Annotated in this window: 41 protein-coding genes and 2 tRNA genes (1 of these 43 running past the window's edge); 19 read left to right on the top strand and 24 right to left on the bottom strand. The window is 53.9% G+C overall.

Translation table 11 applies throughout. From position 1 onward, the window contains the following. The 4 genes from O2597_RS04825 to O2597_RS04810 form a co-directional block, all read right to left on the bottom strand. On the bottom strand, positions 1 to 986 hold the 5' portion of the coding sequence (locus O2597_RS04825) for an arylsulfatase (protein ID WP_269523065.1). The gene continues 436 nt to the left of window position 1, outside the view; the window shows 986 of its 1,422 coding nt (coding positions 1-986); it begins with the start codon at positions 984 to 986; its stop codon lies off the left edge, out of view. A gap of 86 nt (positions 987 to 1,072) precedes the next feature. After that, complete coding sequence (locus O2597_RS04820; protein WP_269523064.1) at positions 1,073 to 1,870, bottom strand: PEP-CTERM sorting domain-containing protein; 798 nt, start codon at positions 1,868 to 1,870, stop codon at positions 1,073 to 1,075. A gap of 261 nt (positions 1,871 to 2,131) precedes the next feature. Then, a complete protein-coding gene (locus O2597_RS04815) occupies positions 2,132 to 2,887 on the bottom strand; it encodes a PEP-CTERM sorting domain-containing protein (protein WP_269523063.1) in 756 nt (251 codons plus the stop codon). Between the two features lie 78 nt (positions 2,888 to 2,965). Beyond that, positions 2,966 to 6,295 (bottom strand): sulfatase-like hydrolase/transferase, encoded by a 3,330-nt coding sequence (locus O2597_RS04810; RefSeq protein ID WP_269523062.1) that lies wholly within the window; start codon positions 6,293 to 6,295, stop codon positions 2,966 to 2,968. 82 nt (positions 6,296 to 6,377) lie between these two features. Between O2597_RS04810 and O2597_RS04805 the strand changes: the two genes are divergently transcribed. Then, positions 6,378 to 7,400, top strand: a complete 1,023-nt coding sequence (locus tag O2597_RS04805) for a LacI family DNA-binding transcriptional regulator (protein ID WP_269523061.1) — start codon at positions 6,378 to 6,380, stop codon at positions 7,398 to 7,400. A 574-nt stretch (positions 7,401 to 7,974) separates the two neighbouring features. On the opposite strand, the gene O2597_RS04800 is transcribed toward O2597_RS04805, so the two are convergent. Both O2597_RS04800 and O2597_RS04795 read right to left on the bottom strand, forming a co-directional pair. After that, positions 7,975 to 8,382, bottom strand: a complete 408-nt coding sequence (locus O2597_RS04800) for an REP-associated tyrosine transposase (protein WP_425603732.1) — start codon at positions 8,380 to 8,382, stop codon at positions 7,975 to 7,977. Between the two features lie 915 nt (positions 8,383 to 9,297). Further along, a complete protein-coding gene (locus tag O2597_RS04795) occupies positions 9,298 to 10,368 on the bottom strand; it encodes a LacI family DNA-binding transcriptional regulator (RefSeq protein WP_269523059.1) in 1,071 nt (356 codons plus the stop codon). A 93-nt stretch (positions 10,369 to 10,461) separates the two neighbouring features. On the opposite strand from O2597_RS04795, the gene O2597_RS04790 reads away from it, so the two are divergent. Beyond that, entirely contained in the window at positions 10,462 to 11,295 is an 834-nt protein-coding gene (locus tag O2597_RS04790) for a PEP-CTERM sorting domain-containing protein (protein ID WP_269523058.1), read from the top strand. 214 nt (positions 11,296 to 11,509) lie between these two features. On the opposite strand, the gene O2597_RS04785 is transcribed toward O2597_RS04790, so the two are convergent. Next, positions 11,510 to 12,532, bottom strand: a complete 1,023-nt coding sequence (locus O2597_RS04785) for a LacI family DNA-binding transcriptional regulator (protein ID WP_269523057.1) — start codon at positions 12,530 to 12,532, stop codon at positions 11,510 to 11,512. 72 nt (positions 12,533 to 12,604) lie between these two features. On the opposite strand from O2597_RS04785, the gene O2597_RS04780 reads away from it, so the two are divergent. Beyond that, a complete protein-coding gene (locus O2597_RS04780) occupies positions 12,605 to 14,125 on the top strand; it encodes a sulfatase-like hydrolase/transferase (RefSeq protein WP_269523056.1) in 1,521 nt (506 codons plus the stop codon). Between the two features lie 97 nt (positions 14,126 to 14,222). Next, positions 14,223 to 14,915: a hypothetical protein gene (locus O2597_RS04775; RefSeq protein WP_269523055.1), complete on the top strand. Its 693-nt coding sequence runs from the start codon at positions 14,223 to 14,225 to the stop codon at positions 14,913 to 14,915. 619 nt (positions 14,916 to 15,534) lie between these two features. Here O2597_RS04775 and O2597_RS18710 read toward each other — a convergent pair. Then, on the bottom strand, positions 15,535 to 16,011 hold the full coding sequence (locus O2597_RS18710) for an REP-associated tyrosine transposase (protein ID WP_425603724.1): 477 nt from the start codon (positions 16,009 to 16,011) through the stop codon (positions 15,535 to 15,537). A 553-nt stretch (positions 16,012 to 16,564) separates the two neighbouring features. On the opposite strand from O2597_RS18710, the gene O2597_RS04770 reads away from it, so the two are divergent. After that, entirely contained in the window at positions 16,565 to 18,640 is a 2,076-nt protein-coding gene (locus O2597_RS04770; RefSeq protein WP_269523054.1) for a glycosyl hydrolase family 28-related protein, read from the top strand. A gap of 138 nt (positions 18,641 to 18,778) precedes the next feature. After that, on the top strand, positions 18,779 to 20,134 hold the full coding sequence (locus O2597_RS04765) for a sulfatase family protein (protein ID WP_269523053.1): 1,356 nt from the start codon (positions 18,779 to 18,781) through the stop codon (positions 20,132 to 20,134). Between the two features lie 171 nt (positions 20,135 to 20,305). Here the strand turns inward: O2597_RS04765 and O2597_RS04760 are convergent, their stop codons facing one another. Further along, complete coding sequence (locus O2597_RS04760) at positions 20,306 to 21,349, bottom strand: LacI family DNA-binding transcriptional regulator (protein ID WP_269523052.1); 1,044 nt, start codon at positions 21,347 to 21,349, stop codon at positions 20,306 to 20,308. A gap of 760 nt (positions 21,350 to 22,109) precedes the next feature. After that, entirely contained in the window at positions 22,110 to 22,829 is a 720-nt protein-coding gene (locus O2597_RS04755; protein ID WP_269523051.1) for a type II secretion system protein, read from the bottom strand. A 467-nt stretch (positions 22,830 to 23,296) separates the two neighbouring features. Between O2597_RS04755 and O2597_RS04750 the strand changes: the two genes are divergently transcribed. Further along, positions 23,297 to 26,323: a right-handed parallel beta-helix repeat-containing protein gene (locus tag O2597_RS04750; protein ID WP_269523050.1), complete on the top strand. Its 3,027-nt coding sequence runs from the start codon at positions 23,297 to 23,299 to the stop codon at positions 26,321 to 26,323. A 162-nt stretch (positions 26,324 to 26,485) separates the two neighbouring features. Here the strand turns inward: O2597_RS04750 and O2597_RS04745 are convergent, their stop codons facing one another. The 4 genes from O2597_RS04745 to O2597_RS04730 form a co-directional block, all read right to left on the bottom strand. Continuing rightward, on the bottom strand, positions 26,486 to 28,300 hold the full coding sequence (locus O2597_RS04745) for a glycosyl hydrolase family 28-related protein (protein ID WP_269523049.1): 1,815 nt from the start codon (positions 28,298 to 28,300) through the stop codon (positions 26,486 to 26,488). Positions 28,301 to 28,703: 403 nt separating this feature from the next. After that, positions 28,704 to 30,518: a glycosyl hydrolase family 28-related protein gene (locus O2597_RS04740; protein ID WP_269523048.1), complete on the bottom strand. Its 1,815-nt coding sequence runs from the start codon at positions 30,516 to 30,518 to the stop codon at positions 28,704 to 28,706. 42 nt (positions 30,519 to 30,560) lie between these two features. Next, complete coding sequence (locus tag O2597_RS04735) at positions 30,561 to 31,955, bottom strand: sulfatase family protein (protein WP_269523047.1); 1,395 nt, start codon at positions 31,953 to 31,955, stop codon at positions 30,561 to 30,563. Positions 31,956 to 31,992: 37 nt separating this feature from the next. After that, positions 31,993 to 34,473 carry a beta-mannosidase gene (locus O2597_RS04730; RefSeq protein WP_269523046.1) on the bottom strand — a complete coding sequence of 827 codons (2,481 nt, stop codon included), beginning with the start codon at positions 34,471 to 34,473 and terminating at the stop codon, positions 31,993 to 31,995. 108 nt (positions 34,474 to 34,581) lie between these two features. Between O2597_RS04730 and O2597_RS04725 the strand changes: the two genes are divergently transcribed. After that, the gene (locus O2597_RS04725) at positions 34,582 to 35,364 is read left to right on the top strand and encodes an AraC family transcriptional regulator (protein WP_269523045.1); all 783 of its coding nucleotides are present in this window, start codon (positions 34,582 to 34,584) and stop codon (positions 35,362 to 35,364) included. On the opposite strand, the gene O2597_RS04720 is transcribed toward O2597_RS04725, so the two are convergent. The 5 genes from O2597_RS04720 to O2597_RS04700 form a co-directional block, all read right to left on the bottom strand. Continuing rightward, positions 35,355 to 36,149 (bottom strand): sialate O-acetylesterase, encoded by a 795-nt coding sequence (locus O2597_RS04720; protein ID WP_269523044.1) that lies wholly within the window; start codon positions 36,147 to 36,149, stop codon positions 35,355 to 35,357. The genes O2597_RS04725 and O2597_RS04720 overlap by 10 nt on opposite strands. Positions 36,150 to 36,170: 21 nt before the next feature. After that, the gene (locus tag O2597_RS04715; RefSeq protein WP_269523043.1) at positions 36,171 to 37,598 is read right to left on the bottom strand and encodes a sulfatase family protein; all 1,428 of its coding nucleotides are present in this window, start codon (positions 37,596 to 37,598) and stop codon (positions 36,171 to 36,173) included. Between the two features lie 45 nt (positions 37,599 to 37,643). Beyond that, complete coding sequence (locus O2597_RS04710) at positions 37,644 to 39,449, bottom strand: glycosyl hydrolase family 28-related protein (RefSeq protein ID WP_269523042.1); 1,806 nt, start codon at positions 39,447 to 39,449, stop codon at positions 37,644 to 37,646. A 44-nt stretch (positions 39,450 to 39,493) separates the two neighbouring features. Then, a complete protein-coding gene (locus O2597_RS04705; protein WP_269523041.1) occupies positions 39,494 to 40,183 on the bottom strand; it encodes a hypothetical protein in 690 nt (229 codons plus the stop codon). 91 nt (positions 40,184 to 40,274) lie between these two features. Continuing rightward, positions 40,275 to 40,928: a type II secretion system protein gene (locus O2597_RS04700; RefSeq protein ID WP_269523040.1), complete on the bottom strand. Its 654-nt coding sequence runs from the start codon at positions 40,926 to 40,928 to the stop codon at positions 40,275 to 40,277. Between the two features lie 638 nt (positions 40,929 to 41,566). On the opposite strand from O2597_RS04700, the gene O2597_RS04695 reads away from it, so the two are divergent. The 4 genes from O2597_RS04695 to O2597_RS04685 all read left to right on the top strand — a co-directional run bounded on the left by O2597_RS04695 (position 41,567) and on the right by O2597_RS04685 (position 43,983). Then, positions 41,567 to 42,745: an AraC family transcriptional regulator gene (locus O2597_RS04695; RefSeq protein WP_269523039.1), complete on the top strand. Its 1,179-nt coding sequence runs from the start codon at positions 41,567 to 41,569 to the stop codon at positions 42,743 to 42,745. Positions 42,746 to 42,967: 222 nt separating this feature from the next. After that, a tRNA-Thr gene (locus O2597_RS04690) sits at positions 42,968 to 43,043 on the top strand. Between the two features lie 198 nt (positions 43,044 to 43,241). Continuing rightward, on the top strand, positions 43,242 to 43,565 hold the full coding sequence (locus O2597_RS18600; protein WP_345782999.1) for a type II toxin-antitoxin system HigB family toxin: 324 nt from the start codon (positions 43,242 to 43,244) through the stop codon (positions 43,563 to 43,565). A gap of 1 nt (position 43,566) precedes the next feature. Continuing rightward, the gene (locus O2597_RS04685; RefSeq protein ID WP_269523038.1) at positions 43,567 to 43,983 is read left to right on the top strand and encodes a helix-turn-helix domain-containing protein; all 417 of its coding nucleotides are present in this window, start codon (positions 43,567 to 43,569) and stop codon (positions 43,981 to 43,983) included. 72 nt (positions 43,984 to 44,055) lie between these two features. On the opposite strand, the gene O2597_RS04680 is transcribed toward O2597_RS04685, so the two are convergent. Beyond that, positions 44,056 to 44,976: an AraC family transcriptional regulator gene (locus O2597_RS04680; protein WP_269523037.1), complete on the bottom strand. Its 921-nt coding sequence runs from the start codon at positions 44,974 to 44,976 to the stop codon at positions 44,056 to 44,058. 170 nt (positions 44,977 to 45,146) lie between these two features. On the opposite strand from O2597_RS04680, the gene O2597_RS04675 reads away from it, so the two are divergent. The 4 genes from O2597_RS04675 to O2597_RS04660 all read left to right on the top strand — a co-directional run bounded on the left by O2597_RS04675 (position 45,147) and on the right by O2597_RS04660 (position 49,706). Further along, on the top strand, positions 45,147 to 46,151 hold the full coding sequence (locus tag O2597_RS04675; protein ID WP_269523036.1) for an aldo/keto reductase: 1,005 nt from the start codon (positions 45,147 to 45,149) through the stop codon (positions 46,149 to 46,151). A 44-nt stretch (positions 46,152 to 46,195) separates the two neighbouring features. Then, positions 46,196 to 47,329, top strand: a complete 1,134-nt coding sequence (locus tag O2597_RS04670; RefSeq protein ID WP_269523035.1) for an NAD(P)-dependent alcohol dehydrogenase — start codon at positions 46,196 to 46,198, stop codon at positions 47,327 to 47,329. A 41-nt stretch (positions 47,330 to 47,370) separates the two neighbouring features. Continuing rightward, the gene (locus O2597_RS04665; protein WP_269523034.1) at positions 47,371 to 48,417 is read left to right on the top strand and encodes an NAD(P)-dependent alcohol dehydrogenase; all 1,047 of its coding nucleotides are present in this window, start codon (positions 47,371 to 47,373) and stop codon (positions 48,415 to 48,417) included. Between the two features lie 140 nt (positions 48,418 to 48,557). Beyond that, positions 48,558 to 49,706 carry a (R)-mandelonitrile lyase gene (locus O2597_RS04660; protein WP_269523033.1) on the top strand — a complete coding sequence of 383 codons (1,149 nt, stop codon included), beginning with the start codon at positions 48,558 to 48,560 and terminating at the stop codon, positions 49,704 to 49,706. A 50-nt stretch (positions 49,707 to 49,756) separates the two neighbouring features. On the opposite strand, the gene araD is transcribed toward O2597_RS04660, so the two are convergent. The 3 genes from araD to O2597_RS04645 are packed head-to-tail and all read right to left on the bottom strand — an operon-like array spanning position 49,757 to position 53,692. Then, positions 49,757 to 50,452 carry an L-ribulose-5-phosphate 4-epimerase AraD gene (gene araD, locus O2597_RS04655; RefSeq protein ID WP_269523032.1) on the bottom strand — a complete coding sequence of 232 codons (696 nt, stop codon included), beginning with the start codon at positions 50,450 to 50,452 and terminating at the stop codon, positions 49,757 to 49,759. Positions 50,453 to 50,485: 33 nt separating this feature from the next. Further along, entirely contained in the window at positions 50,486 to 51,988 is a 1,503-nt protein-coding gene (gene araA / locus O2597_RS04650; RefSeq protein WP_425603731.1) for an L-arabinose isomerase, read from the bottom strand. Between the two features lie 33 nt (positions 51,989 to 52,021). Further along, positions 52,022 to 53,692, bottom strand: coding sequence for a ribulokinase (locus tag O2597_RS04645; RefSeq protein ID WP_269523030.1), 1,671 nt, complete (start codon positions 53,690 to 53,692; stop codon positions 52,022 to 52,024). An 81-nt stretch (positions 53,693 to 53,773) separates the two neighbouring features. Between O2597_RS04645 and O2597_RS04640 the strand changes: the two genes are divergently transcribed. Beyond that, positions 53,774 to 54,826, top strand: coding sequence for a LacI family DNA-binding transcriptional regulator (locus O2597_RS04640; protein WP_269523029.1), 1,053 nt, complete (start codon positions 53,774 to 53,776; stop codon positions 54,824 to 54,826). Between the two features lie 627 nt (positions 54,827 to 55,453). Here O2597_RS04640 and O2597_RS04635 read toward each other — a convergent pair. Beyond that, a tRNA-Ile gene (locus O2597_RS04635) sits at positions 55,454 to 55,529 on the bottom strand. A 91-nt stretch (positions 55,530 to 55,620) separates the two neighbouring features. On the opposite strand from O2597_RS04635, the gene O2597_RS04630 reads away from it, so the two are divergent. Further along, positions 55,621 to 56,697: a tyrosine-type recombinase/integrase gene (locus O2597_RS04630; RefSeq protein WP_269523028.1), complete on the top strand. Its 1,077-nt coding sequence runs from the start codon at positions 55,621 to 55,623 to the stop codon at positions 56,695 to 56,697. Beyond that, the gene (locus O2597_RS04625) at positions 56,694 to 57,455 is read left to right on the top strand and encodes a hypothetical protein (RefSeq protein ID WP_269523027.1); all 762 of its coding nucleotides are present in this window, start codon (positions 56,694 to 56,696) and stop codon (positions 57,453 to 57,455) included. Before O2597_RS04630 ends, O2597_RS04625 begins: the two co-directional genes overlap by 4 nt. Positions 57,456 to 57,671: the final 216 nt, after the last annotated feature.

Below are 57,671 nucleotides of genomic sequence, written 5' to 3'. Positions count from 1 at the left end.
TGGATGCCGCGCGGGCTTTTCGTATCCTGATCCGGCATCCGAATAATCAAGGGCACCTTGGCCGAGGACTCGAAAGCATTGCCTTTGCGGAACATGTGATGATCGCCCAGCATCTCGCCGTGATCGGAGCTAAAGACAATCAGGGTGTTCTTGTATAGTCCCCGCGCCTTCAAATAGCGAATCAAACGGCCGATTTGCGCATCCAAATGGGCCAGCTGGGCATAATAAGCCCTACGACTCCGATCCAAGATCGCATCGGGTAAACGTCCGACCATCGGATCGATCCGGTCCACTTTACGGTCATTGTCCTCACACCAATCGCCGACCGGAACGGGCGGCAGCTCTTTGTCCAAAAATCTTTCGAAATAAGACATCGGCGGGTCAAAAGGCGGATGCGGTCGATGAAAGCCCAACTGCAGGAAGAACGGCCGCGTCGGATCTCGCGTTTCCAGGTATTCGATCGTATTGGTGACCTTCCAGCTATTGGGATGCAGGTTCTCATCGTGCGTCCATGGAGCCGCCAAAGGTGAATTCGAATCGAGGTCCACCCCCGTATCGCGGATGAGGCCACCCGTTTCCTTTTTCAGCCATTTACTGTAGTCACACTCGTGATCGTAGGAATGTGGAAGGTAGAACGCCATCCGTTCAAAACCAAGCCGGGCCCTCGGCGGATAGAAATGCGTCTTACCCACCAGCATCGTTTCGTAGCCGCTGTCACGCAGGCAACGCGCGTAAGTATTCCGGTAAGGCCACTCCACCCCGTCCTTGTAGCCCATGCGTCCTGTCGTCGTCGGACGCTGTCCGGTCAGAAGGGCAGCACGCGCCGCAATACAGGTAGGCGATGGCGAGTAACAGGAGCTAAAGCAGACACCCTCATGCGCCAGCTGGTCGATAAAGGGCGTCTCCGCAACCGGATGGCCTAAGTAACTCAAACTATCCCCACGCCATTGGTCGGGAAAAATGAAAAGAATGTTGGGTCGGTTCATTTAGACTACTAACGAAAAAGAAAGGGCTCGCATCAAAACTGCGAGCCCTTTCAAAGGAAATTACCCAATAAAGGTAAGGCGTATATTTAGGCCCGCTTACGACGCACACAGGTGAGACCAAGCATCGTAAGTCCCAGTAGAATCGCAGTGGTAGAAGGCTCCGGAATGCTCGCGAGACCAACCACAGATGGGTCAAAAGCACCACCGCCTTCAATACGGATACCTTGAACCACCCCGTCCAGTGAAATGGAGTCACCGGTAAAGTCACTCAGTTGAAATGTAATGCCGACTATACTCGCCACATTGTTATTGACGGTCTGATTATTTTCGTCGGCACCATGATCCAGCAACCATTGGTTCGTACCCGTAAAATCAGGATTGCTCAATGATTCGCCCAGCCCCCATGTCGACGTATCCAACGTCAGGGAATAACTGCCAATGAGGTTGCCGCTGGCATCAAGCGGACGAATCGTAATGCTTTCGGTCGAACCGACACTGTCACTGAGGAAAAACCAATCCGATGTGCCTACCGCCGTCTCGAAATCGAAATCAATCGTCCCGATATTCAGGAGCCCGGCATCCAACCGCGCACTGGCCAGCGCCGCGACACCATCGACCTCGGAACCGTTATACGACCAATAGTTGCTGTAGCCATCGGTATGGATACCGTCTCCGACGGACTGAACCGTATAGCTTTGGAAGAAGGTGAAAGAGCTGAAGGTTCCGGCGCTGGTCGTAAACGAAGTCAGCGTCGCGTTGTTATTCATCGGTGTTGGCCCCGACACCGTGGTGTCCGTCCAAGCCAAAGGTGCCGCATGACTGGAGAACACAGCCGTGGCAATACCTGCCACCATAACTAGGGATAGTTTTGTATGAGATTTCATAATTTGTGTGAGTTTGATTTAGGGGAGGTAATTTTTAATTGAATATCATTCTGAATACATAAAGTCAGTCGTCAAAGGGGCAGAGAATAGAACAGTTCAAAAGTATCTATTTTCAAGACGCCGAGCCTGCCATGCCAATCCGGTAAAATCGTCGGGCATAGTCATCAGGCAATTCATTTGAACCATCCTTCAAGCAGGAAAGGGCTCGCATCAAAACTGCGAGCCCTTTCAAAAGAAATTACCTAAAGGTAAGACGTATATTTAGGCCCGCTTACTGCGACGCACGCAGGTGAAACCAAGCATCGTAAGTCCAAGTAGAATAGCAGTGGTCGCAGGCTCCGGAATCGCACTAACAGTGCCGTTCAACGTGAGACCATCAAAGCGCACAATCTGATAAAAGCCAGGAGTTGGGTCTCCTCCACCAGTATCAACATCTACACCATCAGAATAAACATAGAAACGGAACTCCGTCGCTTCTGTGATTGTAGTGGCTCCCGAAAGCGTTATCGTCTGAACAGATGACCAGTAAACGCTGTTTTCGACCGACGTAGTTCCCTCGGGAGGACTGAGTCGATCAATCACGATGTCACCGTCACCGATGTTGCTATCAGATGAATCCGTCAAAAAAGCAGAACCTGTAAATTGGGCAATATTTGCGTTATGACTCGCAGCAATGTAGAACGTAAACGATGTTAATTCAATCTGTTGCCCTGCTTCAGGAGTCAGAGTGAAAGACAAATAATCACCTGCAGTAATGGCAGCGGCACCTGTGGTTACCAAATCGGAGGAACGCACATAGATACCGGCTCCTGTCTCTCCTGTATTAGAGAATGCAACCCCCGAAAAGGCAGAAAGGTCGCTAGCTGTGCTATTCAGCGAGCTATCCGATGAAACATAGGTGCCGGTCGCTGCAGTATCTCCGAAAGTATACTCAGCCAAGACATCGGCCGAAGCGATGGCAGGTAAGCAGCATGTGAGTGTTAGACCGACGAGGGATAAGGGGATTCGATTTTTCATAGTCATCATATTTAGTTGTGTATCTTTTTAGTTCAAAACCTTCACAAATAGAACAGTTCAAAAACATATAACCGGGTTTTAGTTTGCCGAGCCTGCCATGCCGATCCGGTAGAATCGTCGGGCATAGTCATTCGGCGACTCCACGGAGAGCTCGATCCGCATGCGGGGATCGACACCATACCCGGGGATGGTGTCGATCTGCGAGATCCATGCTTCCTTCGCCAGAACGCGTGTCCACTCACTTAAATTGGAAGAGGCTTCCGCATAGAAGATGCTGCCGGTCAAATCGCTCCAAGGGAAACGCAGCGTAAAGGCATGCGCATCCGCCGAGGACGCGATCTGCGCAAACTCGACAGCCGCTGCCTCCGCAAACATCGGATCGCCTCCGGTGAGAAATTCCTCGTAGTTGCTGCGACCGTCTCCGTCGGGATCATCTAATTTTCCCTGCAGCTCGGAGGGAACACCTGCATCGCCAAGCCATGCCTCGAAATCCGGCAAGGACCGGCCAAGTAGCTCCACCTTCGGCAGCGGCCAAGCCGTCAGACGCAACTCATCCACACCACCGGTCCATGTATCCACCGACAGGCCGTCGCTCAGGCTGCTCCCGACCGTCAAGTCGCCAAAGCCGATCAAGGAATCGGGCAAGGATGGAACTGAAACGGCTTCACTGACGAGCTGGCCATCGCTGTCACTGGCCAAAAAGACCATTTCATCCGACTGCGGATCATAGGTCGCCGCGACAAAACGAGGCGCCCCAGCCGACAAGACAAAGCTGCTCTCCACTTGGACGACTTGCTCCGATTGGTTGAGCGCTTCAAAGGCAAGCTTGCCATCCGCATTGCGGATAAACCGCCAGCTCCGGCCGTCCTGATCCGTCTGCCGGATCACAATGTTTTCGAAGCGGGCATCCGCACTGGCATCGGCATCGTCATCACAGGCGATGGCCAACGAAGCAATCGCCTGCTGATAGAATTGGCCAACTGGAATCTCCATGTGCTGCACGCCGGAACCGGAGTATTGGGCAACACCGTCCGCGCTGCCGTAGGCTTTGGGCCAGACGTCCGAACCCGCAATTTGAAACATCAGCTTGTCATTGCTCTGGTCGTTGTCGGTCTCGAATCCGATCGCGGTTATTTCACCGGCATCCACCACCGTCACATCAAACTCCAAGACGGTTCCGGCCGTCACCGTCATCGGAAAATCGATTCGTTTCCAGCGGTTGCCCGTCAATGCGATCACACTCCCCTCCCCGCTGATTTCGCAGGTCCCGGACACATCCTGATCCGAGTAAGGCAAGATCGGATACCGGCTCCAATCGACTTTGCGTGCCGGATCGGCAGTTTGCTCGAACTGCGCGGCAATCGTCTGCACGCTTCCGGCGGCACTGGTCGGATAGACCCAGGCTTCGACACTGAAGCCGGACGACACGTCGGCGTCAGACAGGATCGCTGAAATCAAGGGATCGCTGCCGCTCAAGGCCAAGGCACCGGTATTGGTGACACCCGGCTCCGACAGCTCAGCAGGAAACCCGAAAGAAGCCGGGTCCGCGGTCGTCAAACCACCGGCGGGCTCCAACGCGGTGGACATCAGACTGGAATCGAACGACGCCGATCCTTCTTCAAAGCGCCAATAACCGAGTGCGGCCGCATCCGAAGCTTTGCCCACTCGAAGGTAATGATGGACCGACACGGGCGCATCAGGATCACCGGCTTCCAGATAAATCGGATAGACACCCTTCAAGTCCGGAGCCTGCCCACTCAACGTCGCGCTCCCGTCACCATGATCGGTCAGCGTCCATCCCGGCGGCAAACGCAGCGCCCTGATTTCACTCACAGCCAAAGCACCGCCCAATTGCACGGTCGAACTGTAATCTTCGCCCGCAAAGGCAAAGCCCTTCGGTAAATTGTCGAAATAAAGTGGAGGACGATGTGCTTCTCCACCGGCATCAATGTCAGCGGAAAGCGCATCCATCAGCCCGTTGTAGGAACTGTCCAAGGCCAAATTCACCGTCTCGTGAGGATCGGCCTCATGATCAAAGAGCTCCCGCTGCACTGAAGTCCCTTTTCGCCACTCATTGAACCTGTATTGCTCGGTTCGCAGCGAATAACCATCAAAGCCGCTTCGCGGGAAAAAACTAGTAACGGCGGACTTCCATTCCGTCTGCGGATTCGCCACCAATGGCAGCAGACTGGTGCCCTCGATGCTGTCATCCGCATTCAACCCGGCGGCTTGGGCAAGAGTCGGATAGACGTCGATCAACTCGACCATTGCAGGCACCTGGACACCACGCTCTTCCATATACGGCAGACGCAGAAACAGCGGCACACGGGTCGTGAGCTCCCAGTTCGTGGTCTTGCTCCACATCGCATGCTCACCCAGGTGATAGCCATGATCACTGAAAGCCACGATGATCGTGTTTTCATACAAGCCTTTTTCTTTCAGCTTTGTAATAATACGTCCCACCAGTGTATCCACATAGGAAATACAGGCATAGTAACCGTGCACCAGATGCCGACGTTCCGCCGCATCCGGATAGTCCTGATCCAGATAGGCGGTCAGTTCCGTCGTCCCCGCAACGTTCAACGAGGGCGTCCCGGCCGGACGCGGCACATCCAGGAGGGTCAAGGACTCCGGGTCGTAGAGGTCCCAGTATTTCTTAGGTGCGGAGAACGGCAGGTGCGGCTTGTAGAAACCGACGGCGAGGAAGAACGGCGCATCTCCCGGATTATCCAGGAAATCCAGGACCTGCTGGGTGGTTCGCCCGTCATAGTATTGAAAGTCATCCACATCCGCCGCCTCATTCGAAGCCGCCTTCACGATGAAGTCCTGGTAGATCCCGTTATACCAAGTCGACTCCAATGAGATCTTATGCCCGGCATCGTATTCGGCTTGCTGGTTTGCCCGGTTCACCGGGTCCAGATAGATCGGGTAATACGGGTCGGGTGCCGGCACAAACTCGGGCACAGACCATGAGACCGCATCCCGGCTGTGGAAGACCTTACCGTATGAGCGTGCCTGATAACCGGCATTCTTGAAGAGCTGCGGCAGAGTGACCGCGTTAGGTAATTTGTCGCGGACTTGGTCGGTAAATGCCGTCAGCCCGGAAGACTCCGGACGGCGACCGCTTAAGAAAGAATTCCTCGAAGGCGTGCAAACCGCTTGCTGACAGAAGGCCTGCTCAAACACAGCTCCATCCGCCGCCAAGGCATCCAGATTGGGCGTGATAACCTCCGTATTGCCATAGGCACCGATTTCCGGGCGCATATCATCGAAATTGATGAAGAGAACATTCCATGGCTGGGCACTTCCGTTGACCTCACCAACGGCAGTTGCCGCAAGCAGCGGCAAAGAGCAACAGACGACAGCCCGAAGGAACTTTCGAACAACAGGTTCAAAGCAAGAAAACATTCAACAGACCTAGGGCACACACCGACCGTCAACAATAGCCTTGCAAATTGAACAGTTCAAACCAGTTTGTAGCAATTCCCTTATGCCACGCCCCGTATCACTCAAGGAAGTCGCCGACGCCGCTGGCGTTGCCAAATCCACCGCCTCTTACGCGCTGAAGGACAGCCCATTGATCAAGGAATCCACCCGTGCCAAAGTGCGCGCCGTGGCCGAAAAACTGGGCTATCACATTGACCCGACCCTCTCTAGGGCACTGGCGAAATCCAGGTCCGGCAAACGATCCAACCCCGGCAGCACGGTTGTCGCCTACCTCACGAACTGCCCCTCAACGTTCAATGAGGAACTCTTCGCCGCCGTGCAGGAACGGGCCACGGAAGTGGGCCTGAAAGCGGAACAGCACTTTTTCGATTGTAAGGACACTCTCAGTGCCAAGCGCACTTTTCAAATTCTTGCGGCGAAGGGCATCCGGGCCATCGTGATCGGCCCGCTGGAGACCCCGGTGGACACGCTTCCCGTGGAATGGGACCGCTTCGCCTGCGTGGTGATCGGTGCAAGCTTGAGAAATCCGCATCTGCACAGCGTCCAAAAAGACCTGATTCTGGAAACACGCGAATCCATCGGCTATTTGCAGGCCCAAGGCTGCAAGCGCATCGGCTTTCTCATCCATGCCGAATTTGACAGTCGCAAAGGAAACCCGGTGCTCTCCGAAGTCCTCCGCTATCGCTTTCAGCTCTTGGAAGACAACAACGCCCAAGCGGACAAAGTGCGGGACGCCGTCTTTTGGTATCATGGAAGCAATGTCGCGGATTACGCGGAATGGCACAAGCGGTTCAAACCGGACAGCCTCGTCATCGACAACCCCATCGATTGGCTGAAAGGCCAGCACAAGGGCTTTGATCGCTTGCCCAAGGTTTTTCTCTATAAGCACCCGAAAGCAACCGACATAACAGGATTCACACCCGAGTTTACGCTCCTTGGCCGGACCGCCGTGGACATTGTCTCGAACGAGCTCGCCAAGCGCGCCTATGGGATCCCCAAGGTCCCGCAACGCTCGTTGTTTACGACGGAGATTTCGGTCGCAACTGAGGTAGGTGCCCCGCGTTAAGGTTCATGTCCGCATCGGTCCTTCTTTAGGAGGGCGGCGCGCTGTCGCAACCGCGAACCTTGCCGGACCTCACGCTACAACACCGCTGACAACCGGCCTTGCAACACCGCGGCGGTCACGGAGGCCCGCCCTCCATTGCAACCCACGACGTCACGAAACACAATCTGGAGGGTTGCGCTCCGTCGCAACCGCAAACCTTGCCGGACCTCACGCCACAACACCGCTGACAACCGGACTTACAACACCGCGGCGGTCACGGAGGCCCGCCCTCCAACGCAGCCCGCGACATCATGATACGCATCTGGAGGGTTGCGCTCCGTCGCAACCGCGAACCTTGCCGGACCTCACGCTACAACACCGCTGACAACCGAACTGACAACACCGCGGCGGCCACGGAGGCCCGCCCTCCAACGCAGCCCGCGACATCATGATACGCATCTGGAGGGTTGCGCTCCGTCGCAACCGCGAACCTTGCCGAACCTCACGCTACAACACCGCTGACAACCGGCCTTACAACACCGCAGCGGTCACGGAGGCCCGCCCTCCATTGGCGCGCGTATGACGTGCTGAGGTTCTAATCATGCCAGAGCAAGCTGTTCAGCTCTCCTTGGTAGGGCCAATCTTCTGCATTCTTTACCAAGCCATGCCGCACCGGATTGTTTCGAACATAAGCCCATTTTTCCGAATAGCTTTCGCCCGTTCTCAATTGCCGATCCCAGACATCCGACTGCCAAACCGGTTGTTCCAAACGATTGGGCCAGCGTGTCGAAGCACGCGATTTCCAATACTGTGCCCATTTTCGGACCGATGGATGTTCAACACATGCGGGCGCACAAAACAAATGCAAATGATCCGGCATCAGCACATAACGTCCAACGAGCCATAGGTCTGACTCACACCAGACATCCACAAGCAGTTCTTGAACGGCAGTATTCGCCAAAAGTGGCTTACGCTTCGCCGTGCAAACCGTAAGGAATACAATGACTGCCCGATTTCGCTGCTCAAAAATACTCTGTCACGCAGGATGCTTTCGTCTAGTAAGATCACCCATTTACGTTATTCTTCTGGAAACATGCCCGTATAGACAAGAGAAAGTTTCAACTGGAGGGTTGCGCTCTGTCGCAACCGCGAACCTTGCCGGACCTCACGCTACAACACCGCTGACAACCGGACTGACAACTCCGCGGCGATCACGGAGGCCCGCCCTCCAGCGCGTCCCACAACATCACGACACACCCTCTGGAGGGTTGCGCTCCGTCGCAACCGCAAACCTTGCCGGACCTCACGCTACAACACCGCTGACAACCGGACTGACAACACCGCGGCGGTCACGGAGGCCCGCCCTCCATTGCAACCCACGACGTCACGACACACCCTCTGGAGGGTTGCGCTCCGTCGCAACCGCGAATCTTGCCGAACCTCACACGACAACACCGCTGACAACCGGACTTACAACACCGCGGCGGTCACGGAGGCCCGCCCTCCAATGCGTTCCGCGACATCACGAAACACAATCTGGAGGGTTGCGCTCCGTCGCAACCGCAAACCTTGCCGGACCTCACGCTACAACACCGCTGACAACCGGACTTGCAACACCGCGGCGGTCACGGAGGCCCGCCCTCCAGCGCGTCCCACAACATCACGACACACCCTCTGGAGGGTTGCGCTCCGTCGCAACCGCGAACCTTGCCGGACCTCACGCTACAACACCGCTGACAACCAGACTGACAACACTGCGGCGGTCACGGAGGCCCGCCCTCCATTGCATTCCATCCCCTGCCAAAGCCTGTCCCATGAATCGACGATGAATCCGATTTAACCGGTCACCCGGAAGTGCAATCGGTATCGCTGATTCCACTCGGTCGCACGGCTGAAGCAGTGCGACTACGGGCGGCATTCAGCATACCGCATGGGCTAGCTTAGATAAGGGCTTCCGCAGCGTTCTCCCTTCATTATAAAGGCCTTTGACTAAAACGGTTTTGGGCGCGGTGGGGATTCCGAACTCACCCCGTTCGACCAGACCGGAGAGTTGTTCCACAGCAGTTTCCCCAAGCGATTCGTAGTTGGCGTAGACTCCGGAATCAGGCGTATCCACCCCGTCACTGTTGAGTCGTATGACGCTGACGTCAGCCGGCACATGATAACCTCCGAGCTCCAACCACTTAATCAGATTGCCCTGGAATGTTATAATCATATCGGGTCGCTTCGCCTCAAACCATTCGAGAAATTGACTGGGACCGAACTCTGAAAGATCACGAACAAATGGCTCGACGGAAAATAGCCCGGTATCCCATTGCTTCATTAGATAGCGCGAGAGTGGCAGTTTATCCATGCGGTCCTCGTGTGAGAGTTCGGAGGCGTAAGCAACCCGCTGATAGCCTTCCAGTTGGATGTGGTCTGCAATTTTTTCGAAGGAATGAACAATGTCACGTCCGATCCGGTGAACGTCTGGATACTCAAGCGTGTGACCGATCGCAACCATTGCCAAATTCTCGACCCGGATTTGAAGCCGAATATGTGCTTCCGTAAATGGCGCGATAATAATGCCACGAATCCCACGTGAACGGATAATCCGTTCACACGTTTGCAGGCTGGATTTCGTATCGTCCAGTTCTAGACGGTCGACCCCATATCCAATTTCAGCCGCACGCTTCTGAACCGATTTCCAAATGGTTGTGGGCCAGGCATAGTATTGGTCGCTCGATTTATAGTGCACCAAATAACCGAGGTTTTCCTTGTAGTAATTACCGGTTCGCCCGCGGATATCACTCATCACACGCGACATGTGCCGGTTCGCCCGATAGCCCATGCCCTCCGCTGTTTTGACCACAAGTTCCCGGGTCGAAGACGGTATTTTAGCATGACCTCGCAGGGCATATGAAACCGTTGCCCGGGACAAGCCGCAGGCTTCCGCAATAGCTTTAATGCTCGGGGAAGATTGCCCCTTATCTCGATTCGCAGAATCCATCAAGTGAACGGTTCACCCAGCATTCACTTGGCGCACCCGTCCAGCAAGCATTTAATGCATTGCATCATTTAAATATTAACCCCCTCAAATCTTATGAAATCCCAATTGCTAAAAAAATCCATTTCCACCTACCTCCTTACAATGGCTCTGCCCATGGTTGGGTTAACTGCCCAAACCTTGCTCATCGAGGAAGATTTCGGTGGCCTCAGTAGTGATCGGCTCGATGGAGATACCGCTTCCTACTTTAATCCTCTACTCAGCTCATCAGGCGGCAGCAGCACATGGGTGGGCATGAATGAGTTCAACCAAGACGGCAGCGTCGACGTCAAAGGTGCAGTGGGTGCCTATGGCAGTGCCTATTTGACGCTCGGTTCTTATGTGAACGACGCTAAAGGCAATGAGGACGCGATTTTCTCACTGGAGGCAACCTTCAGCAACACGTCTGCTGTAGCTGCAGGAACCTGGATTGGGGTCGGTTTTTATGAGGGTACACCTTCTGTAAACAATGCGTTTTTCACGACAAGCGCAAACAATACCTCATTTGCCACAGCGCTCTTACGAGCAGAAGGTGATTCCGGCAGTGAATATTACGCGGGACCGAACACAACCAGTTCATACGATGCCGGTGCTATTTCCGGAACAGTGACCTATAAGATCGTGTTGGATTATTCCAGTGCCGGTGGCTATGACGGAGTGACAAACTTCGGCACGGTTTACTTTTACAGAAACGGCAGCAACATTGCCGATTTCTCATCAGCTCTTCCGGACTTGGCTGTGGATGCGATTAGCCTGACAAAAACCAATAATACTACATTGGGAGATTATGAAAGTTTGACCTTCGTGCAAATCCCCGAGCCCAGCTCGGTGGCACTCACGATTGCCTTCGGAGCCCTCTGCGGGACATTCATCCTGCGCCGCCGGAGATAGCTCCCTCCGACGTGCAGTAATCTGAAGCCCTACGACAACCGTCCCAAATCGCAGGGCCCGTGCATGCACGATGCCGCGAGGGTAAAGAACCTAACGCGACTCCAGAAAACCGCCGTTCATAACATAACCGGCAACACCGCAACGGCGTTCAGCAAGCTGAAGCCCTACAACAAAGCCGCTTTAACCGACCTTAAACACGACAATCATTACGCATTCAGCTTAACCGCTTTAGCGTCGTGCCCTCCACCCAATCGCTCGGAATGCCAACCACGGCATTCGGCATCACACTCGCGGAACTGTCGTGTTCCAGTCTCGAAGCCAGTTGTACGATGGCCATCCTTGCAATCGCTTCGTAGTTCACCGCCAGACCGCTTTCCGGTCGCTCTCTCATCGCATCGATCCGGCATAAACCGAGATCATCCGGAAAGTGAAAACCGGCATCGTTCAGCCAATCATAGCAGTTCGCTCCATTAGCGATAATGACGTCCGGCTTTCGTGCCTCCAACCAGTCGACAAGACCCGTCGCATCGTAGGCGTAGCCATCTTCGTAAAGCACACCGCTCAACAATAGCTCCGGATGCTGGCGGGTATACAAGAGTGTCGAAGCTATGATCACCTCTCCTCTCCGGAGCTCCTCGACCTGATTCAGCGCAAGTCCAATCCGACGATAACCGCGCACATGTAACTGGCGCAGCAGCTGCGCCATGTCGTCTTGAAAGAGTCGCTGCACACGGGGGAAAGAAGCGCCGACGAGCGGATGGCTGATTTCAACCACCGCAAATCGTCCCCACTCCGGCACGAGGTCCCGGTGCTGTAACAGCGCCTTGGGAGGCAGGACCAAGCCTCGGATGCCCCGGGCGTGTAATTGCCGGATTAGGCTCAGTTGGCTTTTCGCCGACTCCGGAAGAACGAAAGACTCGATTGCATAGCCCATACGCTTCGAACAGTTCACAAGCTCAGTCCAGATCCGCTGACTCCACTCTTCACGAACCCGCTTGCCTAATCCCGTTTCGGACAAAACCCCAATCGTCTCGCGATAGTTCGGCGTCTTCGAATGTCTGGCTCGCGACAAAGCCGCCGAAAGCAACGGGTCACGCGAATAGCCAAGTTTCTCCGCAGCCGCCAACACACGCTCCCGCGTGGCTGGCTCGACCCGGGCCAGCCCACGCAAAGCACGCGAAACCGTGGCGGTGCTGACTCCCGCTGCGTTGGCAATCTCCCGTATGTTGGCACCCATGTAACAGTTACATCACCCCGCGATTGAGAAGACAAGCCGTTAACGAAAGTCTCTTGAAAAACCCATCTAAACATGAACGCGAACACTCCTAATTTTGTCTTCATCATGACCGACACCCAAGGGACCAACGTGATTGAGTCCTACTGCGGTCAGGCGATGCGCACCCCGAACATCGACAAGCTGGCCGCCGAGGGCGTCCGCTTCGATCGCGGCTACACCACCTGTCCAGTCTGCAGCCCCGCGCGTTCGGCCATTTTCACCGGCCTGTTTCCCAGCAAAGCCGGCCCCATGACCAACAACCTCTCCTTGTATGAGAACCGCTGGCACATGGGCCAGTTCTTTCAGCAGGCTGGCTTTCACACCGCCTACATCGGGAAATGGCATCTCGACGGCCACGATTACTTCGACACAGGCAACTGTCCGGACGGATGGGACGACAACTACTGGTATGACGGCCGGCGCTACTTGAACGATTTGAGCGACGCCGAGATCACGCTCTGGAGGGAAAAGCTGAAATCGCCCAAAGATCTCCGCGAGCACGACATCCGACCCGAGTTCACTTGGGCGCATCGTATCTCCGACAAGGCCATCGACTTCCTCGACCACCACGATCCCGAGAAACCTTTTCTCCTCGTGGCTTCCTACGACGAACCCCACGGCCCCTTCACCTGCCCTCACGAGTATGCGGAGGCTTTTGAGGCATTCGATTACGAGATCGGGCCGGGTGCCCTCGACGACTTGAGCAACAAACCCAGCCACCACCGCGACTGGGCCGGCGGGGAAAATAAGAATACCCACACCAAGAAACGCCAGGCGATGTATTTCGGCTGTAACAGCTTTGTGGATACGGAAATCGGTCGCCTGCTCGACGCGATCCAAGCGAATTGCGGCGACAACACCGTGGTCATTTTCACCTCCGATCACGGAGAGATGCTGAATGCCCATGGTATTGTCGGCAAAGGCCCCGCGATGTATGACGAGATCACCCGGATCCCCTATATCATCCGAAGCCCGAAACAGGCAGGACGCGGACGCAAAGTGACCACCCCCGTCAGCCATGTGGACTTCCTGCCGACGATGCTGGACATGGCCGGCATCCCCACGCCGGACATTCTCGATGGCTCCAGCGTCAAAGAACTGGTCGAAACCGACACAGAACACCCCGACCGACATGTCATGTTGGAATTTCAACGCCACTCGATCTGCCATGACAGCTGGGGCGGCTTCGTGCCTATCCGCTGCATCGTGCAGGACCATTGGAAGCTGGCCATCAACCTGATGAGCACGGACGAGCTCTACGATCTGGAAAAAGATCCGGCCGAGCTCCACAACCTGATCGATAGCCCGGAGCACGCCGGGATCCGTGAACAGCTGATTGATAACCTACTCAAGCGGATGAACACAACCAGGGACCCCTTCCGCGGCATCTACTGGGAACAACGCCCCTGGCGCGTCAAACGCACCCTTAGCTGGAAAGGCCTCTACCGCATGAAACCGGATGACGGCCATTCCCCGACCCCGCTTGTGTATCAGACCGGACGACCAGCGACGGAAGTGGGCGTTCACTCGAACAGCAAGCCAGGCCGACACTGACAAGAACCAAGTGCCTGTTCATATGGCCCTTGACAGGTGTTCTTAGTCGAATGAAATGTAATGTATTGCATTCAAAGCCTTATATTCCCTGTAAAATATGAAATCGACGATCATCTGCCTTAGTCTTGCCGCCCTCTCCGCAACATTCACCCATGCGAAAACACCGATCCTGAAGGATTCGTTCGATTACACAAGCAACAGCGACTTTAAGTCGAGTGACTGGACCGGCGGAACCGCCGACAATAAAGCATTTCCCTACTACGCGACGACCGACAACGGTAGAAACAACGTCGTCATTTTGAACAACCGGTTCATCTATCGGGATTTTGGAAAAACGCTGACAGACAGTTTCTCAGTCAACATCGACATCCAGCATAACACTAGCGCGCCAAGGCAACAGTGGGTTCTGGTTTGCAGCGAACCGGACATGAACGGCAAAGTTGAAGGTTATTCGTTCACATGGTCCAGCTCTGATGACCGTGTTTTCATCAGCCGGTATTCCGGCGACTTCAGCGACTACGTAGCCAGCGACCGAAGAGGACCTGGAGGGAAAGACCTGGCATCTGCACTCACCGGATTGAATTCACTCGAAGCAAATCCGATGCGTGTCGATCAATTCGAGACGCTTACCTTCGCTTGGGACAAATCCGGTGCATTGACACTCTCCGCAAAGAGTGCGGGTGAGCTGCTCCACACCAGCGACACCAGCTACAGTTCGTTTTCCAGAATCTACATTTCAGGCAACGCCAACGGCTATTTCGATAATCTTTCGGTCAGCACAGGGCGCTAGCAAAGTTACTCGTCCAACCAGTAACGCGGCATCACGACACAGCACCTGGAGGGTTGCGCTCCGTCGCAACCGCGAACCTTGCCGGACCACGCGTAAACAACGCCGCTAACAACCGCACTTACAACTCCGCGGCGGTCACAGAGGCCCGCCCTCCAATGCCCCCGCAATATCACGACACACCCTCTGGAGGGTTGCGCTCCGTCGCAACCGCGAACCTTGCCGAACCTCGCGCCAGCAACACCGCTGACAACCGGACTGACAACACCGCGGCGGTCACAGAGGCCCGCCCTCCAACGCAGCCCGCGACATCATGATACGCATCTAGAGGGTTGCGCTCCGTCGCAACCGCGATTCTTGCCAAACCTCACGCCACAACACCGCTGACAACCGGACTGACAACGCCGCGGCGGTCACGGAGGCCCGCCCTCCAACGCAGCCCGCGACATCATGATACGCATCTGGAGGGTTGCGCTCCGTCGCAACCGCGAACCTTGCCGGACCTCACGCTAACAACACCGCTGACAACCGGCCTTACAACACCGCTGACAACCGGCCTTACAACACCGCAGCGGTCACGGAGGCCCGCCCTCCATTGGCGCGCGTATGACGTGCTGAGGTTCTAATCATGCCAGAGCAAGCTGTTCAGCTCTCCTTGGTAGGGCCAATCTTCTGCATTCTTTACCAAGCCATGCCGCACCGGATTGTTTAGAACATATGCCCATTTTTCCGAATAGCTTTCGCCCGTTCTCAATTGCCGATCCCAGACATCCGACTGCCAAACCGGTTGTTCCAAACGATTGGGCCAGCGTGTCGAAGCACGCGATTTCCAATACTGTGCCCATTTTCGGACCGATGGATGTTCAACACATGCGGGCGCACAAAACAAATGCAAATGATCCGGCATCAGTACATAACATCCAACGAGCCATAGGTCTGACTCACACCAGACATCCACAAGCAGTTCTTGAACGGCAGTATTCGCCAAAAGTGGCTTACGCTTCGCCGTGCAAACCGTAAGGAATACAATGACTGCCCGATTTCGCTGCTCAAAAATACTCTGTCGCGCAGGATGCTTTCGTTCAGTAAGATCACCCATTTACGTTATTCTTCTGGAAACATGCCCGTATAGACAAGAGAAAGTTTCACCGGGAGGGTTGCGCTCCGTCGCAACCGCGAACCTTGCCGGACCTCACGCTACAACACCGCTGACAACCGGACTGACAACTCCGCGGCGATCACGGAGGCCCGCCCTCCAGCGCATCCCGCGATATCGCGATACACAACCTGAAATCTTCTTCGGTGCTCCAACAGATCAGAGACCTAGTATTCCCGACCACCTTCGCCAATATTCTAACTGGCTTGTGATCATACTTTCAAGAATTCAGAAAGGTCGAGCTCTCGATGTGCTCGACCTTTTCTATGAACTGGCGTCTCGATTTCATCGTCCCAAGCGCCCCCGCAAACAAACACTTTATACTTAAGAAGCTCTCGAATAAAGCCACTAGGTTTACGTGGAAAACAGGTGATTGATTGATCCAAATCTGATCGACCAGAATACTTGAGATAGAAAAGGAATACCAGTCTCACCACCGATTCTCGATTCTTTTCAGCATAACATTCTGTTCCACGCCCATAAACAGAAACGATCAATGAAAAATATATTACCGACTCGAACTTCTCTGAAGTGCCTTATTCTCTACACACTTTGCACATTTGCGACTCTCACAATAGGCCTCTCTCAGAATGTGGTCGGCGACCGGAATCCGATGACACATGCGGTCTACCCGAAAAGCACCTTCTTCCACAACGGAGGACGTCTGATTGATGTCACTCAGCCCCCCTTCAACGCAAAAGGTGACGGCAAAGCCGACGATACCGCCGCTATAGTCAAAGCCTACGACTTCATCGCCGACATGATACGGCAGCGCATCGAAGACGGCGTGTATTGGCCCATCGCTGACATGTATACAATCTACCTTCCGAATGGTGAATACCTCGTATCGGATTCATTGGTCTATACGAGAGAAGCACTCGTCTACCGCAAGCATGGACAAAGCGAAGGACTCAATAATATCCGCTTCCAGGGAGAAAGCCGCGAAGGCACGACGATCCGACTCAAAGATAACTCCCCCGGCTTCGAGGCCGGGCAGATCAAACCCATCATCTCGATGTCGCGTCGAGATGACAATAACCTACAAACCTTCAACAGCGTTGAAAACCTTACAATCAACAGCGGTTCGGGCAATCCGGGAGCGGTCGGCATCAACCACGCAGGTGCGAACAAAACCTCGTTGCGGAATTTACTAATTCAATCAGGCGACGGACAGGGAGTAGCCGGCATCTACATCAAGACAAGCCCGACTCAGGGATATCACACCGATATTACCATTGAAGGTTTCAACTACGGCTTGTGGATGGTTCCGTATCACGTGACGCATAACTCGTTCGAGTATATAACGCTGAAAGATCAGAAAGAAGCCGCCATTGTCCTTGATGACGCAACCTCCTCGCTGCGAGCCATCAAGGTCGAAAACTGCGCCGGCCCCGCCCTTCTCCAACGCGGCGCGGGCAGTCAGGTCGCCGTGATTGAAAGCAGCTTCGAGGCAAGCGATTCTACCACGAAGATCCCCGCAATTAAATTTCAAACGGGATCCATCTTTGCCCGAAACATAACGACCCAAGCTTACACAAAACTGATAGAGTCCAGACTATTAAAGAGCCCCAACGGCACCCGAATCGACGAAATCACTTATCCGGCCCCACTCGACATCCCCCTCTCCGCCACCGGCAAGTCACCTCGCTCACTCAACCTACCGGTTGAAGACGAGCCTGCTGTTCTATTTCCGGACACAGCCGAAGGCTGGGCCGATGTAGATGATTACTTACCGGATACCGAAGCCTCCCAGGAGACACCAGACTACCGCCAAGCACTTCAAGACGCTCTGAATAGCGGCAAAGGTTTCGTCCTCTTCGGTCGCCAGCAAAAATACTATATTAGCGGGCCAGTCACAGTTCCACCCTCGGTGAAGGTGATCAATGGTCTACACACCATCATCCAAGTGAATAAAGACGTGCTCGATCCGCTTTTCATGGTTGCAGAAAACTCGCCGGAACCACTCACAATCGAGAATATCCAAATCAATGGCAACTGTATCGCCCATAAAGCGCTCAGAACGATTTGCCTTCGCAACTTAGGCACCCGCGGCAGAAACCCGTATCAAAACCTAAATACAGAGCCCGGCGCCAAACTATTCCTCACCTCGGCGACCAATATGGGAAAGATCGACGGCTCTATACACAACCAGAAAGTCTGGGCACGCTGGGTGGATACCGAAGCCTCAAATTTCACCGACTTCCCACTTCAGTCCTCAGATGTTTGGGTCTTCGGCTACAAAACTGAAAAATTCCGGACTTGCTTTGCCGCCACAAAAGGAAGCCGGCTAGAGGTTCTCGGCGGGGTAACCAATCAGTTCCACCCCAAACGATACTTGGAACCTTACGGTGGCATTTCTCCGTATCCTGCCTTCTTGGTGAAAGACTCCGAGGCATCCATATTCGCATGCACAAACGGCCCCAGCAGCCCGAAGCTTGAAAACTATAAGGTTCTACTGGAAGTCGATAAAGAAGGGCAGTCTTGGACATACGAAAAACTGGAAGCCCCCCAACGCATTGGACGACGCAATCAAGCGTTTCTTCCACTGGCAGTCGTCAGAAACGAACACTGAATATCGCAACAACAAGCGCATATCCCTGAAACATGTTCTCTCGCCGACAGTTTATATCGAGCAGTCTACGTAGTCCCGGCATGCTGACATGCGGGACTCCGCCTTCAGGCATTCTCAAACCCAAAAGCTCAATCGATCATGGCCAAAAATAAGAAAAACATCCTCTTCCTTTGTTCCGATCAGCACCAGGCGGCAGCAATGAGTTGCGTCGACCATCCGGATGCACTCACACCAAACCTCGATCGATTGGCTGGCGAAAGCGTGCGCTTTGAACGAGCCTTTTGTCAGTCTCCCGTTTGTGTGCCGGCACGAGGCTCCATCATCACCGGCTTATACCCGAACCGACATGGTGCCCGCGTCTTGCGCGACCCGCTTCCTGCCGATGTCCGAACGATCGCACACCATTTCAAGGACCACGGCTACACAACAGCAGCCATCGGCAAAATGCACTTCGTGAACGAAAAGCGACGCCATGGGTTCGATCATCGTATCTACATAAAAGATTTCTATCAAACGCTGACTGAAGACGAAAAGCAGATCCTAGCCAAAGACCAGGACCAGGGCCGGGGCGAAAACGGAGCCCCGTCGGATTTGCCGGCGCGCTTCTATCGCGACAACTTCTACACCGAAAAAGCCGTCGAATATCTCCACACTCAGAGCAACACGGAACAGCCTTTCTGCGCCTGGGTTTCCTTCTTCATGCCCCACACACCTTTAGTGCCGATGCGGGAATATTATGAGCGCTACGATCCCGCGAAATTACAGCTGCCACACCGCGCATCGAAAGCGTTACAAAACGGCTTTGAGGGACATCTGATCCGCGCACGAGAAAGAGGTTGGTATGATCAGGATGAAGCAAGCCTACGCAACTCGCTAACAGGCTATTACGGCAATATCAGTCAAATGGATAATTATGTCGGACGTGTGCTGCAGGCCCTGGAGGATGCCGGATTAGCGGAGGACACTATTGTGGTCTATACCTCCGATCATGGCGAAATGGCGGGAGCGCACCGAATGTGGACGAAACACATCATGTTTGAGGATGCGATCCGCGTTCCGCTAATGATAAGACTTCCGGACAAAAAGAAATCCGGGACAGTCCACTCCGAATTGATCGAACATGTGGACCTCTACCCCACTCTTTGCGAACTGTGCGGACTACCGACCCCCGCCGCAATTGATGGCCGGAGCTTTGCCCCGCTCATGCGGGACGGGAATTATACACCCCGCACACACATCTATTCCCAATACGATTTCTGTCACAACGTCTTCACCGCTGACGACCGCTATGTGGGCCAGCCTCCGATCATTACCATTCGCACAGAGCGTTGGAAGCTGAATCACTTGAACTGGGGTAAACCTGAACTATTCGACCTCGTCAACGATCCAAATGAGGACGTGAACCTCATTGACGATACCACTCATACTGATCGCGTGAAAGCGCTCACCGCTCAGGCACAGAAAATATATGAGAGTGAACGACCAAGCAGATAGAGCAGATTGCATTAAAATAGTCGCGTTGGCTGGGATGCAATCTGCTCTAGCACTTACCAGACACGCAATAACATAACAATCGCGTTGAAAACACTCCTCTTCATCGCAGCACATCGAAGCCTCGACCTGCCACGCTGAAGTTAGTCCGCAAAAACGGAGCCAAAAATGGTCTCACCCGGGTTGCGCATTTGCCGGCAGCGTATGGCCTTCGTTCCATTCTCCCGGAATATAGATGAACCGAGGAACGTCCGGTAGACCGAAATGACTATTCTGAATCATCTGCACAATCAGCTCAATGGATTGAACGCCAGCATGATGATTATTCTGACAAACCCCCGAAATATCGGCACGCCCCGGTAAAATAGAGACGCACGCGAAACCTAAATCTTCGGGGATCCGAATCCCTGCTTTTAGCAAATCGTCATAGTCTGCAGAACGATTTGAGATGACGGCATCCAATTTATTTTGATCGATCCACTTTAGTAGTGCCTGAACACCAAGTCCTTTACGATCCAACAGCGGAATCCGGTTTCGAGCCGGAACCTTCATCTGATAATGTGCAAAATGCGCACTCCAGCCATTTCCAACCCGGTTATCCATCTCGAAATTCAAAGCGCAACCGACGCGCTTAAACCCTTTCGCAACAAGACGGCGAATGACCATACGCATTGAGTGCGCATGGTCGTGCGATACGGTCGACACGGACACCCCCTCAAGCCCTTGGCCAAGGCTAACCAGTGAAAATGAGCTTAAATCCACATTCCACTGCATCCGATCATGCTCGGTCGGAGCCACCAGTATTCCACGAATTCCACGAGCCAATAAAACCTTTCTCAATCTTTCGAGATTCATCCCCGGCTCTTGGAGCGAAAATTCCTCTAAGCGATAGCCCAGTTCTTCGGCCCGGTTAAACGCCGCCTGAATCGCCCGATTGTTGTTCGGCATGAGCTTCCAACGCCGTTTCAGTGTATAGTTTGTCAGAAGCGCGAGACCTGCACGCTGTGCTTCAACACGTCCTTTACGCACCTGACTCAATAAGGTCTGCACGTAAGGATTCGGCTCGTAGTTCAAGGATTTGGCAACGGCCCGAATCTTCTCACGCGTCTGCTCAGGAATTTTATGATGATTTCGTAAAGCCAACGAAACCGTCGTATGCGAGCAACCGACTTCAGCAGCGATATCCCTAATCGTGACAGTTCTCTTACTCGCATGCATAATAATACGTTAATATGAGACGGAGAAGCGATTACATCAACTCAAGTTTACGTGAAAACCAATAAATCAGCCACATAAGACGATTGCGCGCCGTCGCAACCGCGAACCTTGCCAAACCTCGCGCTGACAACACCGCTGACAACCGGACTGACAACACCGCGGCGGTCACGGAGGCCCGCCCTCCAACACAGCCCACAACTTCACGACACGCAATCTGGAGGGTTGCGCTCCGTCGCAACCGCGAACCTTGCCGGGCATTGCGTAAACAACACCGCACTTGCAACACCGCGGCGGTCACGGAGGCCCGCCCTCCAACGCGTCCCACAACATCACGACACCCCCTCTGGAGGGTTGCGCTCCGTCGCAACCGCGAATCTTGCCGGGCATTGCGTAAACAACGCCGCACTTACAACACCGGACTTACAACGCCGCGGCGGTCACGGAGGCCCGCCCTCCACGATCAATTCGGCGGAAACGGGAAGGGATCCCCCGTCCGCTCAATCCACCCTTGAAGCAAGGCTTTCATCTCATGATATACCTCTTAAATGGGGCTTTTAAAAGATCTCCCACAACATCTGGTCAGATACAATTCTATACGATGTGAGAGCCCGAATCAGTGAGTCCATTCGAGGCGATAAAAGCATTCCGTGTCGGCCTCGACCGGAAGGCCGATATCCACAGCCCGATCCTCCACCTCACTGGACCCCGCGTCTAAATCTTCTCCGGCAGACCGGAAACGAGACAATCCAATCAGGTCGAATCACATTGGTTTCGGCCAAAGAAAGAGACCATCCGAACTAAAGGCTTCAAGTTCATCAAATTCAACCCAGCGCACGGAGCCATCCGGGTAACTTGCATTCATCCCCGTAATTTCTGTGCTGGTGGTGCTTCGACCTCCGTCATGGCTATAGGTCGTCGAACCATTCGTGTATGTCAAACACCCCCACAATGCATACTTGTTGGATGAATTGAGAACATTCTTAAAGAGAACACTATACTCCGCTTTAGGCGCGCCTGAAGTTGGCGAGCTGCTATCACGATTAAAATACTGGTAATTGGTGTAATCGCTGGGCGTTGTAGCAACCCGTTGAACCTCGGGATCATAAATCCCACGAGGATCCTCCGACAAAGGCCCCGGACAATACATTGTATCAAAGCGATTACCGATATATGGCCCCAGAGTTTTATTAAAGTCATCAACGGCATAAAAATGCGGTTGTAGGGCATAGGTAGGCAGACCTGTGCGTAAAGCACCACTGGGGTCGGGTCCGATCCCCTTATGCTCATTCGCATAGGTTCTACAGGCCAAGGCCAAATGGCGCAAACGACTGGCACATTCCGATTTAACCGCAGTCGATTTCACCTTAGCCACTGCGGGTATTAAAATACCCGTCAAAATAGCAATGATCGCTATACAGACCAGAAGTTCTATAAGAGTGAACGCACGGATCTGCTTTGGGGTTCTTCGATCTGTATTCATTGTTTTAAGACCTTTATCGCATTCAACATCACTGAAGTATTCACAAAGCAAATGATTGAACTCGGAAGCACAGCGTCTGATTGCAGGATGACATCTTGATTTGTGGTAGACCGGCTAACTGGCCAGAAGCGAATTTGCTAAAGTAGAAAACGACATGCTGATAGAGCGCATACATCGAGACGAGCTTCCACAGAATCGAACAGTTCAAACCAAAGCCGAATCCTGGCGTATCAAAAAGCAAGTTCCAACCACCCTGAACCGGTCCAGAAAGAAGAGACAACCAAGAAGCCTCTACCCAATGGCCTCAATCGAATACAAATCAGGCTTTATTGTATTTACCCATTGAACTGTTCGACCTCCTGTGAATTCGTATTCTAATTCACAATCATAAGATAATCTGCATCTCGATTGGCGATAAATAAGTGTAGCCAATTAACAACACCCCTAACCCCTAATAATACATGAAGATGCATAAGTCTTGTATCGCAGGCTTTATCATGCTGCTTGCCCTGCTGAACATCGCTTCAGCCGACCCTTCCGTATTCGATATCACCGATTACGAATCCTACCGAACCGATCCAGATGACGACGCCCCCGTAATCAGAGCGGCGATCGCTGCCGCGAATTCGTATGTCAGTAGCACAGGAATCCCGGCTACGGTCGAAATCCCGGAAGGCACCTATTACCTCGATGCCAACCCCAACAATACCAGTAATCACCTTTACATTAGCAACGCCAACGACTTAACAATTCGAGGCGTGCCGACGGCCACACTCGTCATGAAAAGCTGGAATAGTAGTGGCATTATTATAGGCGAGAGCAAAGGTATTACCCTAGAAGACCTTGTCATCGAATACGACCCACTCCCTCATACCCATGGAAGTATCACGTCAGTCGATACAACTAATAACTATATTTATCTCGATATCGCCAGCGGTATGCCTCTTCCGACTGCAGCCCCCTTCCAAAGCGGAATTGTCTGGGGATACGTGTATGACAATGGAACGCTTAACATTGATACCGTCGAACACCGGATTGTCAATCCGACCTTAATTTCTGGCCAGAACTACCGCCTCACAAGCTTGGAAACAGTCACCAACGATCTGGTCGGCCAGTCACTCATTCTCAGTCCAAGAGGCGCCACATCTGCAACCGCGGTTTTCGTTAAAAATGCCCAATACTACGAGGACCCCTCCAGCCCGGGAGAACAGATTAACAGCGCAACCATCGACAATGTCACAATTCACTCATCACCGACAACAGGATTTCAGATGCAAGGAAACAAAGGGATGGTTACCGTTCAAAACTGCACGATAGTTCCTAAAAGTGGGCAAATTCTATCCACCAATGCCGATGGAATTCACGCAAAATGGTGCCGGGAGCCCATCAATGCTATCAATTGCGACTTCAGCGGCATGGGCGATGACGGGATCAATTATTCAGGAACTTACCAAAACATAATCGAGCAAACATCGGCTACAGTCATCTATGTGGTTCGCAATGAATATTACACTGCCGGTGATCGCATCGAAATCCATAATCCGGAAACTGGAGAAGTGATTGCCAGCCCGACTATTACCGCTGCCAGCAACGCCACTGCAAATGGGCAGAATGCGACTAAACTAACATTGGATACCAGTATTCAAACGCTGAGCACAGTCGTATCTCCAGTATCCGGCAGAAGCAAGCCGGACTGGTGCACCGATATTGAGATCTGTGCGCCGGGATCCCAGATACTCAATAACAACTTCTGGAACCACCGGGGACGAGGCATCATGCTTCACTCCGACAATACATTGGTTGAAGGAAATATTTTTGCACAACTCAGAGGCCCCGGAGTCGTCATTGGACCAGATTATTCCTGGGCTGAATCAGCCTCGGGTAGTGGATCGATCATTCGGAACAATACTTTCGATAACATCTCCCGATCCAACATTCTGATCAGCACGTCCGGAACCAGCATTAACGAAACCCATTATGCCACAAAGGATATCCTGATCGAAGGCAACCTGTTCACCAACTACGGCCTTCCGAGCTACACTGGACGCGGCTATGTCGGCGAAGTGTTCTACTCAGGCAAGTCGAAGGATATCACTTTTTCCAGAAATATTATTGGCTCACGCCATCCAAGCGGAGCCGTCGTAGACCCAGTCAAAATCAACCGTTCGGATAACGTCGCCCTACTCGATAACGATTTCTATGGCGCGAGTTCGCTCGATGACTGGCTCACGACACAGGTCGATGTGACAAAGCTCCATATCACAGAAACCGTCTTCAGCGACAACATCGAATACACCACTGAAACTGAAATCGACGACGCCTGGCCCTTGCTCGATACGCTCGGAGGCAACCCGCTACGACTGGGCGTGAATACCAATATTTCTGACGACCAACCTTACATTATGATAGGCACCGCCGTAGCCTCGCGCGATCTGGATTTCGAGGTCAGCAATGATTGGCTGCTCGCATTTGATATGTATCACAGCGATCCGAACCGAAGAGGAATCGTCGGCTTGATGGACAGCAGCCTGCAGCATGGCTATATGCTCATGTGGTCATCCGGCGCATCCGGCTCCGACGGCACTGTCTACATTAAGAAATTCGACCTCACATCCTCGCTGGATGACTGGTATGTAACCGGCACGACACTGGATAGTGGCAATAGCGGGCATACCGCGACATCGGTTCCCCTCGCCCACCTGGAACTCACCTGGGACGCTTCGACTGGCAGTCTCGTCGCCTATGTCGATGGCGTCGAAGTTGCCTCTGCAATCGACACGGCCTTTAACAGCTTCTCTAAAATCGTCATCAGCGGAGCCGGCAGCGGCGCCGCAGGAGATGCCACTTACATCGACAATCTCCATGTGAGCACGCTTGATACCTTCAAAGAGCCAATGAGCTATAGCAGTGAGAGCGCCCTCGACAGCGCCTGGTCAGTCGTTCACTCACTCGAAGAAAACACTCTAACACTGGGAACAGACAGTAATGTATCGGCTGAACAACCGTATGCTATAGTGGGTAATGCCGTTTTAAAGCGTGATCTGGAGATTCCCCTACAAACCGATTGGATCCTGAGTTTTGATATGATTCACACCCAGGTCTCGCGCCACGGTTGGGTCGGCTTACTGGATGCCAGTGGTCAATACGGCTATATTGCCTACTGGGATTCCGGCTCAAATATAGGCGTCAACGGAACTGTCAGCATACGGAAAATCGACCTGACTTCGGAACTGAATACTTGGTATGAAACCGGTAGTCAGCTGGACGACTCAGATAGTGGGCACCAGAATACAACGACTCCGTTTGCCGAAATCGAATTACATTGGGAAGCCGATACTGGCAGCCTAAAACTCTACGTCGATGGCTCGCTCAAGGCATCTGCAGCCGACACGGAGTTCAAGAGCTATTCCCGTGTATACATGAGTGGAGATCGGCAAGGAAATCCAAATGCAGGCGTTTACATCGACAATATCGAAATAACGACTCTGCCATAAAGGGAAGGCATGTGCCGGCAGTCTGAATCATTCAGACTGCCGGCATTTTTTTCGCAAAGAATTCCGCTAGTCCCGGTTCAGCCACCAGTTCTCAGAGAGAACGGATACCAGATGAAAGGCGAAAACTCAGGCCAAAGGCAATCTGGCAACTTGAGAATGATATCAATCCATTTCCCTGATCTCAAAATCACTGCTTCGGTTGATCATAGTCACACCGTTGATGTCTTCGAAAGATACATTCTTCAGCTCAATCCATCCCTTAATTGCGGCGCTGATCGGCATCCCATGCCCAGGCCCTAAACCGTCTTTACCAGTGCCGCGAACCTGCACATTTTCAAAGATCACATTCCGCAGGCTCACATCGGGATTACTCTGCCAAATCTTGATTCCCAAAACAGCCGAATCGATCACTTCTATATTTTTGAAAACTATATTCTGAACATCTGTTCGTTTAATACCTATATTGATCCCGCCCGACTCACTATGAAAAAGTGTGTTTCGTGTCCCACAGCGAATAATTGTGCAGTTCTGGATGAGAGTATGCGCTGCATCACCAAAACCATAGCCAGGAAAGCTGGAGCTCACCCGGATACCGGAACCCCCAAACCCATCGACCACCAGGCAATTATCGACCGTATGCCCTTGCCCGCCGAAAATACCGATGCCAGCCGCCCTTAAAGTCAGCTCTATCGTATTATTACGGAAGGTATTATTTTCAGTCATGCCAACTGTAGCGATATCCGACGACCAAGTCGCCAGGGAATCATCCAAATTATTGCGCACATGGCACTCTTCGACGATACAATTCCGGCTTCCTTTGGCAAAATTCAGTCCGTCCGCATAGGTATTGCGTATCCGGCAATTCGCTACGCGTAAACCATCCGCGACCGGAGCGGGTGTGACCTTTTCATAATTGCCGATCCAGAAACCGCATTCAAAGTGCTGCAGCCATATATTCTTAATCGTGGACCCCGTGCCCCAGTGCTGACGAAACGCATTCCCCGTATCCCGGTTGTTGATATCCGAATCCACGTAAAGGTCAGAAACCATTAAATTTGAAGCCAATCCGGAAAATCCGACAGTATGGCGACCTGTGAATTTAAAGAACAGCTCGGTATGCCAAATCCCCGCTCCCTGTATCTGCAAACCATCATGCCTAAGCTCCAGTTTATTCACGATCACATAGCGCCCTTCCGGGATATAGAGGCCCTTGCCTTGTTCCGCACAGGCCGCGAAAGCGGCTTGAAACGCATCAAAGGCATCTTTCTCCGTGTTGGCCTGTGCCCCAAAATCGGCCAGCGAAAGAAATCCTTCCGGCTGCGCAATTACAGGATCGATTTTTTCGATTTCAATAAAATCGACTCCGATTGCCAAACCGTCGTCTGTTTCTTTACGCAAGCTCAAGCGATCACCGGGCTCCAGCATTTTATCTAATTGAAAGCGCGTTTCGTCAAATCGCATGCGCTGACTGCCTGTGCCTTTAGCAAAGGCTGGATCATTCGATGGCTTACGGTTGCCGTGCTCCGTATTAAAATATTGCCAAGCATAGTAGGAAGTCAGGGAAACATTCTGCACAAACACATCATTCACGTAAACCGCGAGTTGACTGTTCAATCCAGTCCCATCACTGGAATCAGGCAGCGTGAAACGTAGATTCACTCCATCGGCAGCTTCTGGGATAATCCACTCCACGGATGCCCCCACATCCGGCAGGGCAACATAAACGCGTCCGGAAGCTTCCGATTCGAGTTTCTCCTGCTCAAACGAAGGTCCATGCGCCAGAGCTCCCCCCTCCAATCGTCCCGCATCCGCTTCAAGGCGATTGTAGGGCAGATTGCTGGCCCCGCGCGCTTTGGTATTTTCCCATGCCGTTAAATCGGTTTTGTATTCAGCTTGCGCTTGAACAGCTTCAGCAAGCACTGAAAACGGTAGACTCAGCATCAGCGCCGAGCCAATTAATAATAGTTTCTGATTCATAGAAGTTTGAGGTAATACGGGGTAAAAATCATAGTGCAGCTAAGCTTAGTAAGGTTCGATGCTTATGGTCAAATAAACGAACACGAGACCCCTCCAGGTTGAACAGTTCAAACACAACCTGCTCCCAAAAATCATGCCTAATGACTGCAACTAAGAACTATTATTAAACCGCTCGTAGGGCGAACGGATTACACCTAGTGTGGTGTAAGTGAAGTAAGCTTCAGAAATACACCTGGTTCTTAGAAGTTGTGAAAGCTAACGGAGCTAGGGCGTCCCGCCCTAGTCCCCTGCAACGCTCTTATATCAGGGCAGGATGCCCTGACTCCGTTGACGCCAATCTTATAATGTAAGGCACTTCGCTGACACCACACTAGCTTAGTCAGTGTAATACCTCACAGAAGTCTCAGTCCTGTATTCTGACTTCAAAATCACGGTTCCGGCTGACCATGCGCTCCCCGTTAATGTCTTCGAATGATACATTCTTCAGTTCTAACCACCCCATGAGCTGGGCGCTGATAGACAGCCCGTCCCCAAGCCCCAAGCCGTCTTTACCGGTGCCGAGAACATGAACATCCTCAAAGACCACATTGTTTAGGACCGCCTCAGGATTACCGTTCCAAATATTAATTCCCACAACCGATGAATCGATGACATCGATATTTTTGAAGACCAGATTCTGAACATCAGCCCGCTTGACACCAATATTGATTCCGCCGGTCGAACTATGAAAAAGAGAATTCCGAGTGCCACAACGAACAAGTGTGCAATTCTGGATACGGATCGTTGAGACATCATCAAAACCATGGCCCGGAAAACTGCTGCTCACTCTGACACCGGAACCGCCAAATCCGTCAACTACCAAGCAGTTTTCGACCGTATGCCCTTTTCCGCCGAAAATCCCAATCCCTGCAGCTCTTAAAGTCAGCTCAACCGTATTATTGCGGAAGGTATTATTCTCAGCCATGCCAACAGCATCTTTATCTGAAGACCAGGAAGCCAAAGAGTCGTCCAAGTTGTTGCGCACATTGGACTCTTCGACGATACAGTTCCGGCTCCCTTTGGCAAAATTCAGCCCATCCGCATAGGTATTGCGTATCCGGCAATTCGTGACAAGTAATCCATCAGCCACCGGAGCCGGTTCCAGCTCACCATAGTAAGCGATCCAAAAACCGACCGAAAAGTGCTGCAGCCAAACGTTCTTAATCGTGGAGCCGGTGCCCCAATGCTGACGAAACCCGTTGGCCATATCCCGGTTATTGATATCCGAATCCATGTAAAGATCGGCCACCAAAAGATTCGAGGCCAGCCCAGCAAACCCTGCGTTATGCCGTCCGGAAAATTTGAAGAAAAGCTCGGTATGCCAAATCCCCGCTCCCTGTATCTGCAAGCCATCATCTATCAACTCTAACTTATTTGAGATCACATAGCGACCAGCCGGAATATAGAGGCCCTTCCCTTGTTCCGCACAGGCAGCAAAGGCTGCTTGGAACGCACCATACGAATCTTCCTCTGTATTGGCCTGAGCCCCAAAATCGGCCAGCGAAAGAAATCCTTCCGGCTGAGGAATCACAGGGTCTATTTTTTCGATTTCGACAAAGTCGACCCCGATTGCCAAACCGTCGTCTGTTTCTTTACGCAAGCTCAAGCGATCACCGGGCTCCAGCATTTTATCTAATTGAAAGCGCGTTTCGTCAAATCGCATGCGCTGGCTTCCTGTGCCTTTGGCAAAGGCCGGATCATTCGATGGCTTACGGTTGCCGTGCTCGGTATTAAAATACTGCCAAGCATAGTAGGAAGTCAGGGAGACATTCTGAACAAACACATCATTCACGTAGACCGCGAGTTGACTGTTCAATCCCGTCCCGTCACTGGAATCAGGCAGCGTAAAACGAAGATTCACTCCATCGGCGGCCTCTTCGACCGTCCACTCAACAGAGGCCCCTTTCGTGGGTAGCGAAACATAAATACGCCCCGTAGCTTCTGATTCAAGTTTCTCCTGCACGAACGACGGACCATGCGCCAGAGCCCCCCCCTCTAATTGTCCTACATCCGCTTCAAGACGACGGTAGGGCAGATTGCTGGCTCCGCGAGCTTTGGTATTCTCCCATGCCGTTAAATCGGTTTTGTATTCAGCTTGCGCTTGAACAGCATCCGCAAGCACTGAAAACGATAGACTCAGCATCAGTGCCGAGCCAATTAATAATCGTTTCTGATTCATAGAATGATGGTAGTAAGGGATAAAATAGAAGTCTTCCCTACCTTAGTAAGGCCAGGTTCGGGGGATGGGTTGCTCCTGGCGAATGACTCGTGTCAACAACTCGGCGCGCAAGCCTGCGATCACAGAGCAATCGACCTTCGCAGAAATATCGTAGTAGCAACCAGGATCCTGCTCCATGTCGTAGAGCATCTCACGGCCATCATCATGCACAAGGAAACGGTATTGTTTCGTGCGCAGGGACTTCCACCCCGCACCTTCGGTCAATGCGGATGTCCGGCCTTCGGACTCATTACGGATTAGGCCAAGCAAGGATCGGCCTTGCGCTGTGGTCGGGATCGGCACACCGGCAGACTCAAGCAAGGTGGGTAACACATCCAAAGCCTCGACCAACTCCGTGCGGCGTCCCGGTTCGATGTTCATCCCCTCCGGGAAGCGGATCAACAACGGCACCTTGGTCACGGCATCATCCCCCGGATAGCTTTTACCGTAACGACAACGGGTGCCCAGCCACTCTCCGTGGTCGGATGTAAAGACAATGATCGTATTGTCCGCCTTTCCACTGGCTTCTAAAGTATTCAGAATTCGACCAACGTAATCATCCACCTCAGAAACCATCGCATAGTAGCCCTGCTGGATTGATTGCATGACCGACTTGGACCGAAACGCGTCATGCTCGGACTTCCATCCTTCCGGATAAGTCTCCACACTCAACTGCTCCGGATCGTAGAGATCGAGATAGCGTTGCGGCACCACCCACGGACTATGCGGCGAGTAGAACCCTGCGATGCAGAAAAATGGATTCGTAGGCGCATTCTCCAAATATTCACAGACATTCTCCCCCACAAAGGCCGAATGCGTCACATCGTCGCGACCGGGGAAGGTCACTGCTTCCATCGGCATGCGATCTTCCGGATGCTTGACCGAATCCTCCAAGTTCATCACTCGGTTCCAATCTGCCCGCGCGGGTGGCAAACCGAGACTGATGTGGTCTAGCTCTTCCGGTGCCTTTTGGCGCACCCAGGAGCGATAAGCATCTTCGTAGCAACCAGGCTCGTCGGAGATCTGCATGTGATCAAAGCCATAGGCCGGGTGTGGATCACTATGCTCTCGATTCGAGTGCGGAAGAAAATGCAGCTTCCCGATGTTAGCGCAGTGGTATCCGGCACGCCCCAAAACCACCGGTAAGGTCACGGTATCCTCCGGCACTGGCACCGCCATGTGCGGGATCCCCAAGGTCGAAGGATATTGCCCGCTCAAAAAACTGATCCGGCTCGGCATACAGACGGGGTTTTGCACAAAGCAGTTGTCAAAGCTCACACTCTGCTTCGCCAGACGATCGAGATTGGGCGTATGTATCTCGGGATTGTCATTCGCCCCGAGGGCATCCCAACGTTGCTGATCGGTGTAGATGAGAAGAATATTAGGTCGCTCGCTCATGGGTAATTGTCTCCGCTGGATTCGATTAAAGAAACGCTCAAGAATAGCTATCAACTAATGAGTAAGTGGTCAAACTCGACTCGACGACCGATGCTTCCGGCTTGGAAGGAATCTCCAACGTAATCACTCGTGATGTCCCGGCATGCAGATCGAAGTAGTTGTCCGAACATTTGAATTCGATACCAGGCAGGTCAATCTGCACCATATGGTGATAGCTCTTGGTCAGAAGCTCCAACTCGTAAACACCGGACTCAACCGGAGTCACATTGGCGATGATCGGCGCCCGCTCCAGATTGATAAAGCGCGGCGTCGAGAACAACGCCGTCTTATACGAAACCGGATAATCGCCCGCCTTCATTTCGGCACGCAAGAGCAGGTTCGTCTTCCCATGGCTGGCCAGCTCTTCGGTGAAATCGAGGCTCTCCTGCATGATGGATTCCCCGTAGCGAAGCGTCACATCGAGCGAACCCTTCTTCACAAGTTGTCCGTCCAATGTTTCCAGGAACCAGTTGACGGTTCCGGAGACCTCTTCCAAGCCATCGAACACCGTAAAGATCTCCACCCCACTCATGCTGTTGTGGTAGTAATTGTTCTGACCGATCTTTTCCTCGCCGATGACTTTCAAGCTGAGCATGGCAGGTGCATAGAAACGACGTGCTTCATGGTTCAAGGCCCGCCAGCGGCCCCCGAACTCAACACTACTCCAGGAAGACACCGGCCAGCAATCATTCAGCTGCCAGTAGAGCGCGCCCATACAACGGGGCTGGTTACGCCGCATGTGCTCGATCGCCACCTTCATGCAATAAGCTTGATTCAACTGGGAAATGTAGGCGGTCGCACGATAGTCCTTGGGAAAACGATACATGCGGGCCATGTAATCGAACACCACCAGATTACCCGAAGTGCCACCGGAACCGTTCTTCTGGTGATTCTCCATCACCGGTCCAAAGATATTCATATCTTCCGGATTGCAGAAAGTCGCCGCCACTTCAGGCGAGCTGAAGGACTGCATACCGAACTCCGAATAAAAGCGATAAACCTCTTCCTCGTAAATTTTGACCGGCTTGCGCGAATGCCAGACCGCCCAGTGGTGGGTGTCCCCTGCCCGCGGATTGTCTTTACCATACTGATAGCCGTCCGGGTTGTGCGGCGAGCTTGGCCAGTAGTCCGTCACACCATCCAGTTCTTCGACCACCTCCGGCAACAGCTTATAGAAGAGCGCTTCGTAGGACTGCATGCGCTCTTCGGTTTCCATCAGTTCGACATGCTTCTGCTCACACTCATTGTTACCGCACCACAGCGCCAGACAGGCACGGTGCGCCAGACGTTTGACAGCCTGACTGGCCTCGACCCGCACGCTATCAAGGAAGGGCTGGTCGCCACGGAACAAGGAACAGGCAAACATGAAGTCCTGCCAAACGAGGAGTCCCTTTTCATCACAGAGGTCGTAGAAATCCTCGAACTCGTAGATCCCCCCGCCCCAGATGCGAATCATGTTCATGTTCGCCTCCACCGCAGACGTCAGAATGTTGTCGTAACGTTCCCGCTCGACCCGGTTCGGAAAGGCATCCGCTGGGATCCAGTTGGCGCCTTTCGCAAAGATCGGCTTCCCGTTGACCAAAAACTGGAAGCACTCGCCCCATTCATCCGGGTGCATGTCCAACTTAATGGTCCGCAGACCAATCCGTTTCTCCCAAGTTCCGAGCACGACCGCATCGGTATCGACACATTCAAGGGACACCTCGTAGAGCGGCTGCTCCCCATAGCCATTAGGCCACCAGAGCTGTGGGTTTTCAATCACGGCTTCATTGCCGATGACTTCAGCCACAACTTCACCAGCCAAACTGACTGTGCCCTTCAACTCCGCCGAACTTTGATTAACCAACCTCGGCTCGAAAGTCAGCTTCACCTGCCCGTCAGCATGCTGCTGCACCATGCGCACCGACTCCAAGCGATCCCGGCTCCAGGCTTCCAGACGAATCGGACGCCAGATACCGCTGGTGGGAAAACGCGGCCCCCAGTCCCATCCAAAGGAATACGCAGCCTTACGAATGCGGGAACGTCCGGGCTTAAGCTGACACATTTCCATTAAAGGTTCACCATCCCAATGCGCATCGATATAAGTATTCGGGCTCTGGAATGTGATCTCCAATTGATTGGAGCCCTCCCGGAGGTGCTCCTTTACCGCATAGCGATGCTCAATATACATGTTCTCCTCTTGACCGAGGACCACTCCGTTCAGAGTCACCGTTGCCACGGTATCCAAGCCTTCGGCCACCAGTTCGAGAAAGTCCTCACCGAACAAAGCCGGATCCGCCTCAAACTCCAACCGATACGTCCAGTCCAGATCTTCCAGATACTGAAGTTCCAGCTCGTTTCGCCCCCAAAAAGGTTCAGGAATCAAGCCGTGCTGCAATAAATCAGTATGGACGCAGCCAGGGACTTCGGCCGGGTAAAATTCGTTACGGTCGGACTGGGAAAACTGCCAGCCGTCATTCAGGGATTGATGGACTTTCATATTCAAAATATCTATAAGGGTAAGACAGTTTTAATGATATTGACCCAATTAATCTGCAATTCGATACATAAGGATATATAAATCCTCTAAATGACATCAAAATAATCTATGACATTCTCCCTCCCCTATAGCATTCAACGCGCGGGCATATTCAAGATGCCCGCCAATGAAGAACCGCTCTATGATATCCTGCCGGCAGGGAAGCAACGGATCGAGCTCATGCTGGAAGGGCGTGGCTGGGTGAAGATTGAAAATGACACTGTCGAAATGCTGCCCGGACACCTCCTCTGGCACATTGAAGGCGATGAAACCATCTCACGGAGCGACTGGAAAAACCCCTATGCCTGCCTCTCCATTCAGTTCGATGTTCCCAAGAAATCAAGCAGCAGGCCGGCCCCACAGCTGTCACACTGGGAGAGCATCGAGTCCGCCTTCCAGTTCTCTGCCCAAGTTCTGCGCTGGTATGTCGACGAAGCGATCCATCGTGAAGGGCTCATCCACTTCATCTGCGGCACGGCACTCATTCAGGCGAACCGGAAATGGGGAAATACTTCGTATGCCAACCACCCACTCAAAACGCAGCAAATTATCCACGCCCTCGAGAACCGCTTCAAAGAGAAGACACCGCTCAAAGCAATCGCCGATGAAGTCGGTTGCTCCTTAGCGCATCTCCACAACGCAGTCAAAGAAGCTCTCGGCACGACTCCCCACGAAGTCATCCTGACAAACCGGGTGCATGCGGCCAAGGAGCTTCTGGTCAGCACGGATCAGCAGGTCAAGGAAATCGCCGTCAATTCCGGCTTTGGCAGCGCGACCGCCTTTTGCCAATCATTCAAACAACGAACCGGAACCACCCCGTTGGAATATCGCCGCAGTCAACTTCAGGCGTAAGACTTCAGGCAAGCCTCGGCGAACATCTGCCCGATACGTTTCATTCCGGTGTAGTTGTAATGCCCGACGGGTGGACCGTATTTAGGCAGATAGTTGGCAGCCTGAGGGTCTTGACTCTGAGGAATAAAAGTCACGTTCTGCAGGATCGCGGCAGTCGCCTGCATGCCTTCCACTACTTTCCCCCGGCTCACCTCCAAAAGGAGGAATGGTAATTCCGGAAGCTCCAATTCTTTTCGGACCGAACGAATCAAATCCTGCAAATGCTCGCCATACATTTCTGCAGGCTTCGGACCAAACATGTTCACATTTCCATCATGTTCTCCCTGCACCCACAGCATCCCGCAGATCTCGTAGGAATCCGGCGATAGACCGGAGAGCATCCGGTGTGTATCATCGATAAACTCCTGATAGAGCCTCGGCTTGCCTTCTTCGCCCATCAGCGACGCTTTCTCATGGCTCCAGTTGGCATTCCAACAACCATAGAGTGAAGTGCCACCGAGCGAGCGCTTAATCAAAAGGATATCCTCATCCGGCCAAACTTGATGCAGCTCGATACCGAAGAACAATTCGGGACCAAAGACCTGATCCAGCTTAAACTTATTACGAACCGATCCCGATGCCGGAGTAATTCCCAGCGGAACCGGCGAGTTCCCATTGTATGCCAGCAACACTTTCCGCTGCGCACTCTCCAAACGCTGCAAATCTTCTGCGGTGAGCTGACTCCCATCACCACGACCATCCATATTAGATTGGCCCGCGAGTAAAAATACCTTCTTTTTCTTCATACGATTCTTCTAACGATGCATTCAGCCTTTCGGCTCATAAAGATCCGCCGCTATCGTCCCGGAAAAGCTTCGATAGTCCGGCTCTCCTTCCCGGAATTGCGGGTCCACCTTGTATTCGAGCGTGAAGAAAGGATCGCCCTCGGACTGACAATAGGCCCCCAAACGCTGGCGATGCGCGTCCAGTTCCTCGGCGTAGTCCGGATCGAAGGCCAGATTCCGCGTCTCACCGGGATCCGCGACCAAATCGTAGAACTCCTCCCCATCGCCTTCGATATAGCGGGTATACTTATAACACTCCGTGCGCACCATGCGCCCCGGTTCAATCGTGTAACCGAACTCCGTGTGCCACTGGGCAAAGACCGCATCGCGCTTGGTATCGCTTGCTTCGCCTCGCAGCTGCGGCACCAAACTGGTCCCCGGCAGACCCGCTGGAGCCGGAAGGTTCGCATACTCGCAGAGCGTCGGCAGCAAATCGATCAGGGAGCAGAGGCCTTCCGCCCAATGGTCCCCTTGCTTTATTCCGGGGCCACTGAACATCATGGGGACATGCATCGTTTCTTCATAGAAACTGGTGTGCTTTGTTCCCATCCAACGGCCACACATGGAATCGCCATGATCGGCAAAGAAGAGGACCATCGTATTGGAGGCATCCTCACGCGCTTCCAGCGCGGCAAGGATCCGGCCTATTTGCGCGTCAGCCAAGGATAAGTAATAGTGGTAGGCATGCAGATAGTGGCGGATCTTCGCTTCATCCCATCCACCCATCTGCGCTTGGCGCTTATGCACATAGGGCAAATACTGAATCGGTCGCGGGCGCTTGGCCATCTCCTCATCATCGATGTATAAGTTCTCCGGAAGATCCGGAAGGTCTTCAAACGAAGCGCTCAACGGCCGATCATAACTGTTCTCACCGATCCATTGACAGATGTTATGCGGATTATTCAGGTCGACCGCAGCCAGATAGGGTGTTGAGCCCGAGTGGTGATTCAAAAATTCAACCGCCTTCTCCGTCGTGTGAGCATCCTCCAGAGTATCGTGATTATACATGAACCTGGAATCCAGGGACAGACTCTCCCGATCCGCCCGTTGAATCGGCGACAACTCGAATCCACGCAAGGCACCACCGTCATGTTGCTTACCAAAATGAACGGTCTCATAGCCGGCATCATGAAACAGAGTCCCCAATGTGGGCCGGGCCGGGTCGAGGGTTCCATTTTCAAAACAAACGCCATTGGCTAAGATACCCGTCTGATGCGGATAACGCCCGGACCAGAAGGACGCCCGAGAGGGCAAACATAAGGGACAGTTCGTATATGCCTGACGAAACTTCAGGCTCCGGGCGGCCAGACGACCCAGATTCGGTGTCTTCGCATAGGTATTCCCCCACGGACCCAAGGCCTGCGCCGAGAGCTGATCACAGCAGATGATTAATAGATTCGGTTGACTCATCTTTTCCTCAAACGGACGGCATCAATCCTTACAACGCTTCCACGCTTAGAATCGAGACTGATCGACCTGGATCGTGTCCGCATCCACGTCGTCTCCCAGTTCCAACCATTCGGATGGGGGCGCCAGCTCACCTTCTACGATCAGATCATGAATCGTCACATTTGAGGCATGATTGATCTTCACCAATGTATTCTTCACCGCATCCGGGTGCGGAAAGTCGATCACATTGTCTTCGATCAACACTCCATCGCAGGTTGAGACGGACAAAACGTTGCCGGCCATTCCACTCGGATCATAACCGATCTTCTGGCCATACAGGCTGAACCGGTTATTGGCAATCACCACATTCTTAATCGAACGTGCATGACTTTCAGTCTTCTGAGTGGGCCCGCCATCCGCCAAAACAATGTTGCTCGCACGAATGTTCACAAAGGTGTTATCTCGGATGATTGCGTGGGCTCCATTGGGGCCTTCAACTCGACCTCCGAAATGATGTCCGAGTCGTATCCCCTCCCCCCTCAGGTCTTCGAAGCGATTACCCTCGATGATGGCCCCGGGGCTCCGCATCAGGATACCCCGCATACGGTGACGCCCGAAGAAATTGTTTCGGATGACCGGATTCACCGGAACCTGATCCATGTTGATGATCAGATCGGCATCCTTCATGCCGACCGCTTTGACAGTCTGGATCGATTCCGGCAGGTCTTCGACAAAGCTCAGTTTCATGTAGCGCTTCCCATCGATAGTGGCAAAACCAACCTTGGTGCATTCGACGAGGGATTCCATTTCCCCATTTTTCGCCCAGACAATTTGAATGTCATTATGCGCACGGAAAGAACCGTGCACGGCGATGATCAAAGTCCGGGCATCCGGCTTATCGACAATCCGCTCGTAGGTGCCGCCGATATTCACCGAGTCATCTCCCATCCCTTGCAGCCAGCAGTTTTGGATAATCGGGCCCTGGTCGCCCCACTTCACATGAATGCCATCGGCATTCGAAGTCATCAGGCGATTGGAACCCTCCGGCTGGATGATCTTGCAGCCATCGAGTGTCACCAAGCCGCAATTCCGGATCCCGTAAGCCAGCGCCGGCGAGGAGTGGACGGTCAGCTTGGTGGCAAAGCAATTGCGTGAACTGGAAAAGACGATGGCGTCCGCCTTACGACGTGCCACCATGGCAATCTTGTTGCCGACAAATGCTGCCTCTACCGGATTGCGGGTTGTCAAACGAACACGGTCCCCCTCCAGCTCCTCCACCGTCTCGACGTATTGGTCGTAGAACTCAGGCATCTTCAAAGCGGTTTTAGGCCTAAAAATGTAAGCGATGTTCTTCGTGGATTTACCGGACATATGCGGTTCGCTGACACGCGGGTAGCCGGCATCCAGCTTGAAGACGATCTGACGCTTTTGTGTGTCAACGGATTCGATTAGGCCCTGCGTAAATGGCAGCGGCTTATAGTCCACAGCGATCGATTCGAGAGTCACATTTTCCCCACCGTTCACGACGATGCCATTGTGATAGGCGGAACCGAATAGCAACAGCGTCCCGGCTTCCCCCCGGATCGTAAGATCCTTTTCGCTGAGGACATTGAGATGCCCTCCATTCGCCGGCGTGCCGGGAAGCGGGTCTAACAGGTAGCTTCCACCCGGCACCAATAGTGTCTTGGGACCTTCCACTTTCTTAAGCTCGAAGAGGGCTTGGTTAAAAGCAGCCGCATCATCATGCACGCCATCCCCCAAGGCACCAAAATCGCGAACGTTCAGCACCGTGGACGACAAGTTCGATGCAAAGGAGGCGACGCCCGTGTATAGGCACGCAGCGAGGAGCAGAGTTTTTTTCAGATGAGACATAGAAAGGTTCAATAGCTGGTAGAGTTCGGAACTCGCAGAACAAATCATTCAACCGATAGTTGCAGACTATCGAACAGGACCGTTCCATTGCCCCGAATCAGAATCTTTGAGAATTCGGTAATATCACTGTCCTGTGCCGTCGTAACAACTTGGCCATCTACGCTCAGTGTCAATGTGCCGGTTTTCTGACTCCATGTTAATTCAAATTGCGCCATCGGCAGTTGGGTAGAGATATGCCCGGAATTGGTGTATTCGGTGAGTCTTTCACCATGCGTGCGCCAGGCATTTTTAGCGGACCAATCGACATTCTTGAATTTCTCAATCGCAACCACTCCCTTGTTTTTACCTTCCGTCCCTGGAGGGCCGGAGCGCCAAACGGCAACATAACCATTCTTACCTTCCGGATCAAACAGGCCGAGCCAGGCATCTCTGGCCGCATTCGTGTGCAACATCTTAAAGCTCAGCTTCCAATCGCTTCGGATAGAAACCGGAATCGTATTCGACACAATTGCGTTCCCCAGCTTCGCATAGGGCGCAGACTCAACGCCGGCATCCGTGCCGACATTCACAGGCTTACCTCCCTGAGTCGCTACGGTTTCCCACGCAGCTGCGATCTGCTCGCCATAGAAATAATTAAAATCTTCCTGGAAGACCTTGCGCTCAGCTCCCTGCGTCACTCCAAGACTTAGCAGGCACAGCAGCACACATGTTTGAGTTCTTTTACGATGTAACATATTGCATTTATTTTAATAAAATACGAAATTCCAATCAGGCACGGAACTAGAGCCTCAGACAAAGCCCCACAACCAATCCTCGAATCAGTGGCTAGTTAAAGTCCGGTTCGCCGCGAATCACGTGACTGGGTGGCCCGATCAAACGGACTTCTCCATCAGCATAGGCAAAATGGCCACCGGAATTGCCATCAAAGGTTGTCATCTTATTTCCAGTCCACAAGCGATCCGCACGGTGGTCCCAAAGGATCGGAACATTCAAGTCCGAGTACATCGTCTCGGGCGTCACGACAGCGGCCCCGATCTTCCATTCCGTGTAGATCTTCCAACCTGAAGAGAAGCTCGTGTTCTTGCCCGAGCCTGTAACAAACATGTTCCCGCCTCCCAGTCCGCCACCGTCCCGGAGTCTGCGATTTGTCGGGTTATTGAAGATTTCGTAATCCCGTATGTAGCCTTCCTGGAAAATCACCCGCTGGCGCCACGTCTCCTTGTCCGAACCGGAAGAGTTGTACTGCGGTAGCAAGACGCCATTGTGGTCGTTTGCATACAGACCCATCGCTGCAACAATCTGGCGCATATTCGAGATGGTTTTGACCGATTCGCTCTTCAATCGCAGCTTCGGCATCTGTGCAATCAACAAGGCCGATAAGACTGCGATCACGGCAATGCACATTAGCAGCTCAATCAACGTAAATGCCTTCTGCTTGGCAGGTAATGACTCACACGGGATGGAAAAAGATAGGTTCATGGCAACAGGAGTAAGAAACAGAACGATCTCTACAGTATGCAAGCGACATGCAGCAAAGCAAGCATGAATGTAATGCGTTACATTCAGACCAGTCATCGATGTGGACTTTCCTCTGGATAAGTAGAGTGATGGATCTGGAGATTCAACGTTCAGAGCGCAGCTCCAATAGAATGACGACAATGCAACTCTCTCCCTCCAACAGACTCCTCCTCATCACAGCTGACGACATGAACTGGGACGCAGTGGCGTGCTTACGGCTGACCGGTGCCCGGAACAACTCCGAACATAGACACGCTGGACGAAGCAGACATTGTTATAGATACGGTAACAGCAGACAGGGTCGATGCCCCGAAGGCGCGGCATCGACCAATCAGAGCAATTGCCCGAATGGAATCGATCATTCGTGGAGTGGCTTTCATCGCAGTTTCCTTTGTCTTTCGATGCATGATATTGGGGTTAAGATGAACTGGATTAGAGTACTTTTGCCTCATGTATGCATTGCCGAGGCCTCCTCGCTTCGGATACGCCGCCACCGAAACTACATTTAAAGCCTAATTATTTGACCATTTTTCGCCGATTCCTGAATATCCAGCTCCAATACGAGCAATTTAGGTATATTCATCAGCCCCTGCGCTTCTATGGCCAAAGCCTCTGAGACATTCCCCAATAAACGCCCCTGTATCTTGCTGGCGCTAGGCTGGTACTCTAGCGCCATCCATCGTGGGATTGCGCGCTATGCACGGAAGGCGAACTGGATTCTCGACGCCGGCATGGCACGGAATGGGCGTATTCCTAGCTCCCGACAATTTGACGGCGTGATCTCACTGTTGAGCGATGACCTCCCTCTCCTGGAATTTGTCCGCAGCTGCAGGAAGCCCGTCGTCAATATCGGGGACGTGCAGGTACCGGGTATCCATACCGTACATTGCGATGACGAAGCCATCGGGCAAATGGCGGCCAAGCATTTCATCAGCCGGGGCTTTCGGCATGCCGCCTTTTTTCTAGGTTCGGAGAGTGCCTCGTCCAACAAGCGCATGCGCGCCTTCGAGAAAGCCATGACGCATTCAGGAGCTTCGTTTCACAAAATCGATGCTAGCTTGCTCAGGTCGTCAAAGTTGGACCCTTCGATCGATGAGCATGAGCTCACGAGCCGGCTCGGCGACACCCTCATGCAGCTCCCCCGCCCTTTGTCGGTTTTCTCCGAATATGACGAAGTCGCTATCGAGGTCTTGTACGCCTGCCACAAGATGGGCATCCCCGTGCCGGAACAAGTCGCTGTCCTGGGCGTGGACAATGATCCCCTCTTCTGTGACTTCGCGCCGGTCCCCTTATCCAGCATCGACAACAACCAGGAAGCCGAAGGCTATCATGCCGCCGCCCTGCTCGACCAGTTCCTGCAAGGCAAAAAAAATGTGGCAGGAAAAACCTCCATTGCACCGCTGGGCGTGGCCACACGCCTCAGTACCGATATCCTCGCGGTCGACAATCCCCACGTCGCCACCGCCCTCCACCACATCTGGCAGAACTTTACCAAGCCCATCAATGCGAAGACGGTCGCCGCCACCGTCCCGATTACCTATCGCCGCCTGCACGATGCCTTCCAGGAGTCCCTGGGACGCACCATCGCCGAGGAAATTACCCTCAAGCGGCTGGAGAAAGCCCAGCAGCTCTTGCTCGACACACAGCTCCGGGCCCACGAAATCGCCGAACGCAGCGGCTTCTCCAGTGAGGACCGTATGGGACGCGTCTTCCGGCGCATCCTCAACCAGAGCCCGCTCGAATTCAGAAAGACCGAAAGTATCCGGCAGAATACTTGAAGTCCCCGTCCCGTATAGGCTGACGCCTTGTTCCGACGACCAAAAACCAGCTCGAATTCAAGAAGATCAGGGGCGCAATTCTCAGTTGACGAATGACCCGCCAATCACAATGTACTGCCCTTTCGTTCTTTGTGAGCCCGGAGCCATTCATGCATCCGGATTGTCAGCGGCAGTCAGCCCCAACTGCACACACCTCATAAAGCATTCAATTTGAATGGTTTAGCCGAAATAGCTCAGCTGGTAGAGCAACTCATTCGTAATGAGTAGGTCGTCGGTTCGAATCCGATTTTCGGCTCCATTCATAATCAACGAGTTAGGGATACAAAGTCACAAAACGAAATAGAGCATGTACCGCTAAAGTGCAGCGTTTTCACTCGTTTCGCATTTCGATGCCAGAGCACTACGAGTTAAGGTAGGCACTTGCTTAGACGCCACGACTTACCTTTGTTCACCAATCGAACTTGACCGAAAGCCGAATTGAATACAATTTGTATTCATGCGAATGGTTAAGGTTTTGACGCTGGACGACTATGCGAAGGCACACGCCAGAGCATCAAGTTCACTAAAAATCTGGCAAGCCATCGTCCAATCAGCCTCATGGAGCTGCTTCAACGATGTTCGGGCAACCTTCGGTAGCGCTGATATGGTCCGACTGCCGAATGGACGCTCAATCGTCGTTTTCAATATAGCCGGCAACGAGTATCGATTAATAACCGCCATTCACTTTACACCCCAAAATCCCAGACGGGGGCGCGTCTATATTCGTGAATTTCTAACGCACGCCGAATACGACAAGAACGACTGGAAAGAAAGGCACTGAGATGAGCACACAAACACTACAACCAGACAAGCTACCAACTACTTACGAGGGCCTGTTTCGCATTCACACCTTAAAGCCGATACATGACTCAGTGGGCTATGAGAACGCCTGCGAGATACTAGATGCCCTCAGCGGACTGGAACTAAATAAAGAGCAATCGGAATACCTTGAGGTACTCAGCATCTTGGTAGAAGCTTACGAGAAAGATTGCGGCGAAATGGCAAAGGTAAGCGGCGTCGATGCTTTGCGCTACCTGTGCGAGGAAAATAACCTCAGCGGCAGCAAACTCGCTGAGATGCTTGGAGTTTCCCGAGCACTCGGTGTCAAGCTGCTTGCAGGAGAACGCAACTTGACAATCGCGCATATTGGCAAACTTGCAGAGCGTTTCAAGGTGTCACCTGAGCTGTTTATCAAATAAACTCCTATGCTCGACTTTTCGTTCAATCATCTTTGTTCGAAATACAGCCCTAGCATCCATTCTGAGGATCGCTCACGAAGCCGCCAGTTGGCGCAGATTCATGATATCCCGGACCGGCGGTGCGCCGAATTGACGACTGTATTCACGGCTGAACTGGGAGGGGCTTTCATAGCCCACCTCGAAGGCGGCAGTGGCTGCGTCTTTGCGCTCCAGCAGCATGAGACGGCGGGCTTCCTGCAGGCGCAGCTGCTTCTGGTACTGCAGGGGGCTCAGAGCCGTCATCGTCCGGAAATGATGATGGAAGGTCGAGGTGCTCATGCCGACTTCCTGGGCCAGATCATCCACTTTGAGCGGTTGGGTGTAATTGTCCTTGAGCCAGAGTATGGCTTTCGAGACCTGATGGCTTTGCGAACCGGAGCTGGCGATCTGTCGCAGGCGCATGCCCTGATTGCCGATGAGGAGGCGATAGACGATTTCCTTCTGAATAATCGGAGCGAGAATGGGAATGTCTTCTTCGTGTTCAAGTAGCTGCACCAGTCGCACCACCGCGTCGAGCAGCGGTTTGGTGACTTCGCCGGTTTCCATCCCAAGGTTGGGTTGTTGTGCCCGGGGTGCCGGCAGCTCGCTGTCCACCATCATTTGTGCGACTTCCTTGAGGTCGAGTTTCAGCCGCAGCCCGTAATAGGGCTTCTCGGGGCTGGCCTCGCGGACTTGCACGACCGTCGGCAGGTGCAATGACGTGAGCAGATAGTTCCGGGGATCATAGACGAGCTTGTCATCCCCCAAGAGCACGTGCTTGGCCCCTTGCGCCACCATGCAGATGCTCGGCTCGTAGAGACCGGTCGTCGGCTCGGACTCGCACTCCCGTTTAAAGAGCCCCAAGCCCGGAATCGCGGTGCTGTGCCGCTCTCCCTGCTCGGTCAATCGGGCAATGCAGTCGATCAGGGCCTGTGTCCCCGCCTCGATGCCGGTTTCGTTATCCTGTGCGTTCATATCGATAAATAATGCGTTTGGGGTTCATCCGCAAGTCCTTGGGATGATTCGTTCAAAGCTCTGATTTGGCCACATTTCCAGACTATTTTCGGTCGTCCGGACTTTTAGGCAAGAATGCCGGAGTATCGGTCTACCGGCAATGCCACACCTTGGTGTATGCTCTAGCCACCATGAAAAAACGCACCTTAGGAAAGAGTTCTCTCGAAGTGTCCGCCCTCGGCCTCGGCTGCATGGGCATGAGTTTCTCCTATGGCCCGCCCAAGGACGAAGCTGAAATGATTTCGCTCCTGCGGGCTGCAGTGGAGAGAGGTGTCAATTTTTTCGACACGGCCGAAGTCTATGGCCCGTTCACCAACGAAGAGCTGGTCGGCAAGGCGCTCGCCCCCATCCGCGAACAGGTCGTCATCGCGACCAAGTTCGGTTTCAACACATCATTAGATCCTCGGGAAGATAATACAGGAAAACCCCTTCTGAACAGTCACCCGGACAACATCAAAAAGGTCGCGGATGCCTCCTTGAAACGCCTGAACATCGATGTCATCGACCTCTTCTACCAGCACCGGGTGGATACCGAGGTGCCGATCGAGGACGTCGCCGGTGCGGTCAAGGAGCTCATCGAGGCGGGCAAGGTCAAACACTTCGGCCTTTCCGAAGCCAGTCCCGCGACGATCCGCCGCGCGCATGCCGTCCAGCCGGTCGCCGCCCTGCAAAGCGAATACTCGATCTGGTGGCGGAAGCCGGAGGCGGAAATCATTCCAACGCTGGAAGAGCTCGGCATCGGCCTCGTGCCCTACAGTCCATTAGGCAAGGGCTTCCTCACCGGTAAGATGGAGACAACCACAACCTTTGCCAGCGACGACTTCCGCAGCAAGTTGCCACGCTTCCAGACCGAAGCGATGGAAGCGAATCAGGCGATGGTCAACCTGCTCAAAACCATTGCCAGCGAGAAAGGGGCCACACCGGCCCAGGTCGCCCTCGCTTGGCTGCTCGCTCAAAAGCCCTGGATCGTTCCGATTCCCGGGACCACGAAGTTGCACCGCCTCGAAGAAAACATCGCGGCGGTCGACCTCGAACTGAGCACTCACGACCTGATCAAAATCGATACAGCCGCCGCCCGGATCGAGTTGGTCGGTAACCGCTATCCGGAAGCACTCGATGCGCTGACCGGGCGTTAATCCATCCCTCTCAGTTAACCACAAGTCCACCCACTACAGTATCTATGAAATCAATCGCCAGACTACTACTCGCCCTCGCGGCGCTCGCTGCCACACATCAAATCATGGCCGCCGGCAATCCGGTACCTGCCAAGGGCTATGCACTGTTTTCCAGTGACGGATCCTTCCAACCCTACGAATTCAAGCGCCATGCAGTCGGCGAACATGATGTACTGATCGAGACGCTCTATGCGGGTATCTGCCACAGTGATATCCACCATGTCCATGAAGACTGGGGGCCGTCTCACTACCCACTGGTCCCGGGGCATGAAATCGTCGGACGCATTACCCAGGTCGGCGAAGGCGTGACCAAGTTCAAGGTCGGCGACTATGCCGGTGTTGGCTGCATGGTGAATTCCTGCGGTGAATGCGACTACTGCAAAAAGGGACTGGAGCAATTCTGCGAGAAAGGCGCGGTGTTTACCTATGGCTCCCCGGACAAATACCATGGCAACGTGATCACCCAGGGGGGCTATTCCAATAACATCGTTCTCTCCGAGGACTTCGCCATCAAGGTGCCGGCCGATGCGCCCATTGAAAAGGTCGCACCTCTGTTCTGCGCAGGCATCACGACCTACTCGCCCCTGAAGGCAACCAAAGTCACCAAGGGCGACAAGGTCGCGGTCGCCGGGTTCGGTGGTCTCGGTCATATGGCCGTGCAGTACGCGATCGAGATGGGGGCAGAAGTCACTGTCTTCGACATTACCGAAGTCAAGCGTCAGGACGCACTGGAAATGGGCGCTGTAAAATACGTCAATGTGCGCACCCCGGAGGAACTCAAGGGCCTCAAGGACAGCTTCCGTGTCATCATCAGCACGATCCCCGCGAACTATGATCCGGGGATGTATGTGAACATGCTTCAAATGGGCGGTGAGCTAGTCATCGTCGGCATTCCGGCCAATGACGAACGTCCGTCCATCGACATCGGCTCGCTCGTGTTCATGTCTCAACGCAAGGTTTCCGGCTCCCTGATCGGCGGCATTCCTGAAACCCAGGAGATGCTCGATTACTCGGTCGCACAAAACATTTACCCGGAAGTGGAGGTGATTCCGGTCGATCAGATCGACGAAGCCTACCGCAAGGTCTTAGACGGCGAAGTAAAGTTCCGCTACGTCATCGACATGCGCACGATGGATTAAGGCTCAAACTGTAATAATTAATTTCAACAAGTATTAAAACTATGAATACGATCGGATATGCCGCACAAAGTGAAGGCGCGCCGCTGGCCCCCTTTCATTTCGAACACCGCGACCTCAGAGCCAATGATGTTGCGATTGAAATTCTCTACTGTGGCGTCTGCCACTCCGACCTGCACACGGTGCGAGGTGACTGGGGGCCGCAAAGCTATCCCCTGATCCCCGGACACGAGATTATCGGACGCGTGCTAGAGGTCGGTCCGGACGTTAAAAAATACAAGGCGGGCGATCATGTTGCTGTCGGCTGTATGGTGGACAGCTGTCAGGAGTGTGACCAATGCCAGCACGGTGAAGAGCAATTCTGCCGCGAGGGCATGACGCCGACCTACGGCGCGCCGGACCGTATCAACGGCCGGATTACCCAAGGTGGTTACTCAAAACACATCGTGGTCCGAGAAGAGTTCGTCTTGCGTGTACCGGACGGGCTCGACCTTTCCAAGGCAGCGCCGATCCTTTGTGCGGGTATTACGACTTACTCGCCGCTTCGCACCTGGGGTATCAAAGAAGGCAGTCGCGTGGGTGTGATTGGCCTGGGCGGACTCGGCCACATGGCAGTCAAGCTGGCGTCCGCCATGGGCGCGCATGTGACTGTGATGAGCCGCACGGCTGACAAGAAGAAGGACGTCGAGGACCTCGGCGCGGATGCGCTACTGATTTCGAGCGACGAAGACGCAATGCAGCAGGCAACCAATTCCTTCGACCTCATCATTGATACGGTCCCGGTAAAGCATGATCTCAATGTTTACATGCCGCTCTTGGACATCGACGGCTCACTCGTGCTGGTCGGCCAAATCGGACCGCTTGCGGAACCCAACACGGCTCCCTTAGTCATGGGCCGCCGTCGTATCGCCGGCTCCCTCATCGGTGGTATTGCCGAAACACAGGAGCTGCTCGATTTCTGTGCGGAGAAGAACGTCTATCCGGACTGTGAAATGATCCGGATGGACCAGATCAACGAAGCCTTCGAGCGCATGGAGCGTTCGGACGTCCGTTACCGTTTCGTGATCGATATGGCCACACTCGAAGCCTGAACGTCCCTCAAAAGGTAGGGCGCGTTATCCTTAACGCGCCGAAGTGCGGTGGAGCGATTCGATAAGGATTCGAAATCTACCCGTGTTGATATGGCTCGATATTTTAGCCCTCAAAAGAACTCAAGAAAGGAAAAATGACCATGCTCAATTCAATCTCAAATCTAAAGCAGTCGATCCTGATCAGCCTGATCGGAGTTCTGGCACATGTTGAAAGCTTTGCTGCCGATGGCGCGGCCTTGCCGGAACGACAGCAACGAATCGTCCCGATCGCGGCGCATACAGCGAGCGGCAACCTTGCCGGGCTGGATATCGCGCTGCGCAAAGGTCTCGACGCGGGTCTGACTGTTGTGGAAATCCGCGAAGTCCTCGAGCAAATGTATGCCTACGCGGGCTTCCCTCGCAGCCTCAACGGCATCGGAACCTTGATGAAGGTGCTGGAGGACCGGAAGGTCCATGGTATCACCGACGCGCAGGGCGAAGAGCCCAAGCCCTTCCCTCTTGAAGAATCCAGTCTGGAACTGGGCACCGCGAATCAGACCCAGTTGCTGGGTGCACCTTCCTCCGGGGCCTTCATCGAGTTCTCGCCCGCAATCGATTACTATTTGAAAGCCCACCTCTTCGGCGACATATTCAGCCGCGCGACGCTGAACTTCAAGGATCGTGAAGTCGCGACCGTGGCCGCACTGGCCGCAATGGAAGGTGTGGTCCCGCAACTGAAGGCGCACTTCAATATCGCGATGAATGTCGGGCTGACTGAAGCTGACTTCATTCACTTGATTGCCGTGCTGGAGACAGAAGTCAGCAGCGAGGCTGCCGATACTGCACGTGAGGCCCTGGCCGACGTGCTGGCGCAGAAATATTCCGCCAAGGGAATCCGCGTCATCCCGGGCGATGCCAAAGCCGCGGTCGACGGACCGGCCGAGTATTTCACCGGCAAGGTGAAGGTCGACGATCCATTCGGTAAGAATCCGCCGTCCCTCGTTGCCGGAGCCACCGTTCACTTCGATGCCGGTGCCCGCACCGCCTGGCATGCGCACACGATGGGGCAGACCCTCGTCGTGACCGAGGGCACCGGCCTGGTGCAACAATGGGGCGAAGCCGCGCAGGTAATGAAGTCCGGCACGACCGTCTGGATTCCGCCACACACAAAGCACTGGCACGGAGCGACGGCGGACAGCAAGATGACACACGTCGCGATTCTTGAAGATCCGGATGGCCACGCCACCGAATGGATGGAACTGGTCAGCGACGAACAGTATGAGGCGGCCTGGCGTACTGGCTTACGCTAATCCACGAGCGTAAGCCCAGATACACCAGGCCTCCATCACCTCAATATCACTTACTGTCCGTAGTAGGCGTCCTTGCCGTGCTTACGAAGGAAATGCTTGTCGAGCAGGGAGCGGGAAATGCCGTGGCAATTCGGCGCAATCGCGAAGGTCTTGATCGCCATGTCGGCCACGATCTCCAAGGCATGCGCGTACTCCACGGCCTTGGCACCGGATACGTTCCAGGCGAAGGGGCCATGCCCGTTGACCAACACGGCAGGGAAGTCCATCGGGTTGAGTCCCTCGAAGCGCTCGACGATCACATTGCCGGTCTCCCACTCGTATTCGCCCTGGATCTCCTCGGGAAACATTTCACGGGTGACCGGAACGGTCCCGTAGAAGTGGTCCGCGTGGGTCGTGCCGAGACAGGGGATCTCGCGTCCGGCCTGGGCAAAGGCCACCGCGCAGCGCGAATGCGTATGCACGACCGAGCGCACCCCCGCCTCACCGAAGGCGAGAAAGAGCCTGCGGTGGGTCGGGGTGTCGGATGAGGGTTTCAAGCTGCCGTCGACAATATTGCCGTCCAGGTCGACGACCACCATGTCTGCGGGACGCAGCGCGGCATAATCCACCCCGCTCGGCTTGATGGCGAAGACGCCGGCCTGCGGATCGTACACACTGACATTTCCGAAGGTCAGGTCGACCAGACCGGTCTTGGGCAGGGCGATATTCGCCTCGCAGCACTCCTCGCGTATGTCCTTGTAGTTCATTTTAATTCCAGTGTCCGGGGTTTGATTGCTTTGCTAGATACCGCGGATGCCGTAGTAGACCTCGCCGGTACGCAGGTCCTGCTTGAAGCGCCGCATCTCGGTCGTACCGTCGATGAAGACGCATTCGACACCGCTCATTTCGGCCAGCAGTTCGATCTGCTCGGCCGTGACATCGAAGCTGAATGCGGTGTGGTGGGCGCCGCCGGCCTGAATCCAGGCCTCCGCCGCCGTGGCGAGGTTCGGCTTGGCGTCCCAGAGCACGCGGGCCACCGGAAGTTTCGGCATGTCCTGCGGGATCGTCACGCTCTCGACCTCGTTGACGAGGAAGCGGAAGCGGTTGCCGAGGTCGACCAGCGACACATTGATTGCCGGACCGGTGGCTGCATTGAAGACGAGACGCACGGGGTCCGCTTTGCCGCCTATACCGAGCGCATGAATTTCGCATCGCGGCTTGGACGCGGCGATCGTCGGGCAAATTTCCAGCATGTGCGAACCGAGGCAGCGGGCACCGGCCGGATCAAAGTGGTAGGTGTAGTCTTCCATGAAGGAAGTCCCCTTCCCTTTACCTTTGCTCATAGCCTTCAAGACGCGGACCAGGACCGCATGCTTCCAGTCCCCTTCCCCGGCAAAACCGTAGCCGTCGGCCATCAGGCGCTGCACCGGGAGGCCCGGCAGTTGTGCCATGCCGTAGAGATCTTCAAAGGTGTCGGAAAACGCACCATAGCCACCCGCCTCGAGGAAGCGGCGCATCCCGATCTCGATGCGTGCGGTCTCGCGCAGGGAATCATGACGTGCCGCGCCCTTGGCCAGCTCGGGCGCCAACTCATAGCTGTCGGCATACTCTTGACAGAGCGAGTCGATCTCTGCGTCGCTGCTCTCGTTGATGACCGCCACCAAGTCGCCGATGCCGTGGGTGTTCACCTGGAAGCCGAAGACCTGCTCGGCTTCGACCTTGTCGCCACAGGTCACGGAAACATAGCGCATGTTGTCACCGAAACGCACCACCTTCAGGTTACGCATTTCGTCCCAGCCCAAGGCAACCGCGGCCCAGCTGGCCAGCGCGGCCCGGACCTCGGGCGCCTCCCAGTGGCCGACCACGACCTTGCGCTGGATACGCATACGGGTCAGGATGTGGCCGTATTCACGTCCACCGTGCGCCGACTGGTTCAAGTTCATGAAGTCCATGTCGATGCTATCCCAGGGAATGTCCCGGTTGAACTGCGTGTGCAGGTGGCAGATCGGCTTGCTCAGCGCGCGAAGGCCGCTGATCCACATCTTGGCCGGCGAGAAGGTGTGCATCCAAGTGATCACACCGATGCAGTCGTCATCCGCACTGGCGGCCACGCAGGTCGAACGGATCTCGTCCGGCGTGGTGACGATCGGCTTGAAGACGACTTCGACCGGAATCGAGACATCCGCATCAAGCGCCTTGGCGATCACTTCCGCGTTGGCGGACACTTGTTTCAATGTTTCCGGGCCGTAGAGGTGCTGGCTTCCGGTGACGAACCAAATTTTCTTCGTATTCATATCTCTGATACTCAATGATTAAGTTTAACTGTTACTGGGGTTTTATTTGCCCGAATGGGCGTAAGACTTGATGCGGAGCAGTTCCTTCATGACCGATCCGAGATCGGCACTCCCGGTCACCCCGCCAAAGGCGTCATGCACTTGACGGTACAAGGCAAAGATCTCGTTATAGACGGCATGCGCTGCGGGATCCGGGGTATAGACGACATCCTTGAGCGAAGTCATGGCCGCCTGGGCGGTGGCAAAATCCGGATAGATGCCCGCAATCACAGCGGCACCGACCGCCGAACCCAGCGCACAAGCCTGGGAGGAACCTGAAACGCGCATTTCACGACCGGTCACATCGGCATAGATCTGCATGAGCATGGCGTTCTTTTCGGCAATGCCGCCGGCGCAGACCACCCGTTCGATCGGAACACCATACTCGACGATACGCTCGATAATCATGCGTGCCCCGAAAGCCGAAGCCTCGATTAGCGCGCGGTAGATTTCAGCCTGTGTGGTATGCAGGGTCTGGCCCAGGATCAGCCCGGTCAGGCGCTGGTCCACCAGCACCGTACGGTTCCCGTTGTTCCAGTCGAGGGCCAGCAGGCCGCTGGCGCCCGGTTTCTGGACGGCCACTTCTTCGGTCAGTTCGCGGTGCAATTGGTCTTCCCCCTTGCAAACGGTCTCGACCCACCACTTGAACAGGTCCCCGACCGCGCTCTGCCCGGCTTCGATGCCGTAGTAGCCCGGAAGGATGGCTCCTTTCACGATGCCGCAGATGCCTGGAATATCGGCGATCTCCTTGTCCAGCGACACAACCCCACAATCACAGGTGGAAGTGCCGATCACCTTGACCAGGGTCCCTTCGTCCACGCCGCAACCGATGGCTCCGTAATGCACGTCAAACTCGCCCACGGCAATCGGGATGCCGGCTTTGAGGCCAAGCGTCGTCGCCCATTCCTCACACAGCGTACCGGCGGTGTGGGACGCATCCACGGCCTCGTCATAGAGACGGTCCCTCAAATCGGCCACCTTGGGATCCATCATGCTAAGGAACTCCTTGTCCGGCAAGCCGTCCCAGTCCTCCGCGTAAAAGGCCTTGTGCCCCGCAGCGCAAACGCCACGCACCACCTGCTTCGGATCCCGCACCCCGGCCAGTTCGGAAGGAATGTAGTCGGCCAGCTCCACCCAACTGTAGGCGGCATCAAAGACATCGGGAGCCACATTCAGGCAGTGCCAGATCTTGCTCCACCACCACTCCGAGGAATAGGTGTTGCCGCATTTCGCAACGTACTGGGGACGGTGTTCCGCAGCCAGCTCCGTGATACGGGCAGCCTCTTCCCAACTGGTGTGGTCCTTCCAGAGCCAGCACTGGGCATTCAGGTTGTCCTTCCACTTCGCATCCAGTCCCAGGGGACGGTTCTGCGCATCCACCGGGATCGGACTCGACCCGGTGGTATCCACTCCAATGCCGACAACCGCATCCGGTGTAAAACCGTCGCAAAGGGCCGCTTCTTTCAAAGCGATCCGGACGGATTCTCTCAATCCGTAAAGGTAATCTGCAGGACTCTGACGGGCCACGTGGGCATCCTTGGAGTCCAAGAGAATACCTTGATGGCCACTGGGGTAGTTGACTACACCGGCAGCCAATTCGACACCGGTTGAGCAATCGACAATCAGGGCACGAACCGAATTGGTTCCATAATCAATTCCAAGGGTATAAGACATGTCCCTTTTATCGAAAAATTTAAGCCCTGTGAAAACTCCACCGCTACTTGACAGTAATGCTGGCGCATGTCATAAAAAGTCATGAAACGGATCACGATGAACGAGATCGCCAAGGCGGCAGGCGTGTCGAAAAACACCGTTTCACTCGCCCTGCGCAATGATCCGCAGCTACCGGAACACACCCGGCAACGCATCCAAAAGCTCGCCGACGAGATGGGCTACCAGCTGAATCCGGTCATCGGTCAGTTGATGGCCCAACTGCGGGCCAGCAACTCTCCCGACACCCCGCAAGCGACACTCGCACTGATAAACGGCAACACAGATCCCGAAGCCTTCAAAAAACACCCGACCATCCCCGCCTATGTCGAGGGCTGCAAGCGCCGGGCACACAAGCGGGGCTACGGTCTGGACTACTTCTGGCTGCATGACCCCGAACTGAACGGCGAACGCTTGAACCGGATCCTGAAGGCAAGAGGCATTCGCGGGATCCTGATTGTAGGGATGATGAACAGCAACCGCCTCCCTTCGCAGTTCAATGCGACCTGGGAGCAATACCCCGCGGTCGTAACCGGCGTCCGGACACGACAGCCAGCCCTATCCTTTGCCAGTACCGACCACCATATCGTGGCGATGCGCGCACTGGAAAGAGCCATTGCCCTGGGTTACCAAAGACCGGCTCTGGTACTGGACCACGTGATCGACGAATTGGTCGAAGGCCGCTTCAGCTCCGGCTACACCATCGCCCAGCGGAACTTACCCCGCAAGAACCACCTCCCCACCTACTCGGAAATCGTCCGGCCCCAAGGAGATCTCACAGGCTTTAGCAAATGGCTGGAAGCGGAAAAGCCCGATGTCATCCTCACCCTCTACAACCGCGTCCGCAGCGACCTGGAGAAGCTCGGCTATGAATGCCCTGAGGATATCGGGCTCATACAGTTGGAATGGCGGAAAGACCAACCCGAATGGGCCGGCATGAACCAGCATAACGACATCGTCGGCGAAGCCGCCGTCGACATGGTCATCAGCATGATTCACAACAATGAGAGAGGCGTACCGGACTTCCCCCGCGCCACCCTGATCAGCGGCACCTGGGTCGACGGGCAAACGGTCCGGCCCCGGAAAGCTTCCGACTGAGACCACTTCGAACGAGTTCGTTCAGCAGCCGTGGAGTCCGGCTCCTCCTATACCTCTTCTCATAATTATTGAGTATATGGTGCAGCTGATTTGCTTCACCTCGCAAGGCGGCCGGTCAGGAATGCACCTAGGTGCTTGACTGTCCGGCTAACGCCGCGGGAGAAGCATATCAGCGCATCCCGCAGGGACAGGGGCGAGCTCTTCGCTGGCGGCGTTGGTCGCCTCCAGCAGGGTCTCGACCCAACTGGAGGCACCCGCCTTGCCAGCAATGAGTTCGCCCTCTGCCATATGCGCAAGAATTATGAGAAGAGGTATTAGATACGCCGGGACAGGCTTCGTCACTTCGCTGCGCTTCAGACGAAGCAAACCAGTAGCTTCCAGCTGGCTTGCCCGGGCGTAGTTCATTCAGCTGCCGTGGAGTCCGGCTCCTCTCCGATACGCCGGGACAGGCTTCGTTGCTTCGCTGCGCTTCAGACGAAGCCTGGTGGGCCCGGTGGGGTTGGTGCCTGCGGCATCTCTTCGAGACCATTGCTTCGCAATGCCCCATCTCCGCTGCGCTACGTCAAACCCACTGCGCGGGTTCTCACCCCTGCCTCGCTGCGCTCGGGGCATGCCATTCCTCCGGAATGGTGGGCCCGGTGGGGTTCGAACCCACGACCAAGGGATTATGAGTCCCCTGCTCTAACCGCTGAGCTACAGGCCCTAAATTGTTAAGGATAAAGGAGTTAAACCAGACTCGACCCGCCCAAAATTTTGAGCTTGTAACCCAGCATTGTAACCCAGAATTTCAGAGCATGTCTGATTCAACTGCTGCCACAGAAGAAAAGAACACGCCTGAGTATGTTCGGGTTGCTGAGTGTCTGTATCGGAATACGTCATCGGGTCGTTATTACGCTTTGGTGAAGCGAAACGGGAGACAAATTCGAAAAAGCCTTAAGACTCAAGACAGAAAACTCGCAGAACGCTGCTTAAAGGAATTCCTAGCCAGTATTGGGCGCATTGATCCGAGCGGCGAATCCCGCCAAATCCGCTTCGAGGAGCTCGGCCCACAATGGCTGCAAGTTCACAACGCCAGCCTCAAGCCTTCGTCTGCTGACCGCAATGAACGCTGTTACAAACAACTTCTCCCCTATTTCAAAGGTTCCCGAATTTCCGACATTCGGCGGACCGACTGCCAATCATGGGAAGTCAAGCGGGGAAAGAAGCTCAACAGCTCGACTTTCAACAAGGAAATGGAAGTCCTAAGGGGCATCTTCGATTACGCCATTGAGCGTGGCATTACTCTGGAGAATCCGGCCAGCATCCTCAAGCGGCGCAAGATCCAGTCAAAGGCGATTCTAATTCCCACGCATGACGAATTTGAAAAGCTAGTCTCTGGCATCAGCAAACTCGACGAGCGTGCCAAAGAAGCAGCCCACCTAGTCCAATTACTTGCCTTCTCCGGAATGCGACTCGGGGAAGCCATCAATATCACTTGGGACGAGGTCGATTTCGACAAAGACCGCTTCACTGTTTCCGGCGGCGAAGTCGGAACAAAGAATCACGAAACGCGCATTGTCCCACTCTTCCCCAGGCTAAAGGAATTCCTACTCAAGCTAAAGTCGGCCAACGCAGAAGAAGAGCGTCCCCGTATCATCGGAATTGAAAGCGCGAAGAAGGCTCTCATATCCGCTTGCAAAGGACAAAACCTCCCCCATTTTACCCACCATTGCCTTAGACATTACTTCGTTAGCAATGCCATCGAAAAAGGAATCGACTTCAAAACCATCGCCGCATGGGTCGGACACAAAGACGGCGGCCTTCTCGTCGCCAAGACCTATGGTCACTTACGCGACAGCCACTCCTTTGAAATGGCGAAACTAATGACATGAGACGCTACAAGAAGAAACCTGAAGATCAGGAGAAGTTCATAAAGTGCTACGCCGAATCTATACTGCGACTCCAAGCAGAGTGGTATTTAGTCAGAGACAACTGCTTACCCGCCAGCCTGGCAGATCACGTACTATACAAAGACTTCAAACGTCCCACCGGGTGGAGGCTCAAGATATGGAAGATACTCCTTAAGACTGCCTTCAGAGAAATTGCTGAATTTTCGCCCGAGCAGAACATCAATACTATAGGCGTCCTGTCGGGCATCAGGACAACAAACAACCAAATGCTCGAGAGCCTAGAGTCCGATGACCATGAAATATGGGATAAAATCAACAAGTACTTACCAGAATACGACTACGAGTCAGATCTAGCGCAATACGAAGGCCTAACAGAAAAGCTAGACCTCGAGCGCATGAAAGAACTTGTCATAAGGGAAGAGCCACAGGGTTTAGGTGAACTCTTCAAGGGCTATGGCACAGGCCTCACTATGGTAGGTACTATAGACAAAGACGGGAGCGCAAAAGCCACCAAGCCAACAACCGAGACAGATGTTTATTTGTTTATGCTGATCTTTGGGGATTTTATCAAAGAACTACCATCAGTTGAAGTTGTTTACGATTTCATGAAGCAGATCATGGAGAACGACATGCCCCAGGGGCTCGATACCTTTAAAAGAAACTGCAACAGAATCGGTTTCGTAGGTGCTTCATACAAAAGAACTAAGCGCAGAATCAATAGACAATCCATCGACACCTGACCAGTGACCCAATGAGTCATCCCTGATATTCTGGTGGCGTTATGAAGCCACTAGAAACACCCAAGCTCCGCCTCGCCTACTCACGCGTAGTGAAGTGGACCCGAACCTTGGACAGGTTGCAGTGATTGTTTAGATGTAGTCCAGTGGAGCTTCGGATGGAAGTCCAGACTGGAAGGTTGTTGGATGTTGTTATTGGTGGTGGGCAGCTGCCTTCGC

Source organism: Coraliomargarita parva (genome assembly GCF_027257905.1).
Lineage (GTDB): Bacteria > Verrucomicrobiota > Verrucomicrobiia > Opitutales > Coraliomargaritaceae > Coraliomargarita_A > Coraliomargarita_A parva.
This window is presented reverse-complemented; position numbering and strand designations above follow the sequence as displayed.

Bases quoted from the DNA above. Each gene is read 5' to 3' on its own strand.
- O2597_RS04820 (WP_269523064.1), bottom strand. From the start codon at position 1,870: ATGAAATCTCATACAAAACTATCCCTAGTTATGGTGGCAGGTATTGCC.
- O2597_RS04815 (WP_269523063.1), bottom strand. From the start codon at position 2,887: ATGAAAAATCGAATCCCCTTATCCCTCGTCGGTCTAACACTCACATGC.
- O2597_RS04810 (WP_269523062.1), bottom strand. From the start codon at position 6,295: ATGTTTTCTTGCTTTGAACCTGTTGTTCGAAAGTTCCTTCGGGCTGTC.
- O2597_RS04805 (WP_269523061.1), top strand. From the start codon at position 6,378: ATGCCACGCCCCGTATCACTCAAGGAAGTCGCCGACGCCGCTGGCGTT.
- O2597_RS04795 (WP_269523059.1), bottom strand. From the start codon at position 10,368: ATGGATTCTGCGAATCGAGATAAGGGGCAATCTTCCCCGAGCATTAAA.
- O2597_RS04790 (WP_269523058.1), top strand. From the start codon at position 10,462: ATGAAATCCCAATTGCTAAAAAAATCCATTTCCACCTACCTCCTTACA.
- O2597_RS04785 (WP_269523057.1), bottom strand. From the start codon at position 12,532: ATGGGTGCCAACATACGGGAGATTGCCAACGCAGCGGGAGTCAGCACC.
- O2597_RS04780 (WP_269523056.1), top strand. From the start codon at position 12,605: ATGAACGCGAACACTCCTAATTTTGTCTTCATCATGACCGACACCCAA.
- O2597_RS04775 (WP_269523055.1), top strand. From the start codon at position 14,223: ATGAAATCGACGATCATCTGCCTTAGTCTTGCCGCCCTCTCCGCAACA.
- O2597_RS18710 (WP_425603724.1), bottom strand. From the start codon at position 16,011: ATGGGTGATCTTACTGAACGAAAGCATCCTGCGCGACAGAGTATTTTT.
- O2597_RS04770 (WP_269523054.1), top strand. From the start codon at position 16,565: ATGAAAAATATATTACCGACTCGAACTTCTCTGAAGTGCCTTATTCTC.
- O2597_RS04765 (WP_269523053.1), top strand. From the start codon at position 18,779: ATGGCCAAAAATAAGAAAAACATCCTCTTCCTTTGTTCCGATCAGCAC.
- O2597_RS04760 (WP_269523052.1), bottom strand. From the start codon at position 21,349: ATGCATGCGAGTAAGAGAACTGTCACGATTAGGGATATCGCTGCTGAA.
- O2597_RS04755 (WP_269523051.1), bottom strand. From the start codon at position 22,829: ATGAATACAGATCGAAGAACCCCAAAGCAGATCCGTGCGTTCACTCTT.
- O2597_RS04750 (WP_269523050.1), top strand. From the start codon at position 23,297: ATGCATAAGTCTTGTATCGCAGGCTTTATCATGCTGCTTGCCCTGCTG.
- O2597_RS04745 (WP_269523049.1), bottom strand. From the start codon at position 28,300: ATGAATCAGAAACTATTATTAATTGGCTCGGCGCTGATGCTGAGTCTA.
- O2597_RS04740 (WP_269523048.1), bottom strand. From the start codon at position 30,518: ATGAATCAGAAACGATTATTAATTGGCTCGGCACTGATGCTGAGTCTA.
- O2597_RS04735 (WP_269523047.1), bottom strand. From the start codon at position 31,955: ATGAGCGAGCGACCTAATATTCTTCTCATCTACACCGATCAGCAACGT.
- O2597_RS04730 (WP_269523046.1), bottom strand. From the start codon at position 34,473: ATGAAAGTCCATCAATCCCTGAATGACGGCTGGCAGTTTTCCCAGTCC.
- O2597_RS04725 (WP_269523045.1), top strand. From the start codon at position 34,582: ATGACATTCTCCCTCCCCTATAGCATTCAACGCGCGGGCATATTCAAG.
- O2597_RS04720 (WP_269523044.1), bottom strand. From the start codon at position 36,149: ATGAAGAAAAAGAAGGTATTTTTACTCGCGGGCCAATCTAATATGGAT.
- O2597_RS04715 (WP_269523043.1), bottom strand. From the start codon at position 37,598: ATGAGTCAACCGAATCTATTAATCATCTGCTGTGATCAGCTCTCGGCG.
- O2597_RS04710 (WP_269523042.1), bottom strand. From the start codon at position 39,449: ATGTCTCATCTGAAAAAAACTCTGCTCCTCGCTGCGTGCCTATACACG.
- O2597_RS04705 (WP_269523041.1), bottom strand. From the start codon at position 40,183: ATGTTACATCGTAAAAGAACTCAAACATGTGTGCTGCTGTGCCTGCTA.
- O2597_RS04700 (WP_269523040.1), bottom strand. From the start codon at position 40,928: ATGAACCTATCTTTTTCCATCCCGTGTGAGTCATTACCTGCCAAGCAG.
- O2597_RS04695 (WP_269523039.1), top strand. From the start codon at position 41,567: ATGGCCAAAGCCTCTGAGACATTCCCCAATAAACGCCCCTGTATCTTG.
- O2597_RS18600 (WP_345782999.1), top strand. From the start codon at position 43,242: ATGCGAATGGTTAAGGTTTTGACGCTGGACGACTATGCGAAGGCACAC.
- O2597_RS04685 (WP_269523038.1), top strand. From the start codon at position 43,567: ATGAGCACACAAACACTACAACCAGACAAGCTACCAACTACTTACGAG.
- O2597_RS04680 (WP_269523037.1), bottom strand. From the start codon at position 44,976: ATGAACGCACAGGATAACGAAACCGGCATCGAGGCGGGGACACAGGCC.
- O2597_RS04675 (WP_269523036.1), top strand. From the start codon at position 45,147: ATGAAAAAACGCACCTTAGGAAAGAGTTCTCTCGAAGTGTCCGCCCTC.
- O2597_RS04670 (WP_269523035.1), top strand. From the start codon at position 46,196: ATGAAATCAATCGCCAGACTACTACTCGCCCTCGCGGCGCTCGCTGCC.
- O2597_RS04665 (WP_269523034.1), top strand. From the start codon at position 47,371: ATGAATACGATCGGATATGCCGCACAAAGTGAAGGCGCGCCGCTGGCC.
- O2597_RS04660 (WP_269523033.1), top strand. From the start codon at position 48,558: ATGCTCAATTCAATCTCAAATCTAAAGCAGTCGATCCTGATCAGCCTG.
- araD (WP_269523032.1), bottom strand. From the start codon at position 50,452: ATGAACTACAAGGACATACGCGAGGAGTGCTGCGAGGCGAATATCGCC.
- O2597_RS04645 (WP_269523030.1), bottom strand. From the start codon at position 53,692: ATGTCTTATACCCTTGGAATTGATTATGGAACCAATTCGGTTCGTGCC.
- O2597_RS04640 (WP_269523029.1), top strand. From the start codon at position 53,774: ATGAAACGGATCACGATGAACGAGATCGCCAAGGCGGCAGGCGTGTCG.
- O2597_RS04630 (WP_269523028.1), top strand. From the start codon at position 55,621: ATGTCTGATTCAACTGCTGCCACAGAAGAAAAGAACACGCCTGAGTAT.
- O2597_RS04625 (WP_269523027.1), top strand. From the start codon at position 56,694: ATGAGACGCTACAAGAAGAAACCTGAAGATCAGGAGAAGTTCATAAAG.